Source organism: Nostoc linckia z4 (assembly GCF_002608075.1).
GTDB classification, from domain to species: Bacteria; Cyanobacteriota; Cyanobacteriia; order Cyanobacteriales; family Nostocaceae; genus Nostoc; species Nostoc linckia.
Map to the genome: position 1 here is coordinate 1 of NZ_LAHA01000062.1, position 47,710 is coordinate 47,710.

Here is a 47,710-nt window from a genome sequence, read left to right on the forward strand (position 1 = left end):
CGCCTTCATCGCAGCACCCCCAGTAGACATCGACGGCATCCGCGAACCAGTAGCAGGTTCCTTACTCTACGGAAACAACATCATCTCCGGAGCAGTAGTACCATCTTCTAACGCCATTGGTTTACACTTCTACCCAATTTGGGAAGCAGCATCATTAGATGAATGGCTTTACAACGGTGGCCCTTACCAATTGGTAATCTTCCACTTCCTGATTGGCGTATTCTGCTACTTAGGTCGTGAGTGGGAACTATCTTACCGCTTGGGAATGCGTCCTTGGATCTGCCTAGCGTTCTCCGCTCCCGTAGCAGCAGCAACAGCAGTATTCTTGATTTACCCCATCGGACAAGGTTCATTCTCTGACGGTATGCCCTTGGGTATTTCCGGAACCTTCAACTTCATGATCGTGTTCCAAGCAGAACACAACATCTTGATGCACCCCTTCCACATGTTAGGAGTGGCTGGTGTATTCGGTGGTTCTTTATTCTCTGCAATGCACGGTTCTCTAGTAACCTCTTCCTTAGTACGTGAAACCACCGAAAGCGAATCTCAAAACTACGGATACAAATTCGGTCAAGAAGAAGAAACCTACAACATCGTAGCAGCGCACGGTTACTTCGGTCGCTTAATCTTCCAATACGCTTCCTTCAACAACAGCCGTTCCTTGCACTTCTTCCTAGCTGCATGGCCTGTAATTGGAATCTGGTTCACCGCCTTGGGTGTAAGCACAATGGCTTTCAACTTGAACGGTTTCAACTTCAACCAGTCCATCATCGACTCTCAAGGTCGCGTCATCAACACCTGGGCTGACATCATCAACCGTGCGAACCTGGGTATGGAAGTAATGCACGAGCGCAATGCTCACAACTTCCCCTTAGACTTGGCATCTGCCCAAGCGGCTCCTGTTGCAATCAGCGCTCCTGCTATCAACGGTTAATCATCGAGTCTAACTAAATAGAAAACGCTCTCTGGAAACAGAGGGCGTTTTGTCGATTTTGGTCATTTAAGGCAAGTCTATTGTTTAGGACATCATATTGAAAGCAACTTAAGTATCAGAAAGTTTTTCTGTGGCAACAAAAAAACAAGTTTATCTCAATTGTGAAAAAGTTTTTTTGGAAAAACTGGAACACCATTTTGGATTTTAGATTTCTAGAGTGAATGATTGAGTGCCCTAGCGATCTAAAATTACACTGTGAATCGGCAAACAAGAAGCAAATAAGTTCCGTGTATGAAGCGTCAAAGCTCTATTTTTTCATTGATTTTAGTATTATTGGCCACATTTCTCATTAGTTGTGGCGGGCCTGGTGTTGCAGTTGCACCTCCAACGTACACTGCAAGCCAAATTGCGGAAATTAAGGAATACGTTCCCGAAATTCAAGCTGTGCGCGATCGCTCACAAGAGTTGAAAACCCTGATTCAAAAACAAGATTGGATCAACGTGAGCAACTTTATACACGGCCCAATAACAGAAGCAAGGTTGAACTTGACTTATGTCACTCCCCACCTTCTACCCAAAGACCAAACCCCAGCACGTCAAATAACGCGAGATTTGTTTAACCACTTGGTTAAAATCAATCAAGGCGCTTCCTCTGGTAACGCTCAACTTGCGTTGACTAACTCCGAAGCCGCTTTCGCAGATATTGACAAATTCCTCCAGTTGCTTCCTGAGGCAAGCACTCAATAGAAGCAAGTTAAGGTAGGGATGGGGGGATGAGGGAGTAGAAGGAGCAAGGGAGATGAGTTTTTCCCCTCTGCCCTTAGTGGTCTGCCAACCCAAAAATGCGCTTCTTTCGGGCTGGGGAAAGAGAAAGGGGTAAAGGGTAAGGGATTTAAAACCTTTCCCCTTTCCCCTTTCCCCTTTAAAGAGCTAAGTCCCGAAAGCGAACTACTAGAACCCCTCTGCCTCTTGTGCCCCATACCCTTAATTTCAAATAAACAATGAGTCATGTAGTCATTATCGGTTCTGGTGTAGTTGGAGCTGCCATCGCTTATGAACTCAGTCATGTAAAAGGGCTGAAAATCACTGTTTTCGACCGACAACCACCAGCACAAGCTTCTACGGGTGCTGCACTTGGCGTTTTGATGGGGGTAATCAGTCAAAAAATCAAGGGCAAGGCTTGGCAAATGCGACAAACTAGCATCCAACGCTATGAAACTTTGATTCCAGAATTAGAAACTTTAACAAATCGTCAGATACCTTTTAACCGCCAAGGAATTCTTATGCTGTTGTCCGATGTCAGCGAGGAAATTTCAGCATGGGAAAAGTTAGTAGAAACTCGCCACTCTCAAGGCTGGGAGTTAGAGATTTGGGACACTGGTAAACTGAAAAATATTTGTCCTCAGGTAAATTGTGAAAAAATTACTGGCGCTGTCTATTCTCCTCAAGACCGTCAACTCGATCCAACTGCGCTGACATTGGCTTTAGTTGAGGCTGCTCAGCATAATGGTGTGACTTTCAAATTTGGTGTAGCTGTTTTAGATAGTGAAACTTCAATGATTGAATCTTCACTCCAATGTTGCCATCACCTAGAGACTACGGAAGGAAAAATAGCTGCTGATTGGTTTGTAGTGGCAGCAGGATTAGGTTCAACACCACTCACAGCAAAGTTAAACCAGCAGATTGATATCCGTCCGGTGTTGGGACAGGCTTTACAAGTACATTTAGAGCATCCATTGGGCAATCCCGACTTCCAGCCAGCCATTACAGGTAATGATGTCCATATTGTTCCTGTGGGTGGTGGAGATTATTGGCTTGGTGCAACAGTGGAATTTCCCACCAACGGCGATGAAATACCGCCGAATCAACAACTGTTGGAATCTGTGAGAGAACAAGCGATCGCATTTTGCCCAGAATTAGCTACAGCAAGTATTGTCCGCACTTGGTCTGGATTACGCCCCCGTCCTGAAGGACGCCCAGCCCCAGTTATTGGTCAGTTACCTGGATTTAGTAATGTCCTATTGGCCACTGGACACTATCGCAACGGCGTTTTATTGGCTCCCGCTACAGCACATGCAATTCGTGAGATGATTATTCCTCAGGGACAAGGGCATGGGGCATAGGGCATGGGAAGCAGAGGGGGCAGGGGAAAAGGTTAAAGGTTAAAGGGAAAAGGAATAAATTTAATCTTTCCCTTTTTCCCCGGTTGGTGAGCTTGTCGAACCATACCCCTTTCCCTTTCCCCGTGCCCAATGCCCAATGCCCAACGCCCCATGCCCAACGCCCCATGCCCAATCTATAAGAAAAATAGCGTGTCAATAACAGAACATAAAATAACTGTAAATTCACTCGAATGGTTTTATCGTGAATCTTCACCAATCGGCAGAACTGATTTAACGCCAGTAGTGTTGCTACACGGCTTAGTTTCACAAAGTTACAGTTGGCGTAATATTATACCTGCTTTAGCTAATCAAGGTACGAGAGCGATCGCCCCAGATTGGATTGGTTACGGGTTTTCTGCAAAACCAGAAAAACGAGATTTTGCTTACACTCCCGATGCTTTTATTACGGCTTTAGAAGAATTTATCAAAGCACTAGAACTCGAACATTTTTCTTTAGTTGTACAAGGCTTTTTGGGTTCTGTAGGACTACAATATGCTTTGCGTCATCCAGAAAAAATTGCCAATTTAGCTATCTTAAATACACCAATTTCCCAGACGGCGAAGTTACCCTGGAAAATTAAACAAATGGGTTTACCTTTGGCTGGTGAAGTTATGACCCAAGACCCTTTGTTAGTTGACCGCACACTAGAAGGTGGTAGCCGTTATCGCATTGAAGATAAGGATTTAGATGTTTATCGAAAACCATTTTTAACAACTTCTGCATCTGGTCGAAGTTTGTTAGCAAGTATCCGCAATTTACAGCTTGATTCTGCAATGACAGAAATCGAATCTGGGTTTAAAGAATGGCAACAGCCAATTCTCATTCAATGGGGTACTATTGACCCTTGGTTACCTGTAGACATTGCAGAAAATTTTGCTAACTCGGTATCGAATGCAGAATTAATAAAACTTAATAACGTCGGACATTATCCTCAAGAACATTACCATGAGACTATTTTAGAAGACCTTTTACCCTTTGTGCGTCGTAAAGAGGCTCATTGAGAATATACCTCAGACAAAAATCGATAATATAAAAAAGAATTCAGAATTCAGAACTGAGAATTCAGGAGTCATAATCATGTCTGGCTAATTACACGTGATGAAAATTTCTGTGTGTCCCCCCATCCCCTAATACGGTTCGGATAAGCAGTATGAACTTATTTTATGGTCTGGGAAAAGGTTAAGGGGTAAGGTGATTTGGATGTATTTGAAACATGAGTCCCTTTCTCCTTTCCCCTTTAACCGAACCGTATTGCCTTATCCCCCCTGTCTTGGCGTCAGTTCTAATGATAAATCTTTTACCGGACACGATATTAGGACTCAGAATCAATTAGTGGAAAATTTTCAGTGGCCATTAATTGTAGTCTGCTAAAGAAAAGATTGAGTAGTGAAATTCAAATATTTTTTCATTGTTCAAACTCTATTCTTTCGCTGCTAGAGTATTCTGAATTCTGACTTCTGAATTCTGAATTCTGACCGCTAAAAATGCATCACAACCACACTGATGGAGATTGGAATTCATGGCTTATTCATGGTTTAAAGCATTTCATATTGTTGGGTTTGTAGTTTGGTTCGCTGGTTTGTTTTATTTAGTACGTCTTTTTATTTATCATGTTGAAGCGAACCTTGAACCAGAACCAGCGCGAACCATACTGAAAAATCAGTATCAAATTATGGAAAAGCGTCTGTACCATATCATCACTAACCCAGGAATGTATGTGACGATCGCAATGGCCATCGGTTTAATCAGCACCGAACCAGAAGTGTTAAAAGAAGGCTGGTTACATATCAAACTGCTGTTTGTAGCTATTCTCATCGGCTATCATCATTATTGCGCTCATCTGATTAAGAAGTTAGCAGCAGATCAATGTGCTTGGAGTAGTCAGCAATTACGGGCGTTAAATGAAGCACCGACAGTTATGTTGGTAGCCATCGTATTACTGGCTATATTTAAAAATAATCTACCAACGGATATGGCTGCCTGGGGCATTTTTGCCATGATTATTTTGATGGCAGTTACTATTCAACTTTATGCCAAAAAACGTAGGCAGGATAAAGAAAAGTTGACGGCACAAATAGGGCAAATTCCACAAGAACAAAGTTAGATAAAATTGTCTGGAATCTTTCAGTTAAACAAATTTCAAAGGCTGAGAGAAATTTACTAATTCGTAATTTGTAATGGGCGTCTTGGAGAGAAGCCCATTATGAATTACGAATTATTTTAATAAGTCATCTCCTGGAATGACTGTGGTGTAAAAGACATAATTTTTACTAGCTACATAGCGGCGGTCTTGTTTAATTATTGACATAAACTCCCGATGTCCTTCGCGTCTACGTCCTACTAAACAACCTGCACTAGCATTTTTAATATCATTTACAGGAGCATCATAACCCCAGTGTTGATTGACAAAGAAAAGACCTGTATCAAGTTTGTCACCAGTGCGTTGAAAATCTTTGTTAAAATCTCGGTGAACAGTGATAGGTGCAACTTGGACTAATGCTTCGTGGGGTTCTGAAGTTCCGTGTGTACCAACAGACCAAGCTTTGTATTGCCCAAATTTAATTCTAGCTGCACCTCCGGGATTCATCGGATTATAAGTATAGTATCTGCCTGGTTCTGTGGTGGCTTGCCAGTGATTGACAATTTTCGGAACACCGTCTTCTATTTCAATTACCAGACGGCGATCGTTGAATTGATTCGGTGTATCGCTGTTGAGAGTCCAGTCTTCATTTACTCCTTCTAAATAAATAATGTTGTATTCTTTCGGGTTAGTAGATATCTGATAATTTTTTGCCTGCATGTATTTGATAATCTTGCTGGCAATGTCATTACCCAGTTTTAAGGGGGGTTTAGGAAGTTCCTCTGCTTTAGTTTCAATTAGTTCTTTGGCGGTGAGTGCGCCTAAATAGTCAGTCTCCTCAATTTTCATTAATTCTTGAAACTTTTTCAGGGCTGTGGCAGATACCGGCCCAAACTTATCATCGGCTGGAGGGTCGAGTAAACCCAAGCCAATTAACAATATTTGAATCTGACGAGTTAATTCTGGATCTTTAGCGATCGCCTCGAATCCCCATTTTTCATCTGTTCCTAAGAAATCTTGTAGTTTCATTATGCACCTAACTTTATTAACTTATTTCTCAGTATAAACATCATTTTTAGGATTGACCTTGTTTTAAACTATACTTTTGTATTTAATATAAAGTTAAATTTTTTAGTATTGATTTATGATTTAATACACAAAATTTTACATAATTTTACTTAAATCAAAGTTGAATGCTAATGAAATATTTATACTTAACTATTTTTGGATTGACAAAAAGATATAAACCATTCCCAGACTAGTTTGTAAGGCAGAACATATTAACAAATCTTCAATGAAGAAATAATTTTTTGTATAAAAAGTTGCCAAATTTTATGCGGGTAAAGTAGCTTTGTCATAACTAAAAAAGTCAAAGTTACTTTTAGGTATTGCATAACAATGGCAAATAAAATACTACTTAGCTTAGTGGATTTAAAACCAGAATATCAGAAGCTTTGGGATAGCTGCGAAATCAAGCCAGATAAACTCAGCACGACTCAAAACATAGTTGCAAAAATTAGTGGCGATCGCCTTCGTTACGAAGTACTGCAACAAAAAATCAATGTACCTTGGTACTTTGTTGCAGTCATCCATAACATGGAATCTTCCCTGAACTTCACCAAACATTTGCACAACGGCGACTCGCTAAAAAAACGCACTATCAACGAACCATCAGGCAGACCACTTGCTGACCCCATCAAAGGCTGGCAGGTAGGTTACACCTGGGAAGAAAGCGCCATTGATGCTTTGACAATGAAAGAATTCAACCGAGTCAAAGATTGGAGTTTGCCAGCACAGCTTTGGCAACTAGAAAGATACAACGGTTTTGGCTATAGAAAATACCATCCAGAAGTTCTCACACCATATTTGTGGTCGGGGACTAACCACTACAGCAAAGGCAAATATGTAACTGATGGCAAATGGGATGCCAATGCAATTTCTGAGCAAATTGGTATAGCAGCTTTGCTAAAAGTTTTGATAAAAGAAGCAAATATTAATATTTCAGAAGGTGTAGCGATCGCCTGAGGAAGACGCGGGGAGGGGAAGGTGGGGAGATGGGGAGATGGGGAGATGGGGAGATGGGGGGACGCGGGGACGCAAAGAGGAAAGTGTCCCCCCTACCCGCCTTTACTTAATTCGCTGCTGGACATCTTGCCCATCCGAAAAAACTAATGTGGGTGTAGATGGGGTTTTAGTTTGGTAGGCGTTTTTGATAGCAACCCAGTTACTTGCAATTGGCATTCGCCAGCCAGTTCCAAAGGCGCGGTCAGTGATTTTTAAACCGGGGGGTGCTTGTCGGCGTTTAAATTCAGCACGTGCAACCATTTGAATTACTCGGTCTACAATCAGAGTATCGTGACCGGCGGCGACAATTTGGGCTGCTGATTGGTGTTCGTGAATCAAGCGTTGCAAAATATCGTCCAAAATTTCGTAAGGCGGTAGAGAGTCTTGGTCTACTTGGCCTGGTTTGAGTTCGGCGCTTGGTGCTTTAGTCAAGACATTTTGGGGGATGATTTCGCTATTTTGGTTTAACCAATAACAAAGTGAATAAACGCGGGTTTTGGGAACATCTGCGATTACTGCTAAACCGCCATTCATATCGCCGTAGAGAGTGCAGTAACCAACTGCCATTTCTGACTTGTTACCGGTAGATAAGAGAAGATAGCCAAATTTATTAGCGATCGCCATTAATAAATTACCCCGAATCCGGGATTGGATATTCTCTTCTGCCAATCCAAATTCTGTGCCTGCAAATAAAGTGGCTAAGGTGCGATCGAAGCCTTGCATTAACTGTTCAATTGGTAAAATATCAGTTTTAATTCCCAAATTTTTCGCTAAAGCCAAAGCATCGCTAATGGAATGTTCAGAACTATAAGGCGAAGGCATGAGAACCCCCAGCACATTTTCTTTACCAAGGGCAGCAGTGGCGATGGCTGCTACTAATGCTGAATCAATACCGCCACTTAAACCCAAAACTACTTTAGAAAAGCGGCATTTGCGGGCATAATCTCTGACTCCTAAAACCAAAGCTTGCCAGATTTCTTCATCTTCTGATTCATAGGCAGGAGTCACAGCACTTACTTGTAAATCTCGCAGTGTTTCATCAAATTCCACCGCCAACAAATCAGCCTCAAAACCACGGGCACGACAGATAATTTCACCGTTACGATTCAAAGCAAAACTGCGACCATCAAAAATTAAATCATCATTTCCCCCAACCTGATTAGCATAAATAATCGGTTGTTGAAAACGCACTGCGCTATGCTGGAGCATTGTTTCCCGAAACTTTTGTTTCCCCGCAGTATAAGGAGAAGCAGATAAATTAACAATTAAATCTACACCTAAAATTGCTAAATCAGCAATGGGATTCACAGCATAACTACGTTTACCCCAGAATTCTTCATCATTCCATAAATCTTCGCAAATAGTAACGCCAATATTGAGATTATCTAAGGTGAAATAATTAGCTTGCAAGCCTGGTTCAAAATAGCGACGTTCATCAAAAACATCGTAAGTAGGCAAAAGTCGCTTGTGAAAAACTTGCTTTACTTTGCCATTTTCTAACAAAGCAATACTGTTAAATAAACTTTTAGCGCCAGTAATATGTGCTGTGATATTTTGTTGAACAGTTCCTACTAGCACAGCTAAATCTGCTGGTAAATCCTGGGCTAAGTTTTGCAAAGTTATATTCATAGCTTCCACAAAACTAGGATTTAATAATAAATCCCTTGGTGGATAGCCACACAAAGAAAGTTCTGGTGTGAGTAACAAACGCGCACCCCCAGATACAGCGCGTTGTGCCGCTTCTAGGATTTGTCTGGCATTTCCTAGTAAATCACCAATTATCGGATTAATTTGAGCGATGGCAATTTTCATATTAGTTATTAGTTATTGGGGATTGGGCATGGGGCATTGGGCATTGGGCATTGGGCATGATGAGATGAAGGGAAAATAATAATTCCTCAGAGTCAACAGTCAACAGTCATCATTAAATAAACACCAAAGGTTTATCTTTCAACGGGGCAAAGGCTTCAGCATCAAATTTATACAAACTAGCCGGACGACCAGCACCGCGTGAGACTTTTATTCCGGTATCGGATAAAAAACCTAATTTTAGTAAACGCGCCCGAAAATTAGAATAATCGGCAAAATTATCGCCTAAAACGGTGGTGTATAACTGATATAAATCATTTAACGTGAACATTTCTGGTAAGACTTCAAAAGCCACTGGACTGTACTCTAATTTATTTCGCAAACGCCTATGTCCATAGGTCAAAATTTCATTGTGATCGAAAGCTAATTGTGGAACTTGTTTAACCGGATACCAAGCTATGCCGGCGACGCCATCGGCAATTAATTCAGCTTCTTCAAATCGCACTAGGGCAAAATAACTAACAGATAAATAACGAACGCCATAACTATCGGTTGCTTCCCGTGGGTCGCGATTCGGGCCTCCAAAAGTATAAAGTTGTTCTAAATAAAGGTTGTTGACCTTGATTTTCTCTGCCATAATGCGATAGGCGGCATCTTCTAAAGACTCTCCTGGACGGACTAATGTGCCGGGAAGACTCCAATGATTTAAAAATGGTTCTTGCTGTCGCATTACTAACAGAACTAACAGCCGATTTTGTGCAGTATCTACAGAAAAAATTACATTATCAACACCAACCTTGAAATCGGCCAAAGGTTGTTGATTTACCGGAGTTGAAATCTTTTTTTGCTGGCGTCCTGGCATTTGTATAAATGCTCTCGATGAATATAAGCAACTACAGGGGGAGTCAGGGCTTGAGAATCTCCATGTTCGCGGTAGGCTGTTGAGGAAATATCTAGACCGGTTAGACTAGCGATCGCTATCTTCCCTCCTAACTTTTGCACTTGTTCCAAACTAGACTCATCTATTGCATATCGCGGTCGTGGCACAATCAATAGTTGCACTTCCTGTAACAAATCTTCAATACGATACCAGCGTGGTAGCTGAGTAAGTAAATCGGAACCAATGACTAATGTTAATTCAACGTTTTTACCCCAACGCACTTTGGCTTTTTCCACTGTTTCCAGGGTTCTCAAGCTACTCAATTCTTGTTCTAAGGCAATATTGTGTCGTGGCGCATCGATATCCGCAATCAATAATTGCAGCATTGCCGCCCGATGTTCTAAAGGTGTTTGATGGGACTTAAATGGATTATCTGCTGCCCAAACCGCCACGCCATCGTAAATTTCAGATAACCAACTTAAAACTTTTTGATGTCCAGCAGTTGGCGGATCGGCACTTGTGCCAAATAAAGCAATTCTCATCATCTTGTGGGATTTTGGATTTTGGATTTTAGATTTTGGATTATGGAAGAGTCACTAAATAAGCTTTTTGGCGATTCATCCATCTATCGCAATCATTGTTCAAATTGCTATTACTTTGCGTCCTTCTCTAACGAGACGCTACCCGAATGCGGTAGCCTGCGGTAAGTCGCTGGCGCGTCTACGTTTCTGAGTCTGTTGTGTTAACACCTGCAACTTTTCAGAAATTTCTACTTCTAAGGCCACAGGACGATCCAAGCGCCGTGTCTGTTCTGGCAAACTAGCAACGGAGGCAGCAGTACGCTGGCGAATTGTTTCTAAAGTTTCCAGCGGTTGCGTGGGTTTACCGTGCTGAACTACCAACTGCAATAATGGTTGTTCTTCCCCCGAACTTTCACCTAAAAGTCCCAATCTGTCTGCTTTTACCTTACCTCCTGTCAACGAGCGAAAAATCTGTTTGCGTCCTGGATAAGTTACCTTACCACTGGATTGTTTCATCACTGGGATGCCATCAATCTCTACAAGTTTGTAAACTCCATTTACCGGAGAACCCGTAACTAATCGCGTCCCCAATCCGTAACCGTCGATTTCTGCCCCAGCAGCTTTGAGTCTGGCAATTTCCCACTCGTCCAAGTCGCCACTAGCAAAAATTGGCACATTGGGAAGTAGCGATCGCACCTGTTTTGAGAGGTCAACTAAATCACCAGAGTCCAATCTCACGCCTGTTAATTGCATTTCACCGGAATTTACTTTTGCCGCTAAGCCTTGGGCCGCAGCGATGGTATCGTAGGTGTCAATTAACAATGGCGCACCCGGAAAATATCGATGAAATGCACTAAAGGCTTGTTCTTCAGTGCCTTCTATGGCTGAGAGTGCCATTACTAAGGCGTGTGCCATCGTACCACTTGGCTTTTGACCCAGTTGTAGCGCTGCTAACACATTAGAAGTAGAATCTAAACCACCAGCCAAGGCCGCCCGCGCCGCCCACAAAGACCCCTGGGGACTAAAGGCGCGTCTGGTGCCAAATTCCAAAAGTGTTGCTGACTCTCCAGCCACATCCCGCAACCGTGCCGCTTTTGTGGCAATTAAAGTTTGATAATTAATAGTGTTTAACAGATAAGTTTCCACCAATTGTGCTTGCCAAAGAGGTGCTTCCACCCGCAACAATGGCTGATTGGCAAACACAGCCGTACCTTCTGGTACTGCCCAAACATCCCCGGTGAACTTGCCTTGGGCTAACAACGACCAAAAGCGATCGCTTACTCCAGCAAAAATTCCCGTCGCCTGTAATGCTGCAATTTGCGATGGACTAAAGCGTAATTTCGCTAAATATTCCAACGCCTGCGTCAAACCCATTGCAATTAAATAACCAAAATTCTCTGGTAAGCGTCTGACAGACAATTCAAAACTTGCCCGTCGTTGTTCTATACCTTCCCCTGTGTAACAAGCGGCCATTGTCAATTGATAAAGGTCAGTCAGCAAGCTGTAGTCATCCGCACACAGGTTTAACTCCTGGTTTTGCTGGCTTTGTTGTTTATGTACATAGTCCAAATCTGGGAAAGTTGTCATGGCAGAGCTGCCTTATAAAAATGACTCTTTGATTTATGGTAATATTTACCATAAATATTGTCAACTTGTAGCAAATATGTTTCACAAACCACTGAAAAACCTTGGTTTTTAGGCATATTAACAATAATTTTATCAAAAATTTAATATTTTTTAATAGTAATAGCTATTAATAGCGCTATGAGCCAATACGCTTCAGGTAAGGTAGCTCCCAAAAATAAATTATTCTGGTTCAGGTTGTTGACGGTTGACAGTCAACAGTCAAGGCTTCGACTCCGCTCAGCCTTGACCCTGAGCGGAGTCGTACCACTTCCCTCCGGGACGCTCCGCGAACGTGGAAGCAAGCTACGCGTAGCGGCGACCATAGGAGAAGGGTCAACAGTCTTCTGTGGAATATTTTTTTACTTAGAAGTCCCTAAGCCGCTTTGCTTTGCGAAATTTTGCAGCTTCAAACTCAATCCCCAGTCCCAAACTCGAATTGAAGAAATAGCTATGTTACAATTAGAATTAAGGAAAAAAATTTTGACTTTTTGAAAAGCTAAAGTATTGCAAACTTATCTGAATAAACATTGCATACATTCTCAATATATTGAGAGTGGCAGCAAGCTAAGAAAATCAGGATTAAAGTATAGATATCACAACTAAAGTGACTCAAAAATTTAGGAGTCCAAATAATATGAATATTACCAAGATTTCCCAAATGCTTGCTGACATGGCACAGTATATTTATGAAGCTGCAATGCGGATTTTTGGGCCTAATGATGATGCTTATCCTACTATTGGCATACAACCTTTTACCGGTGAGCCTTACAAGAAAGGTACAGCTGATAATTGGTAGTTACTCATAGTTAGGTAGGGGTAATAAACAATTCAAAATTCAAAATTCAAAATTACAGACATTTTCAGTAGGGGATTTAAATCCCCACTGAAAATATATCGATTCAGGAATTGGCTTGATTTAAGAAGAGACTTGCAAATTAAAAAACATCCAACTTTTATTGTGGGGTGGACATCTTGTCCGCCCTTACTGATGGGCGGGCGAGACGCCCACCCCACAAGATTGAATAATTTATTTTTTAAGTAGCTCAACCTAAAAAAACGTCATACGTAGATGTCAATAAATAAATGTAGGGTGTGTTATGCCGTAGGCTAACGCACCTCTGTAGACTGTACTATAGCAATTGAGGTGCGTTACGCTTTGCGATAACGCACCCTACCATTGTTTTATGTTTAATTAAGTTGACCTACTTAGTAATCCCTAATTGTTGTTGTGAAAAATTGCGATCGCACTTTGTGTGAAAAGGATAAAACTAAGAAGTGTAAAGGTTAAAGAAGTCCTTATGGGAGAACAAAGACGACACGAAAACCGATACTGTTGAAACGGAGATCCACACCATCAGCCTTACGATTTGCACTGCGACAACCTTCTGGAAGGAAGCCCCAAGAACCACCGCGCACCAGTCTATCAGATAACAAATTCGAGAATAAACCAGTTTGTAACCAGGCACTACCATCAATTGGTGCGTACTGATAGTTATTATGATAATAATCTTGACACCATTCCCAGACGTTACCATGCATATCGTATAAACCAAAAGCGTTAGGTGGAAAATTGCCTACTGGTGTTGTTTGTCCGCGATATTGACCCTTTGGTGCAGAAGCGTATGTGTAATTTCCGTTGTAGTTTGCTAAATCTACGGTAATAGTTTCACCAAAATAAAATGGTGTAGTGGTTCCAGCACGACAAGCATATTCCCATTCAGCTTCACTCGGTAACCGATAATTTCGTTTTGTCTTTTGACTCAACTTTTGACAGAATTCCAGCGCATTCTTCCAACTCACATTTTCTACAGGTCGGTTTGCACCATTGGTGCGGAAGTAAGCAGGGTTATTCCCCATAATGGCTTCATACTGCGCTTGGGTAATTTGATATTTACCCATCAAAAACTCACGAACTGTTACCTGATGCTGTGGACGTTCGTTAGCTTTTCCCTTGTTATCTGGTGAACCCATGATAAAAGTACCACCAGGAATGGATACCATTTCTAGAATTACACCATTTCCCAAGTCTTCAATAAAGAAGTTTGCACTATGACGTTTATAGTTAATTTGTTTACCTGTTGCGTCTACTGTAACTACATCGAATTCAAAAGTTTGTAGAGATATGGTGTTTGCTTGAACTTTTGGTAATTGCGGTTGGGGAATGGAGATAATTGTTGTTGGAATTTTGGGTTTTGGGGAATTTAAATCTTCTAAAACTTCTGCTGCTGATTGATATCTTTCCTTTGGTAAATGCTTGAGTAATTTATCAATAATTTGCCCTAAATCGTCGCTGATAGTAACACCTTTTTCCTGCAAAATTTCTCGCCACAACCACTGACCATTAAAAGCATCATAAACACGGTCATGGAGATTTCCAGAGGTATCTTCCACAGCCAAACTTTGAGTTAAAAGCCGCGCACAAGTGGCACCCAAAGCGTATAAATCACTTAAAGGAGTGGCGAATCCTGCCATTTGTTCGCTTGGGGCATAACCAACGGTGTAAATTCCTGTGGCTTGTCTGGCTAAACTGGTTTGGGTTACTTGTTTTGCACCGCCAAAATCTATGAGAATTAGTTTGCGATCGCTCTGTCTTCGCATGATATTTTCTGGTTTAATATCCCGATGGATGACATGGCGATGGTGGATGAATTGCAGGACTGGTAATAAATCTGCTAACAGTTCTCGAATTTGCGCTTCACTAAAAGCTTGTTGCTGAAGTTCTTTGAGTAAAGTTTGCCCGCGAATAAATTCTTGCACGAGATACAAACTTGCGCCTTGTTCAAAATAAGCTAACAATCTCGGAATTTGAGAGTGATTTTCTCCTAATTCATAAAGTCGTTTTGCTTCTTGTTTGAATAATTCCGTTGCTTTAGTTAGTGCTGCTGTTCCTTGCACTTGGGGAAAAAATTGTTTGATGACACAAATATCATCAAATCTACCCGTGTCTTCTGCTGTGTAAGTTCTGCCAAACCCACCTTCGCCCAAGAGTTGCAAAACACGGTAACGATTTCCCAGCAGGTTACCAAAGTTATTTTGTCCACAACTCGTGCAAAATCTATTGCTATCAGGGTTGAAGGGATTTGAGCAATTAGGATTTTGGCAGATTTGCATAACTCAGAACTACAAGCAGTTTGTTCTATATATTACCAGCTTAGCTCATATTGTAATACGCTTGGGTTAAGGATTATTTGTCAAAATAATTGTTCTACAGAATACACGATAAATCCCGTCTTTACATCAGGGTTTTGAATTTTTTTGAGATTTCAATTTTTCAACGAACAATCCAAAATTTCAAATCTCAAATCTCAAATTCCCTGAGTGGATTTTCGCTAACTCAATGCATCAGGATCGATACCCAATGCACGTAACCGTTCCCGCAACCGTTGATTTTCTCGTTCTACTGTTTCCGCACGTTGGCGTTCGACTTCGGCGCGTTGGTGTTCGACTTCGGCGCGTTCGTCTCCTGTAGGGGGGTGACTAAAGGCGATGTCTACGACGGGCTACGCCTACGCATCGATCTTGGCGGAAAGGGCGATCGCCTTTGTCATGCTTTTATATTAAAGTATAAAATTATACTTATCAATTACTCTTGCCAAAATTTTTATTGATAATTTCCAAGTTTTAACGGGTGTAAATTATGTAGAATTGGCAGCACTCTACAAAACTGTAAGTAGATTTCCGGTATTTTTTCCAAAAATATTGATTTTGAACTTCAAAACTTGATTTTAGATTTCAAAACTTGATTTTAGATTTCAAAACTTGATTTTGGATTTCAAAACTTGATTTTGGATTTCAAAACTTGATTTTAGATTTCAAAACTTGATTTTGGATTTCAAAACTTGATTTTGAACTTCAAAACTTGATTTTGGATTTCAGTTTCAAGTTTCTTGGGAAAATACCACCCGAAAGCCACAAATTCTTAACCCGCCGTCTGACTCATTCCAACTACGGCTGGCGCTGCGACAAAGTTCGGCGCTAAAACTCCAAGAACCACCGCGTAAAACTCGACGATGCACATCACCGCCGACTTCCCAAACACTTGCATCGGTAGGTGCATCATGATAATTGTTATGCCACGGGTCGGCGCACCATTCCCAAACTAGCCCGTGCATATCGTATAATCCAAAGGCGTTGGCTACTTCAAAACTGCCGACGTTTGTTGTTTCTTTGCGGAATTTGCTTTTTGGTTCGTCAGCACAGCAAACCAAATCAGTGGTAATGTTTTCGCCAAAGTGAAAGGATGTCTTAGTTCCAGCACGACAAGCATATTCCCATTCCGCTTCACTGGGTAAACGATAGTCGCGTCCAGTTTTTTGTGATAGCCTCAGACAAAATTCTACAGCTTCATGCCAAGATACATTTTCTACTGGTCTATCAAAACCTTTGAATTTTGAGGGATGAGGATTTAAGGTTTGGTTGACTTTGGGTAATGCTGCTACTACTCTCCACTGTCCTTGAGTTACAGGAAATTTTCCCATAAAAAATGGTTCTACTGTCACTTGGTGTTGAGGACGTTCGTCAGCGTCTCCTTCAAAGTCTGGCGAACCCATCATATATGTACCGCCAGGAATTGATACCATTTCCAAGGTGACAGACTTACCCAATTCTTCAGCAAAAAATTTTGTACTGCGACTAACACGGCTAACTTCTCTACCTGCTGTGTCTACCGTCACCACATCAAATTCAAAACTTTCTAGAGGCGGTAACGGTACTATTACTTTTGGTGGTGGCGGCTGTAATATAGGTTGGGGAAGGGAAACCATTTTGAGTGCAACAGGTTCAAGATTTGATTTGATAAACTCCAAATCTTTGATAACTTCTGTTGCTGTTTGATACCTTTCACTGGGTAAATGTTTGAGTAATTTATCTAAAATTTTTCCTAATTCGTCGCTGATAATAATCCCTTTTTCTTGTAATCGTTCCCGCCACAACCATTTAGCGTTCATGGCATCATAAATAGGATCTTTAACTTGTCCAGAAACATCTTGTAAAGGTAAACATTGAGTTAAAAGACGCACGCAAGTTACGCCCAAAGCATACAAATCACTGGCGTGACAAGCAAAACCAGCCATTTGTTCAGTTGGTGCATAACCAAGTGTATAAATTACTGTGGCTTGTCTGCCTATACTCGTTTGTGTGACTTGCTTTGCACCACCAAAATCAATTAATACTGGTTTGCCATCGCTGGTACGGCGGATAATATTTTCTGGTTTAATATCCCGGTGAATAATATTACTGCTATGAATGAATTCTAGAACTGGCAATAAATCAGCTAAAAGTTGCCAAATTTCTGCTTCACCATAGATTTGTTTTTGGACTTCTTGTAAAAGAGTTTTTCCCTGAATAAATTCTTGCACGAGGTACAAACTAGTACCCTGTTCAAAATAAGCAAGTAATCGAGGAATTTGGGTATGATTTTCTCCGAGTTCATACAAGCGAAACGCTTCTTCTTTGAAAAATTGCGCTGCTTTAGTACGTTGTCCAGTTCCTTGAAATTGTGGGAAAAATTGCTTGATGACGCAAGGCGCATTGAGTCTATCTACATCTTCTGTAGCGTAAGTTCTGCTAAACCCACCTTCGCCTAACAGCCCCAATACTCGGTAACGGTTTCTCAGAAGTTTGCCAAAGTTGCTTTGTCCGCAACTGACACAAAATCTATTGCTATCAGAATTAAATGGATTTGAGCAATTGGGATTTTGGCAGATTTGCATAATGAAGTGAAAATAGCATCTTCTCCAAAGTTAGCCCCAATATCATCTTATTGAAAACAGTTATGTAGAGAAGCGAACACGGAATTTTTTATATGTGTTTAAAAATATGTGGGGAGTTAGGAATTAGGAGTTAGGAGTTTGGAGTTTGGAGTTTGGAGTTTGGGTGTTAGTACTGTTTGGTAACATGGTGATTTAGGCTAACGCAGTAACGCACCCTACTTTTAAAGTCTGAATTATGGATCATTCTTCAAGATAGCTGTTGTTTTCAGCTAAAAAAGTTCGCTAATAACTAAATAATGAATAACTTTTATCAGAATATAAATATTGGTAATTACTAACTAATCCGGAATCACCCCAAAGAGCCAAAGCTACGCTTTGTCTCCCCTCCCCGCAGGCGAGGAGGGGATTAAGGGGTGGGGTGCAATGGCTGTGGGAATCATAACTAATTATGCGGACATGATATGAATTCTGAATTCTGAATTCTGACTCCTGAATTCTGAGTCCTGAATTCTGACTCCTGAATTCTGAATTCTGACTTCTGACTCCTGAATTCTGAATTCTGAATTCTGAATTCTGACTCCTGACTCCTGACTCCTGAATTCTGATTTTTAGCTTTTCTTTTCTCCAGAAACACGAAGCATTTCAGCAATAAAAGCAACGATCGCGGATACGCAAATCAGCATTATACTCAAAGCGTTAATATCAGGTTTGACACCTGTTCTAATCCGACTAAAAATTTCCATTGGTAAGGTGTTAGAACCACTACCGGCAGTAAAACTGGCAATCAAAAAATCATCTAAACTCAAGACAAAAGCTAACAAGCAACCAGCAATAATACCTGGCATTAATTGAGGTAATAATACTTTGATAAATGCTTGGGTTGGTGTCGCGCCTAAATCTAATGCTGCTTCTTCTAAGTGAGGATCTAAGTTTGTCAGTCTCGAAGCAACCACAAGTCCCACGTAAGCCAGACAAAATACTACGTGTGCTGCAACTATTGTCCACAAACTCAAAGGTATGGCAAAGGCGGCTAAACATACTAAGGTAGCTACTGCGATCGCAATGTCGGGAATAATTAATGGTAGATAAGCTACGCCACGATATAAATTCTTCAGGGGAAATTGATAACGCGCTAAACCAACCGCCATCAAGGTTCCCAGCACTGCTGCAATCCCCACTGCACAACCAGCAACTATCAAACTATTTTGCAAAGCTGATAAAATGCGATCGTCGCTGAACAACTTCAAATACCAATCCAAGGTAAATCCTTGCCAAGTTGCACTGTATGGCGATTTATTAAAGCTATAAAAACCAAGTACCAATATAGGCAGGTACATAAACACAAATATCAGCAGCGAGAAAACCGCCTGCCATGTGACACGCGGTTTTTTGATATGTGGAGAAATATTCACGTTTATATTTAATTTTTCTTAGTTGGCAATACAAAATATCACATTTTATCTAAAAAGTCAATATTTTTTGAATTTACGTTGACTTGATGCTAGTTTCTTGGTGTTTCCACATGGAATAAGCTGATGCGCTTTTAAATTGCATAACTCAACTCGTTACAAAGACGCGGGGACACGGAGACACGGAGACACGGAGACACGGAGACGCGGGGACACGGGGACGCGGGGACACGGAGATGCAATTTGCTTTTTGCACTCTTGTCGTCAAAGGGATGCATCTCAGGGGAAAGGGAAAATACTAAACCTTTCCCCCTTTCCCTTGCTTCTTTTCCCTACTTCTCTTAGAAGTCTAGAGACGTTGTAATGCAACGTCTCTACATTTGTGGGTAATTTACAACTATACAATCTATCTTTGGGCACAATGGATAAATCTTTCAACTTACAAAATAGGGTGTTTAGGTATCTAAAACCCTGATTTTTTAATTAATATTTGAAAAAACCTTAGTTAATATAGCTCATACCATCTTTTTAGTCTGATATTAGCTATAGACATGGATTTAAGAAATGCGATCGCAATTTATCTATCCTAAATAATGTAGATAAAAATCATACTAAAATCTGATAAATTCAACTAAATTTATTTCCTGTGGAATCGTTAATTTATTTACTAAGGTAGACAAAAAAACTTTAGGTAAAAGCATAAGATTTTGATGCAATTGTTAATAAGGTTTGTGACTTCAGTAACTTGTCAGCGTAGATGTAACTAAGTATAAGCACAACGAAAAGAGAAAAAAATACTTGTTATTCAAGTTTTATTTTGGAGGAGGTTTGTAATGCGAATTGCTCAAGTAGCCCCATTATTGGAGAGAGTACCGCCTCCTGCTTATGGTGGCATAGAGTTAGTGGTTGGGTTGCTGACTGATGAACTAGTGCGACGCGGCCATGAAGTGACGTTATTCGCATCGGGGGATTCTGTTACTTTGGCAAAACTAGTGTCAGTTCATCCTCATTCTTTAAGACTCGATCCCACCGTCAAAGATTACAGCATTTACGAAATGCTAGAACTAGGTTCGGTGTATCAACAAGCAGCTGAGTTTGATATTATTCACTCTCACATGGGTTATACGGCATTACCCTATGCCAATTTAGTCGCAACCCCTACAGTTCATACATTGCATGGTATTTTTACCCCTGAAAACAAAAAGATGTTTACTTTTGGTAAAAAACAACCATACGTTAGCATTTCTGATGCCCAACGAGAACCAAGATTAGCATTAAATTATGTAGCAACCGTCTACAACGGAATTAATATCAACAAGTATGAGTTTTATCCTCAACCAGAAAATCCGCCTTATTTGGCATTTTTAGGTCGCATGTCTCCAGAAAAAGGAGTCCATTTAGCCATAGAAATTGCTAAACAAGCTGGTTGGGATTTGAAAATGGCGGGTAAAGTAGATGTTGTTGATGTGGAATATTTTGAGACAAAAATTAAACCACAAATTGACGGCCAGCAAATTCAATATTTAGGTGAAGCTAACCATGCTCAAAAAAATGCGTTGATGGGAGGTGCAATAGCAACTTTATTTCCTATTACTTGGCGAGAACCTTTTGGCTTAGTGATGGTTGAATCAATGGCTTCGGGTACGCCTGTGATTGCGATGAAATTGGGATCTACCCAAGAAGTAATTGTCGAGGGTAAAACAGGTTTTCTTTGTGATGGTATTCAAGACTGTATCAGTGCTATTGACAAAGTAACAAATTTAGACCGCTATGCTTGTCGCCAACATGTAGAAAGCCATTTCACTGTTAAACAAATGGTTGATGGTTATGAAGCAGTTTATCAACAAATTATGGAAGAAAAATTTTCTCAAAATGGGCACTACAGTAATTTGCTGACTTTAGGGAGATAAGGATTTAAATAAGGGAGTTAACTGGTAGAATGCGCCTAAATAACTAATTAATGATTGCGGTAGATGCACAAGTAATACTTAATCTAAAATCCAAAATCCAAAATCCAAAATCCAAAATCTCATCACCCTGATTGTCGCCAATTGGTTGGTGTTTCCATATAATCAGGTAGGCGAGTGGTGCGATCGCCAAGTGCTTTTTTAATCTGCTGCAACTCTAGGTTTTTTGCTCCCGTCAAAATTGTGCCTTCGAGTTTCACGTCACTCAGGTTCGCTTGCAAAAAGTTAGCTCCCATGAGATTTGCCTGGGTGAGATTAGCTTGATAAAAAGTTGCCCTTTGGAGGTTAGCGCCGATGAAGTTTGCTTGATATAAATCTGCTTCCGTTAAGCTGGCTTCGGAAAGGTTGGCAAAATAAACTTCTGTTTGCTGGAGTTTGGCTGCATTCAAGTTAGCGCCAGAAAGGTTAGCACCGTTCAAGTTAGCGCCAGAAAGGTTAGCACCAATTAAACCAGTCATGTGCAAATTGGCTTTACCGAGTTTTGCTCCTTGCAAGTTAGCTAAAAACAGCTTTGCTCCCGAAAGGTTGGCAATTTTTAAGGTTGCTTGTTGCAAGTTGGCTTTATACAAGTTTGTTCCTTGGAGATTTGCTGCACGCAGACTTGCTCCTGCAAGGTTGGCTGACCGCAGATTTGCACCGCAGAGATTAGCACGGTTGAGGTTAGCCCAACAAAGGTCGGCAGCGCACAAACTGGTTTTGAGCAATTTGGTTTCATAGAGAATAGCTCGAACGAGTCTCGCGCCGTTGAGGTCAGCTTCAGATAAATCTGCCCCCCGCAAATCAGCGCCACTCAAGTCTGCTCCTCTGAGGTCAGCTTGTTGTAAGTTAGCTCCCACTAAATCTGCTCGTCTGATGTCAGTATTACGTAAATCAAGTTTTTGATCTTTTGGGTCTTCGAGTAAATTCCGCCTGCTGATGACAGTTAAAGCTGCTTGAATATCGGTGCGTATTTTTGTTGTTTCATCATGGAATTTTGGCTGTAATTGCTGTGTCGAATGCGACCCACCTTTGCGTTTACTGGAGTAAATTGCTGGCGAGTATTCTAGCTTTGTTTGTTCTGGTTTTACTTGCTGAATTGGTGTATTTTCTCGCACAAACGCAGTGAGGATTTCCATGATTGTCCAGTGTTCTTTGGGGAAATCTTGGGCAACTCTTTCTAATGCATAAATCGCGCCTGTGCGAGTTTCAATTTTTTCATGTCCTAGCTGGGCAATTGCTCCCATAAAGCGTTCTGCAATCAATCTATCTTGATTGAGTTTGGCGTTTTGAATGTCAATTTCTAAATTTTTCTCGGCGGCGATGGCGTTTTTCTGCAAAGCTTGGGTACGCTTTGCTGCATAATAAGCATTGAACATTACTGCCGATGCCAGAAAAACTATTGCGGTGGTTGTTAATGTTTGGTTTCTATACTGGATTTTCTCTTGAACTGACAATTCCTTAACATTGGACAACGCAAAGAAAATGACAGTCAATGAGCCAGCAAATATAACTGTTATGATTATCAACCAATTTAACAAAGTGTCTGTCTTTTTAGAAGACATGGTAAAAATTTTCCTTACAACCTAGAATTATTACTTAGTTATTTGGACAAAATAGTATAGCATTTAGCAAAAAAAATATAATATGGTCACAATAGTCATTTAACTTACGAATAACATCGGATATACTGGTACATCACGCTATAAATAAATTAGCGATCGCCAATCAGTGAAACCCTTAGGCGATGGAAATTACAAATTAGAATTTACTCAAAAAATTGAACTTCCCGGAAATTTGCTCCATCAAGTATGGCATCATTGAGAATTGCTCCGTGGAGGTTAGCTAAATATAAGCTGGCACGATGCAAGTTCGCTTTTTGCAGGTTTGCTTGTTTCAGGTTGCTAGCACTGAGGATTGCACCTTTGAGGTTAGCTGAATATAGGTTAGCTTTTTCTAAATTAGCTGCACTGAGGATTGCTCCCTCTAAATTAGCTTGTGTGAGATTAGCACCAGCAAGATTAGCTTGATAAAGATTTATCTGTTCTAAGTTAGCTTGATTGAGGTTTGCTCCTCTGATGTCCACATGACTCAAATCCAGCTGCTCGTGTTCTGCATCTTTGCTGACATCTCTGCGAGCAATAACACTAAGAGCCGCTTGAATATCTTTAGGAACTGTGATTGAGGTGCTGCTGATAACTTCCCTTTGCGGTGTATGAGCAGCATTTTTGCGAATAAAACTAGTGAGAATGTCCATGATTATCCAGTGGTACTGTGGATGATTATGGGCAATTTCCTCTAGTTCGCTAATTACAGCGACACTGGTTTCCATTGTGCCATGGTCTAACTGTTCAATTGCAATTTTTAAACGCTGTTTTGGCGAGAGTTGAGGAGCATATTTAATTTGTTGAGGAAAATCATATATCTTCAGGAATATTTCTGATGTCTGATTGTTATTTGTCGGTAAAATATTTTTCATAGCGTGAAAAGCATTTATAATTACTGTCAACATAAAAAATACTCGTAGTGATTTTTAATAATTTATTTTTCAAGGGTATTGTTTCATGATTGGTCAATATTTGAATATACTAGCGCAACAAAAAAATAGATCGGGAACTTGTGGTATTGTTGACGGTTGACTGTTGACTGTTGACAGCCAGCACCAGTGTTTTAGGAGACATGAGCTGATAATTATTTAGTAACAGTTCAATTGGTGGGGGAAAGGGGAAAGGGGAAAGGGGAAAGGGGAAAGGGGAAAGGGGAAAGGGGAAAGGGGAAAGGTTTTAAATGCCTTACCCTTTACCTCTTACCCTTTACCCAGACCTCACAAGCGCATTTTTGGGTTAGCAGACCACTAGGAAATAACATACATACTGCCTACCGCCATCAATCATGAGTTAGATTCATTATTTTTAATTCTTCACGAACAATTGACCCCGGTCATGATAATTTTCAAAGAATTCAGCAGCCAAAATTCAGGAATCAGCTTTTTTTGCTTGTAGTAAGGACTTCAGTCCTTATTAGAGGACTAAAGTCCTTACTACAAACTTAAAATAATATGCCAGTTGCGTAAGTCCTAAAGTAATCAAGCGGACATGATATGACGCTCTTACGCGGGGAATTTTTTTGATAAATGATTAGGCGGACATCATTATAATTGATTCTGAATTCTAAATTCTGAATTCTGAATTCTGAATTCTGAATTCTGAATTCTGTATTCTTCTTCAATTGCAAATTCCTAATATCGTGTACTTTATTTTCGTTGAATTTGTTCAACTAGCTGCATAATTTCTTGATAATACTGAATATTTCCTTCTTGATAATACAAGTGTGCGGATTTCTGAAAATCCACAATTGCTTGTTGCAAATCACCTAAGTTTTGGTAGACATCTGCTCGTAGGATGTAAGCTGAAGCCCAATGAGGTTGACGTTTTAAAGCTTCGTTTAAGTCTGCTAAGGCTGAGTCGAAGTCTTCCAACAGAGAATAGCTACGCCCTCGATTGTACCAATCTTCAGGAAAGCTAGGGTCGATGGCAATTGCTTGAGTGTAATCTTTGATTGCACCATAATAGTCTTCTATGGCGTAGCGAGCATTAGCCCGATCGCTGTAAAATGCGGCAGATTGAGGATTGATTTGCAATGCTTGGGTATAATCTGCGATCGCACTTTCATATTTTTCTAAAGCATAGTTGGTGGAAGCCCGGTTATAATAAGCTTCCACTAAATCAGGATTGATTGCTAAAGCTTTGTCATAATCTGCAATGGCTCCATGTTCATCTCCTAACAGACGACGGGCATTGCCCCGATTGCAGTAAGCTTGGGAAAAGTCAGGAATCAATTCTATGGCGATGGTGTTATCTGCAATTGCTCCTGGGAAATCTTGCAAAGCTTCACGGGCGATACCCCTACCGTAATAAGCTACGGCTAATTTATCATTAATCTGCAATGCCCTGTCGTAATCTTTGATTGCTCCTTTATGATCTCCTATGGAACTACGAGCGGTGGCGCGATCGCAATATCCCTCAGCAAAATTAGGATTGAGTTGTAATAAACGATTACTATCTTCAATAGCACTTTGATAATTTCCCAATCGACGCAGAGCATCGGCCCGAAAGCCGTATACTAAAGCTAGTGTGGGATTTTCTTGTAAAGCTCGGTCATAATCTGCAATTGCACCTTCAAAATCTTCAAGGGTGCTTAGCACCAAACCGCGTTGGCAATATGCTTGCACATCATCGGGATTGAGTTTTAGCGCTTGATTAAAATCTTTAATGGCTGCTTGATAATTTTGCAGGTGAGACAGAACTAAACCGCGATTATAATATGCACTGGCAAAGTTGGGGTTAATTTTTAAAGCGTGGTTGTAATCAGCCATCGCTTGTTCATAATCTCCCAGAGCATAATGGGCATTACCTCGGTTATGATAAGCCTCTGTTAAGTTAGGATCTAATTCTAATGCCCGGTGATGGTCGGCTATTGCTTCGTGATAATTTCCTAAAATATGATGAATGTTACCCAGATTGCTGTAGGCTGCGGCAAAACGGGGATGCCATTGTAAGGCTTCTTGAAAATCAGCGATCGCTCCTTGAGAATCCCCCCGATCTAAACGGGCTACACCGCGATTATGATAAGCATTGGCAATATCAACATTAATGTTATCAGCTAATTGAGCGCTGATTTCTATGGTTTGGATGTAATCGGCAATGGCTTTGTCGTAGTCTCCCAAAGCAAAGTAGGCATTTGCGCGACTGTGATAAGATTGGGCGAGATTGGGGTCAATTGCCAATGCTTGGTTATGGTCAGCGATGGCTTGTTCGTAATCTCCTAGAAAGTAGCGTGCATTAGCGCGGTGATAGTAGGCTGTGGCAAAATTGGGATTGATTTCAATGGCGCGATTAAAATTGGCGATCGCACTGTGATAATCTGTGAGACTACTTGAAATAATTCCTCGATTATGGTATGCTTCGGCGTAATTTGGATTGAGATTAATTGCTTGGGTGTAAGCTGTAACGGCTGCTTGGTATTCCCCTTGCAAATTTTTGTTTAATCCTTGGTGGAAAAAATCTTCAGCATTCATAATAAATAATTTTTTTATTTATGATAAACGCTGACTTTGAAGCATGGGAATTTTTAATTATGATAATTTGAAAACCGTTTTCAGTTCTATTTTGCCTAGTGTTGAGATTTTTGGTTGTAATAGAGCGATCGGGTTTCATTGAAATTGAAAGTTTGTCCTGTGGTTTGTTATATCTGCCATAGCTGTTTCAATCCCGTTGCCGGGTTTCATTTAATTGAAAGTCGCATCAGGCAAACCGGCCACTGAGTAAGTAGTTGAGCCGTTTCAATCCCGTTGCCGGGTTTCATTTAATTGAAAGGAATAGCCGAGACATCCTCAAGAACAAAATTATCGTGTTTCAATCCCGTTGCCGGGTTTCATTTAATTGAAAGATCACAATAGTTTTATTAGTAATCAGTTATCAGTGTTTCAATCCCGTTGCCGGGTTTGATTTAATTGAAAGTTAGAAATTCTTGAATCACGTAAAAACGGTAAAAATTGTTTCAATCCCGTTGCCGGGTTTCATTTAATTGAAAGTTAAAAGAGCAAGTGAGACAAGCACAAACAGAATTAAGTTTCAATCCCGTTGCCGGGTTTCATTTAATTGAAAGTCACCACGAATTACAGATTGTCCCACCAGCAAAGAGTTTCAATCCCGTTGCCGGGTTTCATTTAATTGAAAGTCCTAGTCCAGTAGAGATAGCGCACATCAATGAAAGAGTTTCAATCCCGTTGCCGGGTTTCATTTAATTGAAAGTTCAGTCAGAAGCCCGAAGCAATGGCGGATACCTCAGTTTCAATCCCGTTGCCGGGTTTCATTTAATTGAAAGGGATCGCATTTGAAGGATTAGACGGAAGTGGTAAAACGTTTCAATCCCGTTGCCGGGTTTCATTTAATTGAAAGAATCAAGATAACTTTTGGGAGATGTCAGCCGAGAGTTTCAATCCCGTTGCCGGGTTTCATTTAATTGAAAGGGGTATATATTACTGAAAAACCAGAAAACATATTATCGTTTCAATCCCGTTGCCGGGTTTCATTTAATTGAAAGCTAGCACACCAATAAGCCCCTAATTGCCCTCTATATTGTTTCAATCCCGTTGCCGGGTTTCATTTAATTGAAAGTTTGGGGTTAACCGGGTATATAGAGATTTTATATAAGTGTTTCAATCCCGTTGCCGGGTTTCATTTAATTGAAAGCACTTATATTTTATCTTTGTCCTAATCTTCTAGAGTTTCAATCCCGTTGCCGGGTTTCATTTAATTGAAAGTTATTTGGATTTGGTAATTACGAAATAGGAAGGTTATGTTTCAATCCCGTTGCCGGGTTTCATTTAATTGAAAGGTTGTCATACATCAATCTCAGGTATAGAACTTAAAGTTTCAATCCCGTTGCCGGGTTTCATTTAATTGAAAGCAAAGTACGGTATATAAGCTAGTGTTTCTAATGAAAGTTTCAATCCCGTTGCCGGGTTTCATTTAATTGAAAGTTATTTTCTTTATTAATCCAGGGTGCAACTATACTGTTTCAATCCCGTTGCCGGGTTTCATTTAATTGAAAGAGTGTTTGCTGTTGACGTGCAAGCCGTTCGAGCGTGTGTTTCAATCCCGTTGCCGGGTTTCATTTAATTGAAAGTTAAAGCGCTAGTAATTTGGGATGTAACTGTTGGTTTCAATCCCGTTGCCGGGTTTCATTTAATTGAAAGTTGTTAAATGTAAGACGTTTAAAGAGTGACTTTTTGTTTCAATCCCGTTGCCGGGTTTCATTTAATTGAAAGTCTGAACATAGACAACAGGATTTGAAAGCCTTGATTGAGTTTCAATCCCGTTGCCGGGTTTCATTTAATTGAAAGAAGTGTAGGTGTTAATTCAACCAATCGGCGAGATGTTTCAATCCCGTTGCCGGGTTTCATTTAATTGAAAGCACTTCCAACAGTAGGACAGATTTATCCAAGGTTAGTTTCAATCCCGTTGCCGGGTTTCATTTAATTGAAAGATGACGGCGGCTTGACATTCGGCACAGCAGAATGTTTCAATCCCGTTGCCGGGTTTCATTTAATTGAAAGCTGGAACGTGTAAAGCATTCCAGGGCTTTTTGATGTTTCAATCCCGTTGCCGGGTTTCATTTAATTGAAAGTCCGCCAGCCAGAACGTAGTTATAGGCCAAGTTCTAGAAGCAAATTTGGCGGGAGTGTTTTCAAAGTCGATTTCAGCCGTTGTAAACAGCGAACTCAACAGAACTCAAAACGCTAAAAATATTCAATTGTCAAGGTTCTGACGATTTGGCGGGAGGTGGGGGGTTTTTGCCCGTGCTTTCCCCTGCCAAAAAACTTTACTAGCATTGTATTAGCATCATAATATTATTGTCTCCTGTTGTGGAAGTTGTCAATCAACAGTCAACAATCAACAGTCAAACATCATAAGATTATCGTCTCCTGTTGTCGAGGTTGTTCGGAACCGTAGGTAATAGTCTTACGCACTGCGCCAGCATCCAACACATAGATACGCACTGAATCTTCGGCTGGTTTAATCAACTTTTCAACTTGCACCTTGAGTTTCGCAAATTGTACGGCGGTCAAAAAACATTCAAATACGCTGTATTGCGTCCAAGTTCCGTAACCACAAAGCATTTTATGTAGTTTTGTTCGCCGCTTATTCGCCGCTTTACTATCGGGCAAATCGTAAATTACCAGATAAAACAAAGTACTCATCGCAACGTCAGGGCTTTATAAGGTACGTTTTCTTGTAAATGCCGACTTAATAAACGTGCTTGCAATTCAATGGCACGGCGATAACTGCAACGATAGCCAAAGATGGGATGCTTAAACTCATCGTTCATTTTGCGTTCCCAGGCTTGCAAAAACTGTTTGCGTCCAGCTTCCGAAAGTCGATAAGCACCAAGATTATCAGTGAAATCAGTAGGTTTGATTTCTTTGTGGGTGATAACCGAAAGAATTAAATTATCAGCAATTAAGGGGCGAAATTCTTCCATTAAATCGAGAACCATTGCGGGTTGTCCTCTGGTGGCTTCGTGCAAATAACCAACGTAGGGGTCTAAACCAGCCATGTGTACCGCAGCCGTTACCTGCACTTGCAAAAGTCCATAGGCAAACCCCAATAACGCGTTTACCGCATCAGTGGGAGGACGGCGATTTCTGCCATTAAATGACCATTGTTCCTCAAGCATCGCCGACCAAGCCGCAAAATATTCTCGCGCCGCTAACCCTTCCACGCCGCGTACTTCATCGAGAGTTGTTTGTTCTTTGACTAACTGCTTGCGAGATTTTAGCGGATTGTCTTTTTGCTGGTGGCGGTATAAAACATTATATTGATTGTGGATTTTGCCAATGACGATAGTTTTTACAATTTCCAAACGATGGGCAGCGTCACAGTAAGCAGCATACTGCGCCAGCCGCAGCTGACCGTTACGCGAGTATCCAGGAAGCGCCGAACCCAAGTATTTACCGAAGCCAGAAAGGTAATGTACGGGCATTCCCAATTCCAAAGCATACACCAAAGCATCACCAGTAATTTGAGGATTTCCCATTAACACCACTTGTTCGATAGTTTGGGCAGCAACGGATTTTTTCTCCCAGTTGCCATCTTCTTGTTTTAAGGCGACTTTAAAAGCTTCGGCGGCTTTACTTAAAACTGCATCGGGTTGAGTTACATAAAGAATAGACATGTTTTTCCTTTGTTTGTAATTGTTTAAAACCTAACCCCCCTAGCCTCCTTCCTTACGAGGGAATGGGGGATTTAGTTAAAGCGTCTCTCTTTGTAGAGAAAAGGTTTGGAGAGGGTTTTTCTAGATAAGAGTAAAAAGTCAGGCATAAGGTAGTAGCGTGACAAGGCTAAAATATTGCAATAAATTTTATTGTGGGATGGGTGTCCTCACCCGTCCGGGCGGGCAAGATGCCCACCCCACAAGAGCTAAATCTTATGCACTAATTTAGCTAGGACACGCTAGTAGGTAAGTTAATTTTTGCGAGTCTATGCAACAAAGGTGCAGGTCGATGCAATAAAGGTGCAGCTTGATGCAACAAAGATGCAGCTTGATGCAACAAAGGTGCAGCTTGATGCAACAAAGGTGTAGCTTGATGCAACAAAGGTGCAGGTTGATGCAACAAAGGTGCAGGTTGATGCAACAAAGGTGCAGGTCGAGAGAACGTGTATACCGTAGTTTGTAAAAAGAGAAAACGGAAAAGAGAGATTTAGTTAAAGCTTCTCTCCTTGCAGGGCAGCAGTTTGGAGAGGAGTTTCCAAACGTAATTTTTTGATTTCTTTAGGCAAGCAAATATTCTGCAAACTGCAATCTCGACATTTTTTCGGATGTTCAATTGGTGGTGGCATTGCTTTATCAATGGCAGCCCGCGCCGCCTGAATTGCTTGTTCTGTGGCTTGTCGCAGTTCTGGTGTAAAATTTACACGTTCCCGGCGGCGGTTAGCGTAGTAAAAAATTTCACCATAGGGAATGGTATCTTTGGTGCGTTCTTCCAAACACAAAGCCGCAGCGCAGAGTTGAAAATGGTCGTTGAGGTGGTTTGCCATGCGTCCCTTTTTGAATTCCAAAGGAACTAGCTGGTTGTCTTGTGCTTCAACCGCGTCGATGATACCGTTGATGAAGAGGCGATGGCACCACACCCACTGATGTCGATAAATTACCTTATCACCCTCAACATATCTCCCTTCATCATCAACATTGCGGTGCAAATGCCGACCAATAATAATATGTTCATTATCTGCATTTTCCCCAAGTTCGTATTCCAGAAAAAAACGTCGCGGGCAATATTCCCAAGCATTTAAATAAGCAAGTGGTAAATAGTACTGTTCCTTCATTTCACATTCACCTCAAAACCTGAAAAAACCTCTTAGAGTGTTCCAAAAAATAAATGATCCAAAACCTGTCATTGCAAGCGAAGCGAAGCAATCCCAGTCATTGCGATTGCTTCGCTTTGCTCTCTACGAGACGCTACGCGAACGCAATGACAATTGGGCATTTTATTACTTGGAGTACTCTTAAACTCTTATTTCTCCCTGTCCTCTGTCTTGAAAAGTTCAGATGCCTGCGGCAACCCCTTCGGTGTACGCCGGAAGCCGGCGCTCCGACTTTTCGCTGCGTCCTCTGCGGTAGCCTGCGGCAAGCCGCTCCGCGTCTACGATTTTTCATCACCTTTGCGTAAATACTGACGAGGCTTTTGCTTATAACTTTGAATTCCCAATTGCGTCTGTCCCATTCCCATAGCTGTTTTGCGTCCTACCCCAGCAAAGAAAGCAAAATTCGCCAAAATAGTCGCCATCTTTGCCATTTCAGCATCACTAAATCGATAGCGTACCCAACCTTGCGCCCCAACTTCCGTTCCTCCTTCCATCTTCAGGGCATAAGTTTTCAGTTCGTAGGCTGTCACCAAAGCATTCCATTCACAATTTGGAAGCTGATATTGTTCCGGTGCAAAAATATTCCACCGCCGATGCAGCGAATTAAACACTAATTCCGGTAGCGGAAATGTCTGCACTGCTTGATTTTGTTTAAAACTTGTAGCCGATAAAAAATGCAATTCAATATCATTTAACACCTGTGGCGGATTTGATAATAAAGCATAATCAGCCGCACCTGCTAGTTGATGCGTTCCCGGTAATGCATAGATTTGACGCAAGATAAACGGGAAATTTGCTAACACCAAAGATTGAGTTTCTGATAGTTCAAATCCCCGCATCAATGGTTCAACTAAAGCGCCATCCAATAAACCAATACGAAAATAAAAATAATCTCCCACACGCACCCCACCTTGACGACGATTTCCCAACAAAGGCGAAATAGTCAATGGTGAATTTTGACTTGCATGGATACTTTCCGCTACAGATGGATTTGCAGTTGCTAACCATTTGAGTACTAAGGCGTGTAACGCACGAGATAAAGTAGGGGGAATTTCTCCCACATCCGCAGCTGCAAGTTCAACAACGATTGAATGTAATGTCGAAAATTTAGGCTGTGGCAACAACGTTTCCTGCTCCATAAAATACTCCTGTTGGTAGATGAATTTCTTCTGGTAATTGTTGATGACTTAGTGTTGATTTAAAATCTTGCCAATCATCTTTTTTAGTTGTTAAATATTCACCGCGTAACTGTGCCTGACTTACTAAACTCACAGGAGGCATGACAATGCGGTTATAAAGTAGTATGCGAGTATGACTTGGCAAATCTAAGGGATTTAAAGGATGCAAGCAAGTGTAATCACCAGATTTATTTTGAATCACTTGCTCAGGAATTTTGATTGCTTCAACTCTGATTTTAGAAGCCCATTTACCCAAACGTATCCAACGTGGTATTTTAATAGTCTCTGGAGCGATAATATAAGTGCGATATTGACTACCAACAGCTAATTCTTTAGCTCTACCGTAATTAATTGGATAATTTTTTTCTGCACCTTTATCACCAAATTGTTTTGATTTGCCATAATACCCGACTTGAGCCGCTTTAAAAGTATTAATTTGATAAGACCAACTAATAGGCTGAGCAGGAAATATATAAATTCCCGCTTGATTTAGATGTAGTAGATTTTGTTCGGCGGTTGCATCTAAATATGTTGGTTTTTGTGCCAATTCTCCTTGCAATCGATATGGTTGGGGAATGTAATTAATAGTGAAAAGTGCAAAACTTAGTCCCCAATTGTGTAAATATTTTTCAGTTTCATAGAGAATTCCCATTTCCCGCGTAGCGAAGAAAACGTTATCATGTAACGTCAATGTACAATGATATAATGCCATAAGAAGTAAGTTTTGATTTTGTAGTAGCGTGACAAAGCTAAAATAGTGCATTAATAAACTCTTGTGGGGTGGGCATCTTGCCCGCCCGGACGGGTGAGGACACCCATCCCACAATCAAATCTATTCCAACATTTAAGGCTAGACACGCTAGTAGGGTGCGTTAGCCTACGGCATAACGCACCTTAATTTATCGATGGTGCGTTACTACGAGGAGAAAATAATTAGGAATTATTTTTCCCTTTCTTTTTCAACGCTCCAAAGGATTCTGCATAAGCTTTAGTTTGTCCATAAAGTGCAGTTATGGTTTCTAGTAAACGTCCTTCATCTTGATAAAGTGCGTTAATTTCACCAACTAAATCATCTAACTGGGAACCGAAGATTAATTTATGTTTGCGTACAGGTTCATCGTTGAGTAAATTATTCGCCACAGTTTCTACTTGTTGTAAAACATCACTAATGGGTGCATCTATATCACCTTTTAAAGCATCGTGGAGTGCTTGGGTAAAATGCAAATTACTAAAGATTTCGCCATCACAAAATGCAATTCCCGCCAGATAATTTCGCATTGTTCCCGTGCGGGATTCTTGTGCGCCGTATCTTTTAGTGCGTAGTAGGTTACCCAAAACGTAGAGAAAGCCTTCATAGGTAGAGTCGCGCAGGGTTTCCACTGTGGGAAATGTCACTTCTGGAATAACATGATCTAATTCGTTGATACTGCTTCGCATTTCTCCGGCTTCACTCATTGTTCCCCCTTCAAAGGGTGCATTGAATGTAAAACTGCGATGGGATTCTTCGTAAGCACTCAAAGAAAAAGCGGAGTCAGAATATACTTTAGAACGTTCGGAACCACTATCACCGATCGCAAATCCATAAATAATACAATCTGGACATTTTTTGCAAGATTTTTCGCCGTTATATTCACAATATTTATCTTTATTTGTTTCCTCAGCACTGGTAAGATTTAAACCACGTAATAATTCGCGTCCAGACAGTCGTTCGGGGGTGGTTTGTTTGCGTTTGAACATTACTAAACGGCTGATTTGTTTTTGGCTTTCGTTTGTATTAGCTAAACCGGCTTGGGTGCGTGCAGTGTTGAGGATTCCATCTGTTTGGAATACGGGGAATGATTGGCTGTGGCGTAGCATGATGAAGTGGATATATTTACCAGAAGCTAGGCGGGGAAATGTGGTTTGGAATTGGGGTTTTAAGGATGAAAGAATGGTCATGGTTTTGTTCCTTTTGTTGATTTTGTATCACCCAGAAGCGCGGAGAGTTTTGAGATATAAAAAATTAGGTTGTTTTAGCAGATTTTTCTTGCAAGGCTAACCAACGGTAGGCGAATTCTGCGCCTGATTTGATGCGGTTGCGGTTTTCTTGTAATAAGGCGCGATCGCCTTTATAAACTTCTAGAAATAATTCCCGGACGCAGGTTATCATAAATTCATGAATTGCAGTTAATTCTCGTTCTTCTCTTGTGGTTCTATCTATTGATTTATCCATCATTAAAGGACGTTTGTAGACTTCTTGACGCGCTAGTGCATCTTTGATTTGTCCGGAAGCTTGCAAAATTAAATCATCGACATCAATTTGTTGGGGAACTGATAAAATTATTTCCAATGCTTTCGATAAGGGTAGTAAAATTGTGTGACTGGATTCGCTGGTATTGGCTTGATAAAATACTCGATATTGTTTGACTAATTTTTCAATTAATGTCATGAAATAGGCTCCTTGATTGGTTTTGGAATTATCTTGTTTTAACCAAGCTTTTGCATATTGCCAATAACGTTTAACTTCGTCTTGGCTGGGTATATCTCGTTTATCACTCCGCAATTTTTCTGTTGCTAAACAAAAAATATTCAGGACATTTGTTGTCACCTCTCTGACTGTTTTAATTAAATCTCGCCATTTGGCATCCGGGCGAGAACTGCGAGTATCTAAATGCAAACTATAGGCAATTAAAAGCCGTTGCATGGCATTTTCAAAATCTTGAATTCGCAATGCATTAGGTAATCCGAGTAAGTTCCAAAATGAGGCTGGTGCATCCAGAATTACAGACTCTTTAAAGTCGTTGTCGCTGTTATAAAGTGGAACCGAACTACTAGTAGCTATTACCTTGACTCCTAGTAATATGGGAAGCGATAAAGCAAGAAAAGCTGGTTGTACCCACGCATCGGTGAGTGTTTTTCCTCTGGTTGTTGTGTAGTTCATTGCCATAAATGGCAAGTCTTCTTTATTGTATTTATCACCATGAAAACGCCCTAATTCTACTTCCTCATCTAACCAAGTCACTGATTGTAAAGCATTAATCTTCATCTCATTATCTAGCCATTGCTTGCGGACATCCCAAAGATTCATCGACTTCATATTATTGACTAATAATTTGATAGCAGCAGCCGTTTGTGGAGAATAAACATAAGCCGGGAAAATATATAAAAATATCGGTTGTTGTTCTTCTAATTTTCCGGCTGGAACTGACCAAAAAGCTTGTCTGAGTAACATTTCCAAAGCATATATTTTGGAAATACCGCGTTTAATTTGTCTACCTCCCAGAGCATTTTTATTACTATATTGCTGCGGTTTAAATAAAACCACAGAATCCATTTGGTCTTCAGATGCGAATTCACCAGAACTTAAAGAACAAATCGGCTGTTTACCCGCCTTGGTTTTTGCATTGGCATAAGCTGTAAATTCTGCACCAAATGACGAATAACTGCTTTCCCATCCTTTGACTTCTAAATATTGAGTTAAGTACTCATAAAAAATATCGCGAATTGGGCTAGAATGTGATGGAAGTAAATTATTTTCAATTGCCCAATTTGCTAAATCTTCAGCCCAAATTTGAATGTTTTGAGAAATATCTTCTGGTTTCAAAGTTGCATGGTTAGCAACATAATATGCTGCTGCATGATACCATCCATAATTGACACCTCCCGCTTGTATTTGTGTTTGTTCTGATGAAATTTTGTCTTGCACTCCTAATTTATTCAGCATCCAATTGATGTATTCAGTTGAATCATCAAAAAACTCTTTCTGGGTGAGAAAAATAAATTCAGCAATTCTATCAGCACGGATATCCGCACCTTGATTGAGAAATTCTCGCTCGTTTTCCGTTAAAGATAATTTATCTAAACGTTTCGGAGTAGCAGGGTCTTTTTGATTTGCTACTTTGACTTCAATTACCCGTGGTAGTTTGGGAATTAGTTCTGCTGGAGAAAATAATTCTAAGGTTTGGGGTGCAACTTTTAAACCCTTACCATCTCGCTTGAAACCAATATCTCCACCCAACATTTTACTTCCTAAGACTCCGCTGATTTGTTGCCAAATAAATCCTTGGAGTTCGTGAATATCTGGAGTTTGGCTTTCTGCTGGCGCTAGATAAATTACACCTTGAGCAAAAAATAAAATTGGTTCCCAATTCAGTTGTTTGGCAAACAGAATTGTAGCGTTATGAATGCCATTACTTAAAATACCGATGGTATCTCGCAAGCGATGATAAACCAAATTTTTATTAATATTTAAATACCGCAGTCGTTCCCGCAGTCTGTCACCTCCAGTTTGGGTATCTATATCTCCAGGGTCGCTAAAATGTACTGCAATATCACCAAAAGCAAGCAGATGACGCAAAGGAGTTTCTAAACGACGACGGTCTTTAATTTTAGTAACAGGCCAGTTAGCTGGATAAATATTTGTACCGACTTTGTTTTGGGTATTTTGTGCTAAGTAAGCTATTTCACTGATATATTCTTGCCATCCTGACCAAAATAATTGAAAGTTGAGTTTTTCTCCTAAATCACGGCAGAGATTTATAATTTCATCGACTTCATAATTTCTCGGCGTTTCTTCTCCTTGTCCGTTGCAATACTTGTTGTAATCGTGTAGAGTTAGTCCCAAGCACAGGAGATATTTTTCAATGTCTGATAAAGGTTGGGGTAAATATTTACTAATGTTCCAAGCTGTTAATAAGCCATTGAGAACGTGAACTAATAAGTTTTGGTCGGCGCGACTTGACCATTTTTGTGCTTTTTCTTCAGCGTAGGAGTCTCCAAGTTGAAATAATATCTGATAATGTGCTTCATAAGAACCACCCAAAGCTGAAATTAAAGAAAATTCTTGTTCGAGATATGGTAATAACTTCTCAATATACAAACGTAAAATCGGGTCTGTATCTTCTGGGAGAGTTTCAAGTATTAGTGTTTGGAGTAGAGTAGACATAATTGTGTGGAATTTATTTTTAAACGCAAAGGTACGCTGAGGTAAGCGCAAAGTTTCGCAGAGGAGGTTTTTAATTCTGAATTCTGAATTCTGTATTCTTCTTTAAAATATCGAATATTCAAATCGCGTACTAGTAAATTTCTTTAAACGCCACTTTAAAGCTTCTAAAAGTAATGCATCTTGATTGAATGCACAAGCATAAGCTTCTTCACTAGCATCAACTAAACGATATAAACCAAATAAGGGACTGAGATTTAGAGTCCGGCTAACTTCCCAATGGCTACTCAATTTATTTTTGTTAACTGGTACTAAAAAAGTCAGTAATTTATTTTGCCGCAAACAAGTAACTACATCAGATTGAGGATGTCCAATTAAGCTTAATTTATCTATCAAGCAAAGTTCGCCAAACTTAATTTCACTGCTTTGACGGTTAGATTGTAAACTAATATTATCAATCCGCTGCTCAACCCATTCCTGAATGCGAAGATAAACATTGATAAAATCTTCTGGAAATTCTTCTTCACCTTGTCCTAATTGATTTGCGGCATTGAGGAATGTCTCGCGGTCAATAATTTCCACCAGCGCATAAGGTAATAATCGTAGTAAATCATAAGTATAAAAATTTTTGTCATCCCAAACCGCAGCTTGGAGAGTTGAACCTCCACGAAAACTTAAAAGTTGTTTTTGGGTAGCTTTCCCAATAGGATTATTTTGCATTGCAAACCATTGTTTGCGTGCTGATTCAAAATCTTGAGAATATACGCGCTGCAAATCTTCACTCATGCGATCGCGTATCATTTTACTAACTTTGGCATTCTCTTGAGTCATCCGCCAAAACATTCCTTGTGCTTGCAATGCACCCCAAGATTTGCGATAATTTTCAAACTCCTTTGGTGGGTCAAAGGCAAAAGCGATCGCATCTGCTAAACTATCCCGCGTCACCCTTGCATTGGGATTGAGTTTTTCTTGCAGTCTCGCCATCACCCAAGGAGTATGACTCGGAATCAAAATATATGCTGTGTAGGCGTTAAAACCAGGATGTCTACCCAAACGTCCCAAACGCTGCATCACCGTCGCCGAATCACTGCTTTCAAAAATCAACAAGTGAATTTTAAAATCCACACCCACATCAACCGCAGACGTACCCACCACTAAAACAGGTTTTTCTGCATTCTTTAAATCATTTTGCACCTGTAATCTTTGCTGGCGATCGATACGTCCGCTAACTTCTTTAACTACAACCCCTGGTAATATATCATTTAGCAAACGAGTCACCTGACCAGCTTTCGCCACCGAATTCACAATAATCAATCCCCTGGCTTTTGACTCTGCATTGAAAATTTCCTGAATTCTCGGAATCATCTCCTGCAACCATGTCTGCGTGTTTGCATCTTTCCCTAATTCCACAAACTCTAATTCCACAGCTTGCAAAATTTGGCGAAACCCAGTCCTTTCCTCATTTGCATAAACACCCTCAACCGCAGCCACCTTAAAACCTGCTTTGCGTAATTGTTCGATAAAATCAGCTTTTGGCGTTGCAGAAGTAAACAAAAACCGCCGGGGACGACATTGATTTTCTTGACTGCGGCGAATAAAAGCCAAACTATTTAAAACAGCAGTTTCTTGATGACTACCAAAAATATGAAACTCATCAAACACCCACAAATCAGGCCATTCCGCCAATACCAACGGTAGTCTATCTCTCCCATCAGCCGGGTCAAAATATTGAAAGTGAGTAATGTAATGAAAAATATCAGGATTAGTCAACAAAATTGGCTTTTGTTGAATCGCTAACAGTAATTCTTGAAACTTGTTACTTTTATTTGCTTGCTTCACCCGCCTACTTAATTGGGCACCAAATAAACGGTCTACTCGTTGAGAAGCATCCAAACCAAACAAATCATTATAGTGATTTTGCTGTTCGGCTTGGTCTTCCACCAGTTCGATTGTCGGATACAACCCCATAATCCGAAAATCAGGATTCATTAATCCTGGTAAATTTGCACCCAGAGTCTTCCCATCACCAGTTGCAGCTTGATTGCAAATAATATCTGCATCTCCATGTATAATTTCCTTATATGTCTTCCCTTGGTGCGATGACAGAGGACAAACACATCCCGATGGTGGCTGAAGCTTGGGAGCCTTTTGAGCAACAAGACATTCAGCAATACACCCAAGCGGACAATTCTCAACTCCTGGGTTGAGTTGAGAGTAGAGGGGTTGTAAAAAAAGCTTCACCTGACTTACCCTGTGTTATTTGCACCCAGTTTAGTACTGGTTTCGGGAATATTGGCATCAAAAATTGATATCAATGCTTTTTCTTTGCTTGACCCTAGATAACTTTTGTAAAGTTAGATTTTGTGGAATTGGGAAAATGAGCTTATAATCTGAACCAAGTTAATTTTTGGCAGGGGAAAGCACGGGCAAAAACCCCCCACCTCCCGCCAAATCCACAGAACCTTGACAATTCAATACTTTCAGCCTTTGGAGTATTGTTGAGTTCGCTGTTTGCAACGGCTGAAATGGACTTTTAAAACAGTCCTGCCAAATTTACTTCTAGAACTTGGTTTATCACTAGGTTCTGGCTGGCGGACTTTCTATTAAATGAAACCCGGCAACGGGATTGAAACATCACTATGCATAGCCGTTCAACATAGTCAAAACACTTTCTATTAAATGAAACCCGGCAACGGGATTGAAACAAAACTTAGGGTGAGTTTGCCAAACAGTGTCACCACTTTCTATTAAATGAAACCCGGCAACGGGATTGAAACTGAAATGATTGGTTATAGGTTCCATTACACACCAGCCATCTTTCTATTAAATGAAACCCGGCAACGGGATTGAAACAAAATCTTACCGTGATTTATACTCTGAAGGTGTTATCTTTCTATTAAATGAAACCCGGCAACGGGATTGAAACAAACATCCTATGTAATTGTCAACTATTGGCACGGTTTAACTTTCTATTAAATGAAACCCGGCAACGGGATTGAAACGTGAAGCTACACCCTACGAACTGCTAACAGATCCTAACTTTCTATTAAATGAAACCCGGCAACGGGATTGAAACACTTGCCACCGGCACCAGGATGAATCTCAAGAATGGACTTTCTATTAAATGAAACCCGGCAACGGGATTGAAACAACTTATGAAGGGTATGATTGTCTTATTCCAGTTAAGGACTTTCTATTAAATGAAACCCGGCAACGGGATTGAAACAATGAGAGAAGACAAGCAGCACAAGAGCTATGAATGGCACTTTCTATTAAATGAAACCCGGCAACGGGATTGAAACAACCTCGATAAAAATGGTAGGCCTATTGCAACTCAGCTTTCTATTAAATGAAACCCGGCAACGGGATTGAAACTGGGTACTGTGGGAAGTCTTACAGCGGGGATGCTTGGGACTTTCTATTAAATGAAACCCGGCAACGGGATTGAAACAATTTTCCACCGTGATTTGTACGCCCAGAGTGGGCATAAACTTTCTATTAAATGAAACCCGGCAACGGGATTGAAACTGGTCGAAGTATCTTCAGCGCCGCCGTCGCTACCCCAGCTTTCTATTAAATGAAACCCGGCAACGGGATTGAAACATAAATAGCATCTGCAAGCTTGTTATCAGCAATCAACTTTCTATTAAATGAAACCCGGCAACGGGATTGAAACAAAATCAGACCCCATCGTGGGAGTACGCATTCACAACCACTTTCTATTAAATGAAACCCGGCAACGGGATTGAAACAATTAATAATTATCAAAAAAGAGTCTGTGTCAGCTACTTTCTATTAAATGAAACCCGGCAACGGGATTGAAACATAACATAACCTATATTGGAAGTGACAACTATTTACCTTTCTATTAAATGAAACCCGGCAACGGGATTGAAACATATGGATCTGGAGTACCGTACTCGTTCGGATACGGACTTTCTATTAAATGAAACCCGGCAACGGGATTGAAACACTAAACTGTGGCTTGCGGGGGAACCTCCAGCACCAACACTTTCTATTAAATGAAACCCGGCAACGGGATTGAAACAACTCTTCAAAGTCTTTGTACCCACCTTGGGGTTTATCTTTCTATTAAATGAAACCCGGCAACGGGATTGAAACGATAAGTTATGGCACTCGTTAAATATAAGTGACTTACTTTCTATTAAATGAAACCCGGCAACGGGATTGAAACACTTACAAAACTCTGCAATGTTTGAAAACTTAGCTTTCTATTAAATGAAACCCGGCAACGGGATTGAAACGTCCTGAACAATTTATCGCCGATTTTGACGAATCGACCTTTCTATTAAATGAAACCCGGCAACGGGATTGAAACATTATCCCCTTTATTCCATTGATTCTTCAAATACCAGCTTTCTATTAAATGAAACCCGGCAACGGGATTGAAACGATTCCGCTTGTCTTTTTTACCAGTAAGGGCGATCGCCTTTCTATTAAATGAAACCCGGCAACGGGATTGAAACTTGAAGCGTAAAAACGAGTATTAGAAGAATCTACCCTTTCTATTAAATGAAACCCGGCAACGGGATTGAAACAATCAAAGAGCATTATCACATGATTAATATCACTGGCACTTTCTATTAAATGAAACCCGGCAACGGGATTGAAACCTTTAGCGTGAGTGATAGCTCTATCTGTCAGAACATCTTTCTATTAAATGAAACCCGGCAACGGGATTGAAACCAGCCCGTAACCCGATCGCTGATCGAAGAATAGTTGCTTTCTATTAAATGAAACCCGGCAACGGGATTGAAACTTTTGTGGTTATGTACGGTTTTTGTGTTGCGATCGTAATCTTTCTATTAAATGAAACCCGGCAACGGGATTGAAACCGCCAGATGCTAAACACCCTGCATATGAGTATGCCAACTTTCTATTAAATGAAACCCGGCAACGGGATTGAAACATCGCATCCTAGATATAGATGTCGGCGTCACCCCTACTTTCTATTAAATGAAACCCGGCAACGGGATTGAAACTATGCAGAGCATCTAATACCGTACCCCACACGCACCTAAACTTTCTATTAAATGAAACCCGGCAACGGGATTGAAACAACCGCCTTGACGGACAAGTTCGCTACATTACCGATCCTTTCTATTAAATGAAACCCGGCAACGGGATTGAAACCAGTGTGATTGTGGCAGGATCGTTGAAGCAACTAGACTTTCTATTAAATGAAACCCGGCAACGGGATTGAAACTGAAGTTTATACCCAAGTTACCGAGGCGGTTTACCTTTCTATTAAATGAAACCCGGCAACGGGATTGAAACATCGCTGATTACTAATCCAAAGAGCAATTATTCCTCCTTTCTATTAAATGAAACCCGGCAACGGGATTGAAACCGGATCTAAAACTTGGAGCGACGATGACTTGCACTGGCTTTCTATTAAATGAAACCCGGCAACGGGATTGAAACATTCAATGGGCGACTGATTGGGGAATCGCCACCGGACTCTTTCTATTAAATGAAACCCGGCAACGGGATTGAAACGTTGGTGTGGGAAGTTGTCGCTCTGGCGTAGATCGTTGCTTTCTATTAAATGAAACCCGGCAACGGGATTGAAACTAGCATGGATGAAAAACAAGGCACGGAACCCAACTTGACTTTCTATTAAATGAAACCCGGCAACGGGATTGAAACCAACAATTCGACAAGATATTGCAACCTGGGCAGCTTTCTATTAAATGAAACCCGGTAACGGGATTGAAACAAAATAAAGAGTGCTAGATTTTCACTTAGCACTGTCAAGATTTTTAATTTATCTACTATTTTTGACCTTGATTAACTCTTTTTTCCAATTCAGCTTCAGCCTCTTCAATCGACATTAGTCTTGGATTTGGATTAGCCGCGTGCAAGCGATCGACATAAGCATGAAAAGCTTCAGTATTTTCCGGATTTTGCAATACGTAAGCTCGTAATTCAGCATCCGTCATGTTTGCAAAATTGGGCTGTGTCATTTTGTAACCACCTCCCCGTTAGGATAAATTTCTATCTCTATTGTCTCTTTGACTCAATACGGTTCAGTTAAGGCTAAAACTCTTTGTAAAGATTAATTTTTTTAACGAACCGCAGAGGCGCAGAGAACGCAGAGAGAAAGAGAAAATGCTTAACTGAACTGTATTGCTTTTTGACTAACGTTACTATGCGTTTTGTCCTTTCGTCCATTCGCACTAGATTTATTGGTCGCAGCAGATTGCTCATTCTCACCGACATACGGTAGAAGGATTTCAACTGCTCTGGCGTTGGCTCCATCTCACCTCCTTTATTATTCAGAATTTTTTCAAATCTCTTACCCTAAGCCTTCTGGGGTTTTGTATTTTGCCATAACTTAATTAGGATTGCTATATAATCATTATTTTGATTACAAAATTTCTTGGTAACACGTCCTCAAAGCATGTCTTCCAAAAGTGACGGCAATTACAACCAAATGGCCTTTGCTCTGGAAATATTGAAACTTCTAGCCCAAAAACCGCGATCGCGTGAAGAATTAACAGAATTACTCTCAATATTTCTGGAAGAACACGGGAAATCTCCTGATAATGGTGATGTGAAGCAAAAAATCACCCGCACAATTCGCAAACTCAGAGACTGCGGTATTGAAATTGCCAGTGGAACTCACAGCCCCTACAAACTACTTGATTCCAATTTCCCTGTTCTTCTCTCAACCCAACAGCGAGAAGCCCTGGCAACAGCCGCATATTTCCTTGCTGGCATGGGCTTTTCGGCGCAAGCAAGCCAAATTCAACGTATTGGTAACTTAACAGAATCCGATATTCCAGCGTTTATTAAAGTTGATTTTAGTCCGCCAGTTGATTATAGCGAGAAGAAATTAGATATCATTGTTCGCCAACTCCAAGAACGCTTTCAACAACAATGTCGCTATACTATTCGCTATCAAAGTAAACCAGGAACAGAAGGACGAATTTGGGATATTGACCGTTCAGAATTGCGATTACATGACGGTCTTTTTTATCTATTTGCATTTATCCCCGACTGGCGTTCTTGGCGATTTGACTATTGGCACAACATCGACCAAAATCATATTTTTCGCTTAGATAAAATCGCCAGTGTTGGCGCTGCATCCAATACTCATTGGGTATCCTGTGATTTTCCCACACTAAAAATTCGCTATCGCACCAGTGGACAATTATCTAATTATCAACCCCGTCGCAAAGATGAAGTGATTATTTATAGCGACCCAGAAGGAAAATTCTGCGACATCGAAGCAACAGTAGATTATTGGTTTTGGTTTCGCCAGCGCATCTTAAAATATGGCGCTAACGCTCAAATTTTAAGTCCCCAACAGTTAGCTGATGAAATCAAAAAAGAATATGAGAAAGTATCGGAAAAGTTTTGAAAAAGGGAGTAGGGCATGGCGCATGGCGTATGGGGAGATGAGGGAGATAAAACTCCAAACTCCAAACTCCTAACTCCTAACTCCTAACTCCTAACTCCCCATCCCCAATTGCTAATTTACTACTTGGCTGCCATGACTGCGGGGGTCATCTTGACTTGGCGTTGGTGCTACTGGGGCTGAGAATTTAGAAACTTGTCCGCTAGATTGACCGTAGGGAAGAGATGAACCAGTAACTAAAGCCTCTAAGTTGCTAGCCATAATTGTCCGGGGTTGATCGCCGATCGCCTGAGCAATAGTTTCACCACCAGGCTTCAAAAAGATAAAATGCGGAATCCCATCCACGCGATATTTCAACATTTCTGGCAACCATTTGGTATTATCCACATTCAACATCACAAAATTTAGCTTGTCAGCATATTGTGTTTCTAGTTGAGCAATATCCGGTGCCATTTTTTGGCAAACTGTACACCAATCAGCATAAAACTCCACTAGAGATGGTTTACCGTTGGTCATTGCTACTTCTAGCGGTGTGGAGGCTTCGCTTAATTTCGCTAGGGAAGCTGACGTTGTTTCAGTTCGCAATCCCAAGAAAAACGCAACACTCAAGGCGATGGCGACGATGGCAACTAAGAAGTTCCTCAAACGTTTCCCAAAGGTGGATTCAGACTTTTCAGGGGAATTCGTTGGTAAACCAGTACTCATAACAGAATTATTAAAACTTATTAAGTAGTCTCTTTAACTCTAGCAATTTGTGGGGAATTATCAAAAATCTCTTGTTTAGCTGACTCGAAGGGCTTCCCAAAAATATGGCAAGTGGTTACAGATGCTATTAATCGCGTCTGTACGTGAGTAAAATTTTGATGATATCAAAGATAGTTAAAATAGTTAAAAGTAGCAACCCTATTTTAATCATAAATCTAGAAGGGCAAATCTCTATGGTCTCAGCCACTAGTAATATAGGTAGCCTGAGCTTTGATACGTTTGTTGCAGATTATCTGGATGATGTACGCTACGAATTAATTGATGGAATTTACCAAGGAAAGCAGTTTGGGAGAACAGAACGCCCGATCTCCCAAACATTTCCTGACTTGAATTTGACAGCAGAACAAATATTTGCCGCAGGTCGTTCAAGTTAGGTACTGGGCAAAACTTTTGTAACTCACAAAATTGCTCCAGTTTCTTTTAAATAAACCCGTGTAAATGGTTCATCTTCACCCAAAGTGTAATCTTCAATTAATCCTTTGCGGCGAATAGAAATATCGTTGCCTTTTCTAATCACCACAGTAGAACTATCAAAAACATCCCGCGCTAACATCATCTCAGTTTCGGTGGGATTTTCCAAAACTACGATGTTACTACGTTGGTAAAACATACCTTCTTGCTCTAATATGTCTTCCGGATATTCCGCAATCAACAAATCTAGTTTGGGATGACGCAATAAAGTTTGAACGTTGCTGTTGTAATTTTTGCTTAATACTTTTTTAGAGCGATTCACAAAAACTGCATCACGACAAACAGCGCCGATTGTCCAATCGGAATGTTGTGAAAGAATATGGTCAATTGTTGTTTGCAGGTCTTCAACGGAGATTTGATTAAAGGTAATAATCGGTATCCTCGCATCTGTGCCAGACTCAAAAAACGTTTCTAAAATATGAGAAGGCACATCAACGCTTTCACCTTCAGAAGGTTTCAAATGCATCAAAATTCCTGGTGCAGCGTTAATTTCCAAGATTGCGAAGTTACTTGATTTCCAAGAATCTGAGAGATTTTTGGCAATCACATCAATACCCAAACATGTCAGCTGAAAGTGTTGGGCAATATCTTGGGCGAGGATAATATTATCATCATGAATGGTATTGGTTGCATTGATGCTCATACCCCCGGCGGAAAGATTGGCGACTTTACGTAAGTAGACGGTGCGTCCTTTCTCAATCACACTATTTAATGACAAACGCTGTTCGTCTAGATAAAGTTCCATCGCATCGTCCACCAGAATTTTACTCATGGGGGAAGTGGGTGAATCTAAACGTGCAGGTTTGCGGTTTTCTTGACGAATTAATTCCGCGATGGTTAGGTAGCCATCACCAACAACTGATGCGGGACGCCTTTCTGTGGCAGCAACGAATTTACCATTGACGCACAATAAGCGAAAATCCGAACCAGAGATGCTTTGCTCTACTATGATTCGCGTCACCTGGTCTTCGGGAATCGCTGCAAGTGCCCTTTTGTAAGCAGATTCTAGTTCTTTTGAGTCTTGCACGTCAGCCGTGACGCCAATTCCTTTGTGGCCTACCACTGGTTTGACTGCCACTGGGTAGCCAATTTCTCTGGCTGCTGCTAATGCTTCCTTTTCAGTAAAGACAATATCGCCTTCAGGTATTGGAAAACCCAAAGTTTTCAAAAATGCTTTACAGTCGTCTTTGCGGGTAGTAAATTCCGAATCTAGGTGGCTATCACGGTTAAATGTTGTTGCTACCCCCCGGACATGTTTTTTCCCAAAACCGTATTGCATCAATCCTTCTTCCCAGAGATAAAATGCGGGAATACCTTTTTCCTGGGCTGTTCGCAATAGGGCGTAGACTGTGGGGCCGCCATAAACAGAGGCACGGAATCTCATTTGCAGCTTGATTAGCCGATCTTCAAAGTTGAAGTCTTCGTCTTGGGTAATGGCTTCAAACCAATCCCAAACAAAATAAACTACTTCTCTGGTTGTGCGTTCGTGTAGAGATTCGATACTAATTCGCGTGCATTTTTCGTATGGCTTAACACTCCAGTGGTTGAGGTGCAACTCCATATCCAACTTGCTGACTTGTGATGCCACTTGAGCGAATAGATGGGCATAGGATTCGTAGTTTTGGTGGCGATTAGCGCCGCCGCTAAAATGTTTGGCAGAATTACCAAAATCTTTGTAATTAAAGCTTGTACTGGTTGTAAGGCTTCCCGAAGTCCGAGAGTATCCAGAATCGGAACGAGAAACAGTAAAAATATAAACCAATACAAAGCATTAGCAATGGTTTCACTTAGAGACAACTGATTGAGGCTGGGCACGCTATCGGGAGGTTGTGGATTACCCTGGTTAGTGCTAGCATTTACATTTGAGAAAATATTGCCTTTTAAGTGAGAGTCATCAATAAGAAAGGCAGAAGTTAGAGGGC

General features: G+C 40.7%; 34 protein-coding genes, 1 pseudogene and 2 CRISPR repeat arrays. Of the genes and pseudogenes, 10 read left to right on the top strand and 25 right to left on the bottom strand.

Going from position 1 to position 47,710, the window contains the following annotated elements; genetic code table 11:
* From psbA to hemJ, 5 genes are all read left to right on the top strand, one after another.
* Positions 1-934: photosystem II q(b) protein (gene psbA, locus VF06_RS31805; RefSeq protein ID WP_099084295.1), on the top strand; the 934-nt coding region annotated here is incomplete at its 5' end.
* A gap of 291 nt (positions 935-1,225) precedes the next feature.
* Positions 1,226-1,681, top strand: coding sequence for a photosystem II protein PsbQ (gene psbQ / locus VF06_RS31810; RefSeq protein WP_099071855.1), 456 nt, complete (start codon positions 1,226-1,228; stop codon positions 1,679-1,681).
* Positions 1,682-1,935: 254 nt separating this feature from the next.
* Positions 1,936-3,057, top strand: coding sequence for an NAD(P)/FAD-dependent oxidoreductase (locus VF06_RS31815; protein WP_099071854.1), 1,122 nt, complete (start codon positions 1,936-1,938; stop codon positions 3,055-3,057).
* A 189-nt stretch (positions 3,058-3,246) separates the two neighbouring features.
* Positions 3,247-4,098, top strand: coding sequence for an alpha/beta fold hydrolase (locus tag VF06_RS31820; RefSeq protein WP_099071857.1), 852 nt, complete (start codon positions 3,247-3,249; stop codon positions 4,096-4,098).
* Positions 4,099-4,616: 518 nt separating this feature from the next.
* Positions 4,617-5,201, top strand: coding sequence for a protoporphyrinogen oxidase HemJ (gene hemJ, locus VF06_RS31825; RefSeq protein WP_099071853.1), 585 nt, complete (start codon positions 4,617-4,619; stop codon positions 5,199-5,201).
* A gap of 111 nt (positions 5,202-5,312) precedes the next feature.
* Here hemJ and VF06_RS31830 read toward each other — a convergent pair whose 3' ends face one another.
* Complete coding sequence (locus VF06_RS31830) at positions 5,313-6,206, bottom strand: peptidoglycan-binding domain-containing protein (protein ID WP_099071852.1); 894 nt, start codon at positions 6,204-6,206, stop codon at positions 5,313-5,315.
* 369 nt (positions 6,207-6,575) lie between these two features.
* Here VF06_RS31830 and VF06_RS31835 point away from each other — a divergent pair, with 369 nt between their 5' ends.
* Complete coding sequence (locus tag VF06_RS31835) at positions 6,576-7,202, top strand: hypothetical protein (RefSeq protein WP_099071851.1); 627 nt, start codon at positions 6,576-6,578, stop codon at positions 7,200-7,202.
* Positions 7,203-7,304: 102 nt separating this feature from the next.
* On the opposite strand, the gene VF06_RS31840 is transcribed toward VF06_RS31835, so the two are convergent.
* The 4 genes from VF06_RS31840 to VF06_RS31855 form a co-directional block, all read right to left on the bottom strand.
* A complete protein-coding gene (locus VF06_RS31840) occupies positions 7,305-9,053 on the bottom strand; it encodes an NAD+ synthase (RefSeq protein WP_099071850.1) in 1,749 nt (582 codons plus the stop codon).
* Positions 9,054-9,165: 112 nt separating this feature from the next.
* Entirely contained in the window at positions 9,166-9,912 is a 747-nt protein-coding gene (locus VF06_RS31845) for an NUDIX hydrolase (RefSeq protein WP_099071849.1), read from the bottom strand.
* Positions 9,873-10,472 (bottom strand): nicotinate-nucleotide adenylyltransferase, encoded by a 600-nt coding sequence (locus VF06_RS31850; protein ID WP_099071848.1) that lies wholly within the window; start codon positions 10,470-10,472, stop codon positions 9,873-9,875. The genes VF06_RS31845 and VF06_RS31850 overlap by 40 nt, the downstream gene beginning before the upstream one ends.
* A gap of 138 nt (positions 10,473-10,610) precedes the next feature.
* Positions 10,611-12,038, bottom strand: coding sequence for a nicotinate phosphoribosyltransferase (locus tag VF06_RS31855; protein WP_099071847.1), 1,428 nt, complete (start codon positions 12,036-12,038; stop codon positions 10,611-10,613).
* A 673-nt stretch (positions 12,039-12,711) separates the two neighbouring features.
* Between VF06_RS31855 and VF06_RS31865 the strand changes: the two genes are divergently transcribed.
* A complete protein-coding gene (locus VF06_RS31865) occupies positions 12,712-12,873 on the top strand; it encodes a nicotinate phosphoribosyltransferase (RefSeq protein ID WP_099071846.1) in 162 nt (53 codons plus the stop codon).
* 500 nt (positions 12,874-13,373) lie between these two features.
* Here the strand turns inward: VF06_RS31865 and VF06_RS31870 are convergent, their stop codons facing one another.
* The 3 genes from VF06_RS31870 to VF06_RS31885 form a co-directional block, all read right to left on the bottom strand.
* Positions 13,374-15,188 carry a bifunctional serine/threonine-protein kinase/formylglycine-generating enzyme family protein gene (locus VF06_RS31870; RefSeq protein ID WP_099071845.1) on the bottom strand — a complete coding sequence of 605 codons (1,815 nt, stop codon included), beginning with the start codon at positions 15,186-15,188 and terminating at the stop codon, positions 13,374-13,376.
* A 767-nt stretch (positions 15,189-15,955) separates the two neighbouring features.
* Positions 15,956-17,788 carry a bifunctional serine/threonine-protein kinase/formylglycine-generating enzyme family protein gene (locus tag VF06_RS31880; RefSeq protein ID WP_099071844.1) on the bottom strand — a complete coding sequence of 611 codons (1,833 nt, stop codon included), beginning with the start codon at positions 17,786-17,788 and terminating at the stop codon, positions 15,956-15,958.
* Positions 17,789-18,396: 608 nt separating this feature from the next.
* Positions 18,397-19,200 (bottom strand): ABC transporter permease, encoded by an 804-nt coding sequence (locus tag VF06_RS31885; protein WP_099071843.1) that lies wholly within the window; start codon positions 19,198-19,200, stop codon positions 18,397-18,399.
* A gap of 830 nt (positions 19,201-20,030) precedes the next feature.
* Here VF06_RS31885 and VF06_RS31890 point away from each other — a divergent pair.
* The gene (locus VF06_RS31890; RefSeq protein WP_099071842.1) at positions 20,031-21,107 is read left to right on the top strand and encodes a glycosyltransferase family 4 protein; all 1,077 of its coding nucleotides are present in this window, start codon (positions 20,031-20,033) and stop codon (positions 21,105-21,107) included.
* A 122-nt stretch (positions 21,108-21,229) separates the two neighbouring features.
* Here the strand turns inward: VF06_RS31890 and VF06_RS31895 are convergent, their stop codons facing one another.
* From VF06_RS31895 to VF06_RS43540, 14 genes are all read right to left on the bottom strand, one after another.
* Complete coding sequence (locus VF06_RS31895) at positions 21,230-22,705, bottom strand: pentapeptide repeat-containing protein (protein ID WP_099071841.1); 1,476 nt, start codon at positions 22,703-22,705, stop codon at positions 21,230-21,232.
* A 203-nt stretch (positions 22,706-22,908) separates the two neighbouring features.
* Complete coding sequence (locus VF06_RS31900) at positions 22,909-23,652, bottom strand: pentapeptide repeat-containing protein (protein WP_099071840.1); 744 nt, start codon at positions 23,650-23,652, stop codon at positions 22,909-22,911.
* Between the two features lie 741 nt (positions 23,653-24,393).
* On the bottom strand, positions 24,394-26,217 hold the full coding sequence (locus tag VF06_RS31905) for a tetratricopeptide repeat protein (protein ID WP_099073197.1): 1,824 nt from the start codon (positions 26,215-26,217) through the stop codon (positions 24,394-24,396).
* 184 nt (positions 26,218-26,401) lie between these two features.
* Positions 26,402-28,331: direct repeats of the CRISPR family, unit length 37 nt; unit sequence GTTTCAATCCCGTTGCCGGGTTTCATTTAATTGAAAG.
* Positions 28,332-28,611: 280 nt separating this feature from the next.
* Positions 28,612-28,905 carry a CRISPR-associated endonuclease Cas2 gene (gene cas2 / locus VF06_RS31910; protein ID WP_099071824.1) on the bottom strand — a complete coding sequence of 98 codons (294 nt, stop codon included), beginning with the start codon at positions 28,903-28,905 and terminating at the stop codon, positions 28,612-28,614.
* Positions 28,902-29,879: a type I-D CRISPR-associated endonuclease Cas1d gene (cas1d, locus tag VF06_RS31915; RefSeq protein ID WP_099071825.1), complete on the bottom strand. Its 978-nt coding sequence runs from the start codon at positions 29,877-29,879 to the stop codon at positions 28,902-28,904. The genes cas2 and cas1d overlap by 4 nt, the downstream gene beginning before the upstream one ends.
* 268 nt (positions 29,880-30,147) lie before the next feature.
* On the bottom strand, positions 30,148-30,342 hold the full coding sequence (locus VF06_RS31920; protein WP_099071826.1) for a hypothetical protein: 195 nt from the start codon (positions 30,340-30,342) through the stop codon (positions 30,148-30,150).
* 67 nt (positions 30,343-30,409) lie between these two features.
* Positions 30,410-31,030 carry a CRISPR-associated protein Cas4 gene (gene cas4 / locus VF06_RS31925; protein WP_099071827.1) on the bottom strand — a complete coding sequence of 207 codons (621 nt, stop codon included), beginning with the start codon at positions 31,028-31,030 and terminating at the stop codon, positions 30,410-30,412.
* A 317-nt stretch (positions 31,031-31,347) separates the two neighbouring features.
* A complete protein-coding gene (gene cas6, locus VF06_RS31930; RefSeq protein ID WP_099071828.1) occupies positions 31,348-32,208 on the bottom strand; it encodes a CRISPR system precrRNA processing endoribonuclease RAMP protein Cas6 in 861 nt (286 codons plus the stop codon).
* Positions 32,177-32,959 (bottom strand): type I-D CRISPR-associated protein Cas5/Csc1, encoded by a 783-nt coding sequence (gene cas5d, locus VF06_RS31935; RefSeq protein ID WP_099071829.1) that lies wholly within the window; start codon positions 32,957-32,959, stop codon positions 32,177-32,179. Before cas5d ends, cas6 begins: the two co-directional genes overlap by 32 nt.
* A 221-nt stretch (positions 32,960-33,180) precedes the next feature.
* Positions 33,181-34,185: a type I-D CRISPR-associated protein Cas7/Csc2 gene (cas7d, locus tag VF06_RS31940; protein ID WP_099071830.1), complete on the bottom strand. Its 1,005-nt coding sequence runs from the start codon at positions 34,183-34,185 to the stop codon at positions 33,181-33,183.
* Between the two features lie 64 nt (positions 34,186-34,249).
* Complete coding sequence (gene cas10d / locus VF06_RS31945; protein WP_099071831.1) at positions 34,250-37,171, bottom strand: type I-D CRISPR-associated protein Cas10d/Csc3; 2,922 nt, start codon at positions 37,169-37,171, stop codon at positions 34,250-34,252.
* Positions 37,172-37,273: 102 nt separating this feature from the next.
* Positions 37,274-39,409: a type I-D CRISPR-associated helicase Cas3' gene (gene cas3 / locus VF06_RS31950; RefSeq protein WP_099071832.1), complete on the bottom strand. Its 2,136-nt coding sequence runs from the start codon at positions 39,407-39,409 to the stop codon at positions 37,274-37,276.
* Positions 39,410-39,764: 355 nt separating this feature from the next.
* Positions 39,765-42,908: direct repeats of the CRISPR family, unit length 37 nt; unit sequence CTTTCTATTAAATGAAACCCGGCAACGGGATTGAAAC.
* A gap of 55 nt (positions 42,909-42,963) precedes the next feature.
* Positions 42,964-43,155, bottom strand: coding sequence for a DUF6887 family protein (locus VF06_RS31955; protein ID WP_099071833.1), 192 nt, complete (start codon positions 43,153-43,155; stop codon positions 42,964-42,966).
* A gap of 73 nt (positions 43,156-43,228) precedes the next feature.
* A complete protein-coding gene (locus tag VF06_RS43540) occupies positions 43,229-43,450 on the bottom strand; it encodes a DUF6888 family protein (protein ID WP_099071834.1) in 222 nt (73 codons plus the stop codon).
* Between the two features lie 142 nt (positions 43,451-43,592).
* Between VF06_RS43540 and VF06_RS31965 the strand changes: the two genes are divergently transcribed.
* A complete protein-coding gene (locus tag VF06_RS31965) occupies positions 43,593-44,555 on the top strand; it encodes a helix-turn-helix transcriptional regulator (protein WP_099071835.1) in 963 nt (320 codons plus the stop codon).
* Positions 44,556-44,666: 111 nt separating this feature from the next.
* On the opposite strand, the gene VF06_RS31970 is transcribed toward VF06_RS31965, so the two are convergent.
* Positions 44,667-45,257: a thioredoxin family protein gene (locus tag VF06_RS31970; RefSeq protein ID WP_099071836.1), complete on the bottom strand. Its 591-nt coding sequence runs from the start codon at positions 45,255-45,257 to the stop codon at positions 44,667-44,669.
* A 233-nt stretch (positions 45,258-45,490) separates the two neighbouring features.
* On the opposite strand from VF06_RS31970, the gene VF06_RS43545 reads away from it, so the two are divergent.
* Entirely contained in the window at positions 45,491-45,691 is a 201-nt protein-coding gene (locus VF06_RS43545; protein ID WP_099073247.1) for a hypothetical protein, read from the top strand.
* 23 nt (positions 45,692-45,714) lie between these two features.
* Here the strand turns inward: VF06_RS43545 and VF06_RS31980 are convergent, their stop codons facing one another.
* On the bottom strand, positions 45,715-47,349 hold the full coding sequence (locus VF06_RS31980) for an acetate--CoA ligase family protein (RefSeq protein WP_257208146.1): 1,635 nt from the start codon (positions 47,347-47,349) through the stop codon (positions 45,715-45,717).
* A gap of 65 nt (positions 47,350-47,414) precedes the next feature.
* Positions 47,415-47,710, bottom strand: a pseudogene (locus VF06_RS43550) (hypothetical protein); the annotation flags it as partial.

Coding starts and splice junctions, on each gene's coding strand:
- VF06_RS31905 (WP_099073197.1), bottom strand. CDS start 26,217: ATGAATGCTGAAGATTTTTTCCACCAAGGATTAAACAAAAATTTGCAA.
- VF06_RS31835 (WP_099071851.1), top strand. CDS start 6,576: ATGGCAAATAAAATACTACTTAGCTTAGTGGATTTAAAACCAGAATAT.
- psbQ (WP_099071855.1), top strand. CDS start 1,226: ATGAAGCGTCAAAGCTCTATTTTTTCATTGATTTTAGTATTATTGGCC.
- VF06_RS31965 (WP_099071835.1), top strand. CDS start 43,593: ATGTCTTCCAAAAGTGACGGCAATTACAACCAAATGGCCTTTGCTCTG.
- VF06_RS31865 (WP_099071846.1), top strand. CDS start 12,712: ATGAATATTACCAAGATTTCCCAAATGCTTGCTGACATGGCACAGTAT.
- VF06_RS31870 (WP_099071845.1), bottom strand. CDS start 15,188: ATGCAAATCTGCCAAAATCCTAATTGCTCAAATCCCTTCAACCCTGAT.
- VF06_RS31850 (WP_099071848.1), bottom strand. CDS start 10,472: ATGAGAATTGCTTTATTTGGCACAAGTGCCGATCCGCCAACTGCTGGA.
- VF06_RS43540 (WP_099071834.1), bottom strand. CDS start 43,450: ATGGAGCCAACGCCAGAGCAGTTGAAATCCTTCTACCGTATGTCGGTG.
- cas7d (WP_099071830.1), bottom strand. CDS start 34,185: ATGACCATTCTTTCATCCTTAAAACCCCAATTCCAAACCACATTTCCC.
- VF06_RS31845 (WP_099071849.1), bottom strand. CDS start 9,912: ATGCCAGGACGCCAGCAAAAAAAGATTTCAACTCCGGTAAATCAACAA.
- VF06_RS31815 (WP_099071854.1), top strand. CDS start 1,936: ATGAGTCATGTAGTCATTATCGGTTCTGGTGTAGTTGGAGCTGCCATC.
- cas1d (WP_099071825.1), bottom strand. CDS start 29,879: ATGTCTATTCTTTATGTAACTCAACCCGATGCAGTTTTAAGTAAAGCC.
- cas4 (WP_099071827.1), bottom strand. CDS start 31,030: ATGAAGGAACAGTACTATTTACCACTTGCTTATTTAAATGCTTGGGAA.
- VF06_RS31880 (WP_099071844.1), bottom strand. CDS start 17,788: ATGCAAATCTGCCAAAATCCCAATTGCTCAAATCCATTTAATTCTGAT.
- VF06_RS31980 (WP_257208146.1), bottom strand. CDS start 47,349: ATGGAGTTGCACCTCAACCACTGGAGTGTTAAGCCATACGAAAAATGC.
- cas6 (WP_099071828.1), bottom strand. CDS start 32,208: ATGGAGCAGGAAACGTTGTTGCCACAGCCTAAATTTTCGACATTACAT.
- VF06_RS31970 (WP_099071836.1), bottom strand. CDS start 45,257: ATGAGTACTGGTTTACCAACGAATTCCCCTGAAAAGTCTGAATCCACC.
- VF06_RS31855 (WP_099071847.1), bottom strand. CDS start 12,038: ATGACAACTTTCCCAGATTTGGACTATGTACATAAACAACAAAGCCAG.
- hemJ (WP_099071853.1), top strand. CDS start 4,617: ATGGCTTATTCATGGTTTAAAGCATTTCATATTGTTGGGTTTGTAGTT.
- cas10d (WP_099071831.1), bottom strand. CDS start 37,171: ATGTCTACTCTACTCCAAACACTAATACTTGAAACTCTCCCAGAAGAT.
- VF06_RS31895 (WP_099071841.1), bottom strand. CDS start 22,705: ATGTCTTCTAAAAAGACAGACACTTTGTTAAATTGGTTGATAATCATA.
- cas2 (WP_099071824.1), bottom strand. CDS start 28,905: ATGAGTACTTTGTTTTATCTGGTAATTTACGATTTGCCCGATAGTAAA.
- VF06_RS31955 (WP_099071833.1), bottom strand. CDS start 43,155: ATGACACAGCCCAATTTTGCAAACATGACGGATGCTGAATTACGAGCT.
- cas5d (WP_099071829.1), bottom strand. CDS start 32,959: ATGGCATTATATCATTGTACATTGACGTTACATGATAACGTTTTCTTC.
- VF06_RS31830 (WP_099071852.1), bottom strand. CDS start 6,206: ATGAAACTACAAGATTTCTTAGGAACAGATGAAAAATGGGGATTCGAG.
- VF06_RS31890 (WP_099071842.1), top strand. CDS start 20,031: ATGCGAATTGCTCAAGTAGCCCCATTATTGGAGAGAGTACCGCCTCCT.
- VF06_RS31900 (WP_099071840.1), bottom strand. CDS start 23,652: ATGTTGACAGTAATTATAAATGCTTTTCACGCTATGAAAAATATTTTA.
- VF06_RS43545 (WP_099073247.1), top strand. CDS start 45,491: ATGGTCTCAGCCACTAGTAATATAGGTAGCCTGAGCTTTGATACGTTT.
- VF06_RS31840 (WP_099071850.1), bottom strand. CDS start 9,053: ATGAAAATTGCCATCGCTCAAATTAATCCGATAATTGGTGATTTACTA.